General features: G+C 59.2%; 44 protein-coding genes, 1 tRNA gene and 3 pseudogenes. 16 read left to right on the plus strand and 32 right to left on the minus strand.

Annotation, left to right across the window (positions count from 1 at the left end; all coding sequences use genetic code 11):
• A pseudogene (locus ACVWXE_RS07375) lies at positions 1 to 207 on the plus strand (RNA-guided endonuclease InsQ/TnpB family protein); the annotation flags it as partial.
• Here the strand turns inward: ACVWXE_RS07375 and ACVWXE_RS07380 are convergent.
• Positions 199 to 1,359, minus strand: a complete 1,161-nt coding sequence (locus ACVWXE_RS07380; RefSeq protein ID WP_457489958.1) for an aldo/keto reductase — start codon at positions 1,357 to 1,359, stop codon at positions 199 to 201. The pseudogene ACVWXE_RS07375 and the gene ACVWXE_RS07380 sit on opposite strands and share 9 nt — an antisense overlap.
• A 177-nt stretch (positions 1,360 to 1,536) precedes the next feature.
• A tRNA-Asp gene (locus ACVWXE_RS07385) sits at positions 1,537 to 1,610 on the minus strand.
• A gap of 49 nt (positions 1,611 to 1,659) precedes the next feature.
• Between ACVWXE_RS07385 and ACVWXE_RS07390 the strand changes: the two genes are divergently transcribed.
• Positions 1,660 to 2,172 (plus strand): hypothetical protein, encoded by a 513-nt coding sequence (locus ACVWXE_RS07390; RefSeq protein WP_457489959.1) that lies wholly within the window; start codon positions 1,660 to 1,662, stop codon positions 2,170 to 2,172.
• 231 nt (positions 2,173 to 2,403) lie between these two features.
• Here the strand turns inward: ACVWXE_RS07390 and ACVWXE_RS07395 are convergent, their stop codons facing one another.
• The gene (locus ACVWXE_RS07395) at positions 2,404 to 4,065 is read right to left on the minus strand and encodes a protein kinase domain-containing protein (protein WP_457489960.1); all 1,662 of its coding nucleotides are present in this window, start codon (positions 4,063 to 4,065) and stop codon (positions 2,404 to 2,406) included.
• A gap of 284 nt (positions 4,066 to 4,349) precedes the next feature.
• Between ACVWXE_RS07395 and alaS the strand changes: the two genes are divergently transcribed.
• A complete protein-coding gene (alaS, locus tag ACVWXE_RS07400; protein ID WP_457489961.1) occupies positions 4,350 to 7,004 on the plus strand; it encodes an alanine--tRNA ligase in 2,655 nt (884 codons plus the stop codon).
• A gap of 156 nt (positions 7,005 to 7,160) precedes the next feature.
• Here alaS and dnaG read toward each other — a convergent pair whose 3' ends face one another.
• The gene (dnaG, locus tag ACVWXE_RS07405) at positions 7,161 to 9,101 is read right to left on the minus strand and encodes a DNA primase (protein WP_457489962.1); all 1,941 of its coding nucleotides are present in this window, start codon (positions 9,099 to 9,101) and stop codon (positions 7,161 to 7,163) included.
• A 135-nt stretch (positions 9,102 to 9,236) separates the two neighbouring features.
• Here dnaG and ACVWXE_RS07410 point away from each other — a divergent pair, with 135 nt between their 5' ends.
• The 4 genes from ACVWXE_RS07410 (at position 9,237) to ACVWXE_RS07425 (ending at position 12,194) form a co-directional block, all read left to right on the plus strand.
• The gene (locus tag ACVWXE_RS07410; protein ID WP_011433133.1) at positions 9,237 to 9,578 is read left to right on the plus strand and encodes a c-type cytochrome; all 342 of its coding nucleotides are present in this window, start codon (positions 9,237 to 9,239) and stop codon (positions 9,576 to 9,578) included.
• Entirely contained in the window at positions 9,578 to 9,925 is a 348-nt protein-coding gene (locus tag ACVWXE_RS07415; protein WP_457489963.1) for a hypothetical protein, read from the plus strand. Before ACVWXE_RS07410 ends, ACVWXE_RS07415 begins: the two co-directional genes overlap by 1 nt.
• Positions 9,926 to 9,987: 62 nt before the next feature.
• Positions 9,988 to 10,581 carry a YcnI family protein gene (locus ACVWXE_RS07420; protein WP_457489964.1) on the plus strand — a complete coding sequence of 198 codons (594 nt, stop codon included), beginning with the start codon at positions 9,988 to 9,990 and terminating at the stop codon, positions 10,579 to 10,581.
• Between the two features lie 17 nt (positions 10,582 to 10,598).
• Entirely contained in the window at positions 10,599 to 12,194 is a 1,596-nt protein-coding gene (locus tag ACVWXE_RS07425; RefSeq protein ID WP_457489965.1) for a copper resistance CopC/CopD family protein, read from the plus strand.
• A 1-nt stretch (position 12,195) separates the two neighbouring features.
• Here ACVWXE_RS07425 and ACVWXE_RS07430 read toward each other — a convergent pair whose 3' ends face one another.
• Complete coding sequence (locus tag ACVWXE_RS07430; protein WP_457445177.1) at positions 12,196 to 13,389, minus strand: RNA-guided endonuclease InsQ/TnpB family protein; 1,194 nt, start codon at positions 13,387 to 13,389, stop codon at positions 12,196 to 12,198.
• 241 nt (positions 13,390 to 13,630) lie between these two features.
• Between ACVWXE_RS07430 and ACVWXE_RS07435 the strand changes: the two genes are divergently transcribed.
• Entirely contained in the window at positions 13,631 to 17,398 is a 3,768-nt protein-coding gene (locus tag ACVWXE_RS07435; RefSeq protein WP_457489966.1) for a tetratricopeptide repeat protein, read from the plus strand.
• Positions 17,399 to 17,491: 93 nt separating this feature from the next.
• Here the strand turns inward: ACVWXE_RS07435 and lysS are convergent, their stop codons facing one another.
• The 7 genes from lysS to trpB all read right to left on the minus strand — a co-directional run bounded on the left by lysS (position 17,492) and on the right by trpB (position 25,577).
• The gene (gene lysS, locus ACVWXE_RS07440; protein WP_457489967.1) at positions 17,492 to 19,027 is read right to left on the minus strand and encodes a lysine--tRNA ligase; all 1,536 of its coding nucleotides are present in this window, start codon (positions 19,025 to 19,027) and stop codon (positions 17,492 to 17,494) included.
• A gap of 54 nt (positions 19,028 to 19,081) precedes the next feature.
• The gene (locus ACVWXE_RS07445) at positions 19,082 to 19,912 is read right to left on the minus strand and encodes a Uma2 family endonuclease (protein ID WP_457489968.1); all 831 of its coding nucleotides are present in this window, start codon (positions 19,910 to 19,912) and stop codon (positions 19,082 to 19,084) included.
• 240 nt (positions 19,913 to 20,152) lie between these two features.
• Complete coding sequence (gene radA / locus ACVWXE_RS07450) at positions 20,153 to 21,547, minus strand: DNA repair protein RadA (protein WP_457489969.1); 1,395 nt, start codon at positions 21,545 to 21,547, stop codon at positions 20,153 to 20,155.
• Positions 21,548 to 21,559: 12 nt separating this feature from the next.
• Positions 21,560 to 22,696 carry a chorismate synthase gene (gene aroC, locus ACVWXE_RS07455; protein ID WP_457489970.1) on the minus strand — a complete coding sequence of 379 codons (1,137 nt, stop codon included), beginning with the start codon at positions 22,694 to 22,696 and terminating at the stop codon, positions 21,560 to 21,562.
• Between the two features lie 53 nt (positions 22,697 to 22,749).
• Complete coding sequence (locus ACVWXE_RS07460) at positions 22,750 to 23,514, minus strand: pantothenate kinase (RefSeq protein ID WP_414330996.1); 765 nt, start codon at positions 23,512 to 23,514, stop codon at positions 22,750 to 22,752.
• Positions 23,504 to 24,286, minus strand: coding sequence for an AMMECR1 domain-containing protein (locus ACVWXE_RS07465; RefSeq protein WP_457489971.1), 783 nt, complete (start codon positions 24,284 to 24,286; stop codon positions 23,504 to 23,506). The genes ACVWXE_RS07460 and ACVWXE_RS07465 overlap by 11 nt, the downstream gene beginning before the upstream one ends.
• Before the next feature lie 37 nt (positions 24,287 to 24,323).
• A complete protein-coding gene (gene trpB / locus ACVWXE_RS07470) occupies positions 24,324 to 25,577 on the minus strand; it encodes a tryptophan synthase subunit beta (protein ID WP_457489988.1) in 1,254 nt (417 codons plus the stop codon).
• A gap of 180 nt (positions 25,578 to 25,757) precedes the next feature.
• Between trpB and ACVWXE_RS07475 the strand changes: the two genes are divergently transcribed.
• The 5 genes from ACVWXE_RS07475 to ACVWXE_RS07495 all read left to right on the plus strand — a co-directional run bounded on the left by ACVWXE_RS07475 (position 25,758) and on the right by ACVWXE_RS07495 (position 31,137).
• Entirely contained in the window at positions 25,758 to 26,117 is a 360-nt protein-coding gene (locus tag ACVWXE_RS07475; RefSeq protein ID WP_457489972.1) for a hypothetical protein, read from the plus strand.
• Between the two features lie 527 nt (positions 26,118 to 26,644).
• A complete protein-coding gene (locus ACVWXE_RS07480; protein ID WP_457396225.1) occupies positions 26,645 to 27,163 on the plus strand; it encodes a hypothetical protein in 519 nt (172 codons plus the stop codon).
• 50 nt (positions 27,164 to 27,213) lie between these two features.
• Entirely contained in the window at positions 27,214 to 27,777 is a 564-nt protein-coding gene (locus tag ACVWXE_RS07485) for a helix-turn-helix domain-containing protein (RefSeq protein WP_457489973.1), read from the plus strand.
• Entirely contained in the window at positions 27,777 to 29,369 is a 1,593-nt protein-coding gene (locus tag ACVWXE_RS07490) for an Hsp70 family protein (RefSeq protein WP_457489974.1), read from the plus strand. Before ACVWXE_RS07485 ends, ACVWXE_RS07490 begins: the two co-directional genes overlap by 1 nt.
• Before the next feature lie 334 nt (positions 29,370 to 29,703).
• The gene (locus ACVWXE_RS07495) at positions 29,704 to 31,137 is read left to right on the plus strand and encodes a 1-acyl-sn-glycerol-3-phosphate acyltransferase (RefSeq protein ID WP_414381867.1); all 1,434 of its coding nucleotides are present in this window, start codon (positions 29,704 to 29,706) and stop codon (positions 31,135 to 31,137) included.
• Positions 31,138 to 31,791: 654 nt separating this feature from the next.
• On the opposite strand, the gene ACVWXE_RS07500 is transcribed toward ACVWXE_RS07495, so the two are convergent.
• The 7 genes and pseudogenes from ACVWXE_RS07500 to psbE form a co-directional block, all read right to left on the minus strand.
• Positions 31,792 to 31,905, minus strand: a complete 114-nt coding sequence (locus ACVWXE_RS07500; protein ID WP_011433114.1) for a photosystem I reaction center subunit VIII — start codon at positions 31,903 to 31,905, stop codon at positions 31,792 to 31,794.
• A gap of 38 nt (positions 31,906 to 31,943) precedes the next feature.
• Positions 31,944 to 32,414: a photosystem I reaction center protein subunit XI gene (locus ACVWXE_RS07505; protein ID WP_011433113.1), complete on the minus strand. Its 471-nt coding sequence runs from the start codon at positions 32,412 to 32,414 to the stop codon at positions 31,944 to 31,946.
• A 143-nt stretch (positions 32,415 to 32,557) separates the two neighbouring features.
• A pseudogene (locus ACVWXE_RS07510) lies at positions 32,558 to 32,791 on the minus strand (transposase); the annotation flags it as partial.
• Between the two features lie 121 nt (positions 32,792 to 32,912).
• The gene (locus tag ACVWXE_RS07515) at positions 32,913 to 33,032 is read right to left on the minus strand and encodes a photosystem II reaction center protein J (RefSeq protein ID WP_457444939.1); all 120 of its coding nucleotides are present in this window, start codon (positions 33,030 to 33,032) and stop codon (positions 32,913 to 32,915) included.
• 143 nt (positions 33,033 to 33,175) lie between these two features.
• Entirely contained in the window at positions 33,176 to 33,301 is a 126-nt protein-coding gene (locus ACVWXE_RS07520) for a photosystem II reaction center protein L (protein ID WP_011433111.1), read from the minus strand.
• Positions 33,302 to 33,306: 5 nt separating this feature from the next.
• Positions 33,307 to 33,438 carry a cytochrome b559 subunit beta gene (gene psbF / locus ACVWXE_RS07525; RefSeq protein ID WP_011433110.1) on the minus strand — a complete coding sequence of 44 codons (132 nt, stop codon included), beginning with the start codon at positions 33,436 to 33,438 and terminating at the stop codon, positions 33,307 to 33,309.
• Positions 33,439 to 33,514: 76 nt separating this feature from the next.
• Positions 33,515 to 33,760, minus strand: coding sequence for a cytochrome b559 subunit alpha (gene psbE / locus ACVWXE_RS07530; protein WP_011433109.1), 246 nt, complete (start codon positions 33,758 to 33,760; stop codon positions 33,515 to 33,517).
• 315 nt (positions 33,761 to 34,075) lie between these two features.
• Here psbE and ACVWXE_RS07535 point away from each other — a divergent pair, with 315 nt between their 5' ends.
• Complete coding sequence (locus ACVWXE_RS07535; RefSeq protein ID WP_457489975.1) at positions 34,076 to 35,767, plus strand: S-layer homology domain-containing protein; 1,692 nt, start codon at positions 34,076 to 34,078, stop codon at positions 35,765 to 35,767.
• An 18-nt stretch (positions 35,768 to 35,785) separates the two neighbouring features.
• On the opposite strand, the gene ACVWXE_RS07540 is transcribed toward ACVWXE_RS07535, so the two are convergent.
• Positions 35,786 to 37,513, minus strand: coding sequence for a Ppx/GppA phosphatase family protein (locus ACVWXE_RS07540; protein WP_457489976.1), 1,728 nt, complete (start codon positions 37,511 to 37,513; stop codon positions 35,786 to 35,788).
• Between the two features lie 192 nt (positions 37,514 to 37,705).
• On the opposite strand from ACVWXE_RS07540, the gene thrS reads away from it, so the two are divergent.
• Both thrS and ACVWXE_RS07550 read left to right on the plus strand, forming a co-directional pair.
• Positions 37,706 to 39,517, plus strand: a complete 1,812-nt coding sequence (gene thrS / locus ACVWXE_RS07545; protein WP_457489977.1) for a threonine--tRNA ligase — start codon at positions 37,706 to 37,708, stop codon at positions 39,515 to 39,517.
• A 107-nt stretch (positions 39,518 to 39,624) separates the two neighbouring features.
• Positions 39,625 to 39,954 (plus strand): annotated as a pseudogene (locus ACVWXE_RS07550) (heme ABC transporter ATP-binding protein); the annotation flags it as partial.
• On the opposite strand, the gene malQ reads toward ACVWXE_RS07550, so the two are convergent.
• The 12 genes from malQ to ACVWXE_RS07610 all read right to left on the minus strand — a co-directional run bounded on the left by malQ (position 39,951) and on the right by ACVWXE_RS07610 (position 52,023).
• A complete protein-coding gene (gene malQ / locus ACVWXE_RS07555) occupies positions 39,951 to 41,552 on the minus strand; it encodes a 4-alpha-glucanotransferase (RefSeq protein WP_457489978.1) in 1,602 nt (533 codons plus the stop codon). The pseudogene ACVWXE_RS07550 and the gene malQ sit on opposite strands and share 4 nt — an antisense overlap.
• 146 nt (positions 41,553 to 41,698) lie before the next feature.
• Positions 41,699 to 42,571: a polysaccharide deacetylase family protein gene (locus ACVWXE_RS07560; RefSeq protein WP_457489979.1), complete on the minus strand. Its 873-nt coding sequence runs from the start codon at positions 42,569 to 42,571 to the stop codon at positions 41,699 to 41,701.
• Between the two features lie 40 nt (positions 42,572 to 42,611).
• Positions 42,612 to 43,229: an orotate phosphoribosyltransferase gene (gene pyrE, locus ACVWXE_RS07565; protein ID WP_457489980.1), complete on the minus strand. Its 618-nt coding sequence runs from the start codon at positions 43,227 to 43,229 to the stop codon at positions 42,612 to 42,614.
• A 196-nt stretch (positions 43,230 to 43,425) separates the two neighbouring features.
• Entirely contained in the window at positions 43,426 to 43,971 is a 546-nt protein-coding gene (locus tag ACVWXE_RS07570; RefSeq protein ID WP_457489981.1) for a GTP-binding protein, read from the minus strand.
• Positions 43,972 to 44,008: 37 nt separating this feature from the next.
• Positions 44,009 to 44,545: a protoglobin domain-containing protein gene (locus ACVWXE_RS07575; RefSeq protein WP_457489982.1), complete on the minus strand. Its 537-nt coding sequence runs from the start codon at positions 44,543 to 44,545 to the stop codon at positions 44,009 to 44,011.
• 58 nt (positions 44,546 to 44,603) lie between these two features.
• Positions 44,604 to 45,332, minus strand: coding sequence for an ATP/GTP-binding protein (locus ACVWXE_RS07580; RefSeq protein WP_457489983.1), 729 nt, complete (start codon positions 45,330 to 45,332; stop codon positions 44,604 to 44,606).
• 37 nt (positions 45,333 to 45,369) lie between these two features.
• The gene (locus ACVWXE_RS07585; RefSeq protein WP_457489984.1) at positions 45,370 to 45,906 is read right to left on the minus strand and encodes a protoglobin domain-containing protein; all 537 of its coding nucleotides are present in this window, start codon (positions 45,904 to 45,906) and stop codon (positions 45,370 to 45,372) included.
• A 54-nt stretch (positions 45,907 to 45,960) separates the two neighbouring features.
• Entirely contained in the window at positions 45,961 to 46,329 is a 369-nt protein-coding gene (locus tag ACVWXE_RS07590) for a roadblock/LC7 domain-containing protein (protein ID WP_011433098.1), read from the minus strand.
• A gap of 80 nt (positions 46,330 to 46,409) precedes the next feature.
• On the minus strand, positions 46,410 to 47,294 hold the full coding sequence (locus ACVWXE_RS07595) for a DUF4388 domain-containing protein (protein WP_457489985.1): 885 nt from the start codon (positions 47,292 to 47,294) through the stop codon (positions 46,410 to 46,412).
• A 386-nt stretch (positions 47,295 to 47,680) separates the two neighbouring features.
• On the minus strand, positions 47,681 to 48,508 hold the full coding sequence (locus ACVWXE_RS07600; RefSeq protein WP_457489986.1) for a DUF4388 domain-containing protein: 828 nt from the start codon (positions 48,506 to 48,508) through the stop codon (positions 47,681 to 47,683).
• 332 nt (positions 48,509 to 48,840) lie between these two features.
• Positions 48,841 to 51,444 carry a heavy metal translocating P-type ATPase gene (locus tag ACVWXE_RS07605; RefSeq protein WP_457489987.1) on the minus strand — a complete coding sequence of 868 codons (2,604 nt, stop codon included), beginning with the start codon at positions 51,442 to 51,444 and terminating at the stop codon, positions 48,841 to 48,843.
• Positions 51,445 to 51,603: 159 nt separating this feature from the next.
• Positions 51,604 to 52,023, minus strand: coding sequence for an aldo/keto reductase (locus ACVWXE_RS07610; RefSeq protein WP_414374476.1), 420 nt, complete (start codon positions 52,021 to 52,023; stop codon positions 51,604 to 51,606).
• Between the last annotated feature and the right edge of the window lie 103 nt (positions 52,024 to 52,126).

Below are 52,126 nucleotides of genomic sequence, written 5' to 3' on the forward strand. Positions count from 1 at the left end.
TTTAGATGCCCAAAGTGCAACCACAGGCTACCACGAGATTGGCAAGGCGCTCTGGGTGTTATGCTCAGAGCTTTGCGGGATACCGCCTTTCTGTTTGGACTCCGTCCCGCTAACGCGGTCGCGTCAGCGTCGCGTAGTGACAACGGAAACGGACAGAATGCTATCGCTTCACCGCTGAGCAGTAATGCTCAGCAGTGTTCAGCGTAAATGTATCAGCAGGCGATGGGCTTCTTGCAACAAAGCCGGGATCCGGTCGCGGTGGGGGCTGTGGATAAGATAAGGTCGCAGGGCTTCGGCATCCACTTTGTCTGCCCGCTGGCCGGGGAGCCAACTGCCGGCATTGCCCAACAGGTTGTAACGGCTCTTGGCATAGTCCACCAAGTCATAGGCCAAGACCAAATTGCGCAGCAGCAGAATGAACGGGATATTCACTTGTCCGGGGGTTTGGTCGTAGCGAGGCAGGCCCTGGTGCCAAGTTTTGGCGTAGTGTTCCCCCACCTGCTCGATCAAAGCTTGCTCTAGGCGGGCCAGGATCGGCGGCAACAGCTCATCAGCCCGATCCAATAACTCCACCGCCTGCAGGTGCTCATCAAAATCGCTGGGTCGGGCCGCCCCAATGCTGAGGGTGTGAACCTGGGGATGGGACAGACAGAACAGGTCGTTGAAGACCATCGGGCTGAGGGGTTGGCACAACTGCACCAGCTTGGCGGGCGGATCGTAAAGCTTGCCCCCCTTATCCGAGGGACTGATGATGAATACCCCCATATCCTGCTGAGCGGCGGCCTCAATGGCAGGCCAGTTGGTCTGGTTGACAAAATACCAGTGCAGGTTGACGTAATCGAAGCCCCCTGACCGTATGGCTTCCACGATCAACTCCGTCGGCCCATGGGTGGAGAAGCCGACAAAACGCACCCGCCCCTGCCGTACCAGGCGCTGACACACCTCCAGACACCCCCCTGGACGCAGGCTGTGCTCCAAGTCTTCCCAGGTGTTCAACCCGTGGATGGCCAGCAGATCCACGTAGTCGAGGTTCAAGTAGCTCATCGATTGCTCGAACTTGGCCAGGAACTGCTGCGGGTCGGCGCTGGGGCCAATTTTCGTCTGCACAATCAGATCTTGCCGGGGAAAGAGCGGCAAAATGCGGCCCAACTGCATTTCAGAAGTGCCATAGCCGCGGGCAGTTTCGATGTGGTTGATGCCCACCTCCAAGGCCCGGCGAATCGTCGCCTCCAGGTTCTGCTGGCTTGCCGCTGGGATCCCTGACCAAGGAGTATCTTGCCAGCTGTGTTGATAGCGCATGCCACCACAGCTCAGCACGGGCATAGGCAGCTCGGTACGCCCAAATCTGCGATACTGCATGGTTTTTCCCCTGGACTAAGCCCCATTTTAGGGCGGGCTTTCCATACCCCACCGCCGAAACTTGAACCCTGAGCCGGCCGCATTGTGCAGCAGTCACCGTCAGAAATCAAGAAATCAGATCAGTCTGGAAATGTGAGGGCTGCAGGGGAGCGACTAAGCTAGAGTGTTTTAGGAGTACGGGGCTGACGGGGCTCGAACCCGCAACTTCCGCCGTGACAGGGCGGTGCTCTAACCAATTGAACTACAGCCCCAATCGCTGCGAATATCTATTCTGGATGTGGATGAGGATTGTTGTCAATCATGGTGGTTAGTCTGGCAGCACAGGCCGCAACCCTTGTGGATACCGCTCCCCAAAATGGGATCCCAACGGCGGCGATGCAACAGGTGGCGGATGTGCTCACCCAGGTGGCCCAACACCTGGATCACCTGCAATACACCACCTTGCGCTACCCCGATGGCGGCTGGCTGACGGTGCGGGTGGTCGAGGAGCCTGCTGCTGGCGAGGCGGAGTCTTTGTCCTCAGAGGGATCCGAGCCGGCAACTCATCTGTGGATCCCGGCCTTCGGCCACCTGGAAGATGCCCACACCACGCTGGCAGAGCTCAAGGATCGAGCGCCGGAGCTGGAGACCGCTTCTTTTGGGGTTTTGGAGCTGTTGTTCTTGGCGTTGGGCCTTTCCCGGGCCGATGGTATTGTCTTTTACGACCAAGCTGGGGATCGGCAACAGGGCAAAACCGTAGCCTGCCGAGCTTTGATGGAACAGGTCAATCAATCGCTTCGCAGATGGGCTTCCCCACCCCCTTCAATGGCTTGAGCTCTTGAACTTGTCTCTTTTATGGTTTTGTGGTCATTTCGATTCAAACTAGGACAAAGCGTTGAATGCGGAGGGCCAGAAGGCTTTTCTAAGGACTCCGTCCCGCCGGCGCGAGCAGTAGCCCAGATGTCTCATCCTAACCTGAAACAACTATAAAACCATTGAAGATCTATAAAGTTAAAGATCGCAACGCAAAATTCCAGATCCGCCAGATCCGCAGTCCGCCCTGCGTCAGCTCAAAATGGCTCCCTGCCGACGGGCAAACTTCCGCAGCTTCTCGTCCATCTGTGCCCCTCGCAGATCTGCTTTGCAAAAGTTGGTGAAGCGCTTGCTCTTTTCTTCTGGGTATCGAGCCAAACGAACCCCACCGCCCATCGACCAGATCACCGAGCTGGCCACCACCAAGGCGATCCCAGCCGCTCCTAACGCATAAACCAAATTGCCCGTGGTCAGGCGGACAAGCAAAAAGGCCAGGATCCCTGAGCCCAGCAGCCCCCCCAAGCCTGTCAGGATCCCTCCCAATGTTTTGGCCGATCCAGACAGTTGGCTCAAAACCCGTAGCCAATGGGGTTGAGGGGTGTTGAAGAGGATCCCGCGCAGATCCGCCCCCTGCAAGTTGGCCCCTGAGAAATCGGCCCCCCGCAGATCGGCCTGGCGCAAATCATAGCCGGCTAGGTTTTGGTTGGCAAAGGACTTTCCCCGCAGATCCGCTCCCGCCATGGAAGGGATCCGCGGTGGGGTGGCCGGCTTGATCCGTCCGCCGCCTGTGATGCTGCTGGCTCGGCCCAGTTGGGTAAAACCGGTGGTGCTCCCCCACTCAGAGGGGATGGATAGCGGGCTGCTGGCTGTCATTCCCCCTGCAGTGAACTGAGGTAGGGGTGTGGGCACGAAATCACCCGAGCGGCGCTTGGCCCAGTAGCCGGAGATCACCGATGTGCTGGGATTGGCAGACAGGGGAGAGCCGGGCAACACAATCGGCTGAGAGATCGGGCCGCCTGCCTCTTCCACCGGGATCCCTTGCAGCGCCCGCAAGACCTCGGTGGCGGTGGCAAAGCGCTGATTGATGGCCGGCTGCAACATGCGGTGCAGAATGGCGTCGAATTCCGGGCTAAGCTGCAGTTCATCCGACCAATCCCACTGCCCCGTTTCATGGTTATAAAACTTGGCCGGAGATTCCAACGTCATCAAGTTGATGCAGGTGGCAGCCAAGGCGTAGAGATCGCTAGAGGGACCGACCGCCTGGCCGGCTACTTGCTCCGGGGGAGAAAAGCCCAGCGAGCGAATGGCCGTCGCCTCTTCTGCCGAATCCTGGCCCGGGCCGAGCTGCTTGACGGCCCCAAAGTCGATCAGCACCAATCGACCATCTTCTTTGCGACGAATCAGGTTGGCGGGTTTAATGTCTCGGTGAACCGTGTTTTGGCTGTGGACATAGCTGAGGATCAGCAGCACCTCCTGCATCACCTGCCGGGTTTGTTCTTCGGAAAAGGGCCCATTGCGACGCATTTCTTGGGAGAGGGTGGTGCCCTGGATAAATTCCTGCACCAAGTAGAACTTGCCGCCTTCCTGAAAGTGGGCGTAGAGCTTGGGGATCTGCGAATGTTCGCCCAGGCGCTCCAACACTTGGGCCTCGCGATTGAAGAGCTCCTCCGCCAGCTTGGCCAGTTGCGGGGATCCCTCGACCGGGCGCAACTGCTTGATCACCCGCCAAGGTTTGGAGGGCATGTCCTCATCCCGCGCCAAAAAGGTAGAGCCAAATCCCCCCTGGCCGATGCGCTTGAAGGCCCGGTAGCGATTGCGCAGCAGGAGGGGATGGCCACAAGAGGCACAGGTAGAGGCATCCGCCGGGTTTTCCGGGTGCAAACAGGCAGGGTTAAGGCAGTAGCAAGTGAGCATACCAGTTTGGGGTTACCGGCTGGCGATCCGGACAACCGAGACGGAGCCAAGAAGTCGGCAGGCAAGTTGTGAGAGATACATACAGGTTAGACCAAGAAGAAACAAATCTTGCACAACTGCCTCAGATAGGCTGATCTTAGCGTCTGCCCGCCCTGAGGTTAATCGGACAAATCGCTTAGGTTTTCGGCGGATGGGGTTTGGTGGAACAGAGGAGAACAACAAGGGCTGGACTGCCCTGCAGAGGGAAAACTTAGAATTGATGAATACAGCCATCTTCGCCTGTCATGTTTCCAGCGCTTTCCGGTGCCGCCATTCGGCAAACTTTTCTGGACTTCTACGCTCAGCGGGGCCACCAGGTGTTGCCCAGCGCCTCCTTGGTGCCGGAAGATCCGACGGTGCTGCTGACCATTGCCGGCATGTTGCCCTTTAAGCCCATTTTCCTGGGGCAACGGGATCCGGAGTACCCACGGGTTACAACGGCCCAGAAATGTGTGCGCACCAACGACATCGAGAACGTGGGCCGAACGGCGCGCCACCACACCTTCTTCGAGATGCTGGGCAACTTCAGCTTTGGCGACTACTTCAAAAAGGAGGCCATCGCCTGGGCCTGGGAGCTGGTGACGGAGGTGTTCGGCCTGCCCCCGGAACGGCTGGTGGTGAGCGTCTTTCGCGAAGATGAGGAGGCTTTTGCCCTCTGGCGAGATGAGGTAGGGATCCCGGCCCACCGCATCCAGCGCATGGGAGAGGCGGATAATTTCTGGGCTGCCGGCCCCACCGGCCCCTGTGGCCCTTGTTCTGAGATCTACTACGACTTCAAGCCAGAGCTGGGGGATGAGCGGATCGATTTGGAGGATGACTCCCGCTTTCTGGAGATCTACAACCTGGTGTTCATGGAGCTGAACCGGGATAGCGAAGGTCACCTGATGCCGCTGGCCAAGCAAAACATCGACACCGGCCTGGGGTTGGAGCGGTTGGCCCAAGTGTTGCAGGGGGTGCCCAACAACTACGAGACGGACTTGATCTTTCCCATCATTCAAACGGCGGCTGGGATCGCCGGGCTGAACTACTCCAAGGCCGACCCGGAGCAGCAAATCTCCCTGAAGGTGATCGGGGATCACGCGCGGGCAGTGATGCATTTGATTGCCGATGGGGTGCTTCCTTCCAATGTGGATCGGGGCTATGTGCTGCGGCGGCTGATCCGGCGGATGGTGCGCCACGGTCGGTTGCTGGGGATCGGCGAGCCTTTCACCATCCCGGTGATCGAGACCGCGATTCAGTTGGCCGAGGCTGCCTATCCTCAGGTGCGGGAGCGAGAAACCCTGATCAAGACCGAGCTGCAACGGGAGGAAGAGCAGTTTCTCAAAACCCTGGAGCGGGGGGAACGGCTACTGCTGGATTTGTTTACTGCCGTCGAATCTTCCCGCCGTGACAGCAGCTCGCCAAAGCAGATCTCCGGCGCCGACGCCTTCAAGCTCTTCGATACCTACGGTTTTCCGCTGGAGCTAACCCAAGAAATTGCCCAGGAACACGGCTTCAGCGTGGATCTGGAGGGCTTTGAACAAGAAATGGAGAAACAGCGGCAGCGGGCCCGCGCCGCCCACCAAACCATCGACCTCACAGCCCAGGGATCCCTGGACGAGCTGGCGGATTTCCTCAGCCAAACGGAGTTTTTGGGATACAGCCAATCTTCTGCCCGCGGCGTGGTCGAGGCCCTGTTGGTCGAGGGGAAATCGGTGCCCCAAGTGGAGGCAGGGCAGGCAGTGCAGATCGTTTTGGATCGCACGCCCTTCTACGCCGAGTCCGGCGGGCAAATTGGCGACCGGGGCTACCTTTCTGGGGACGGCCTGCTGGTGCGGATTGAAGATGTGCAAAAGCAAGGGGATCTGTTCGTTCACTTTGGCCATGTGGAACGCGGGATCCTGCGGGTGGGGGATCCCGTCCAAGCCCAAATCGACCTGGCCTGTCGGCGGCGCGCCCAAGCCCACCACACCGCCACCCACCTGCTGCAGGCGGCCCTGAAAAGAATTGTCGATCCCTCGATTGGTCAGGCGGGATCCCTGGTGGCCTTTGACCGGCTGCGCTTTGATTTCACCCTATCCCGGCCAGTCACCCCTGAGGAGCTGGAACAGATCGAGAACTTGGTGAACACCTGGATCGCCGAGGCCCATGCTGCTCAGGTGGCGATCATGCCCTTGGCCGAAGCCAAAGCCAGAGGTGCCGTGGCCATGTTCGGGGAAAAATACGGCGCTGAGGTGCGGGTGATCGACTTTCCGGGGGTGTCGATGGAGCTGTGTGGCGGCACCCATGTCAACAACACCGCCGAGATTGGCCTGTTCAAGATCATCGCCGAGACGGGAGTGGCTGCTGGGATCCGCCGCATCGAGGCCGTGGCCGGGCCGGCTGTGCTGGAATACCTGAACGAACGGGACAGGGTGGTGCGGGAGCTGAGCGCTCAATTTAAAGCCAAGCCCCAGGAACTGCCGGAGCGGGTTGCCGCCCTACAGGCGGAGCTGAAAGCTGCTCAGAAGGAGCTGGAGGAGGTGCGCAGCCAGTTGGCCTTGCTACAGGCCGAAGGTCTGCTGGCCCAGGCGGTTGCCGTCGGAGATCTCAAGGTGCTGGTGGCCGAGCTGGGATCCACCACCCCTGAGGCCCTCAAAACCGCTGCCGAGCATCTGCTCTCCAAGCTGGGGGAAGGGGCAGTGGTGCTGGGATCGGTGCCGGAAGCCGGCAAGGTCAGCCTGGTGGCTGCCTTTAGCCCTGCTGTGCAGCAACTTGGCCTGAAGGCGGGATCCTTCATCGGCGAGATCGCCAAACTGACTGGGGGCGGTGGTGGCGGACGGCCCAACTTGGCCCAAGCTGGGGGCAAACAGCCGGAGAAATTGGCAGAGGCTTTGCAGGTGGCCCGGGAGCGGTTGCAAGCGGAGCTGATCTCGCGCTAGGGGAGCGAAGCCCTTTTGAGCACCAACAGGCCGTCCATCAGCCACTACAGTCGTTCAGTTTAGAGTGCTGTTCAGTTTAGGGTGAGACGCCTGGGCTATTGAGGGAAGCCTTCTGGCCCCGTATTGGGTTATGGGTTTAGGTTTAAATCGAAATGACTATAGATCTTCGGCCAGTGCAGTTTCCGACATGTCTTCCAGGCTCAGTTGCACCTGCCGCTGCAGCGCCTGAATCGCTTGGTATTCCTGCTGGATGCTGGCCTGGTACTGGGCGGCCAGGGCAGTGTTGCCTTCGGAAAAGGCTTGATCCCACAGTTGGGTCCAGTAGCGGTAGCGCTTCTGGCGAATTTCCAGCTCCATGTTGGCAATGGCGGCCCGCACCACCATCCGTGGACGCATCAGGGCTACGCGGGTGTTTTCGTCCAACCAGAGCAGATGGCTGAGGCGCTCGTTGAGCTGCTCATCTTGGGCACAGAGGGTGCGCAAAGCCGTCAGCAAAGTCTCTCCCCGGTCTTCCAGCTCCGGCTGTGCCGAGATCAGTTCCAAGATCCGCTGCCACAGCTCCCGGTGGGGGCGAAAACTAAATTGCAGCTCTCGCTCCAGCAAAGTTTGCCGAATTTCGTGGCGATACTCGCCAAAATGCAGAAAGATCTGCAAAAGATGGGACTCAGATTGCAAGAGTTTGGATCCCTTATTGAGGGAAGGTTGCCGGGGTTTGGCCCAGCGGTACTGCCGCACGGCTCGGCGCAGGTCTTCTTCCAAATCTCGACTGAGGCGACCGTTGCCGCGGCTGAGCAATTCTGCCACTTTGTGCAAATACAAAGAGCGCCATTGTCCACCCAAACCGGCCAGCAGTTGCACAAGGGCTTGACGGGCCTGCTGAAAATCGGTGGCCCGGCTCAGATCCCGACCGGCCAACACCTGTTCAATTCGCCAATCCAGCCACAGGGGAGCTTGCTCGATCAGGGTTTGCAGTTCAGAAACCGCTCGCGTCGGCGGGGCCGAGCTCTTGTACTCCCGCAAAAATTCGTCGGCATCTTTGCCCTCAGGAAGGGTGAGAATGCGCAGCTCGATTTCTCCGCGCCGCGCTTGTTCTTCAACGGCTTCAATGGCTCGGTTGGCGGCGTTCAAACCGGCCCGATCCGCATCAAAATTGAGGATCAGCCGCTTCGATTGGGTGTAGCGCAGCAGGATCTTCACCTGGTGGGGCGTCAAAGCGGTGCCCATAGCGGCTACGGCATAGGCAACCCCCGCCTGATGCAGGGCGATGACATCGAAATAGCCTTCCACCACCAGGACTTGATCGGCTTTGGCAATGGCATCGCGGGCAAAGTTGAGGCCATAGACCACCTGGCTTTTGTTGAAAAGCTCTGTTTCTGGAGAGTTGAGGTACTTGGGCTGTCCTGACTCCCCCAAGGCTCTGCCGGCAAACCCGATCACCCGCCCCTGCACATCGAAAATGGGCAGCATGATCCGGTTGCGAAAGCGGTCGTAGTGGCCGGATCCCTGCTGGCGGGGAACCAGCAATCCAGCCTCTTCTAAAAGTTTGACCGGTTGGCGCTTGTGGTTGACCAAGTATTCGTAGAGAGATTGCCAGCCGGGGGGAGCAAAGCCGATTTGAAATTTTTGCAAAGTTTCTTCGCTCAGGTGGCGGCTGTGCAGGTACTGGCGGGCGGCGGATCCTAGCTGGGATCGGAGGGCATGCCGATAAAAATCGGCAGCCATGGCCAAAATCTCCAGCAGCTTTTCCCGGTGGGAGAGCTCCCGCTCATCAAGGGATCCCAAGGGCTGTGTCTCGGTGTGGCGAGTGGGCAGAGGGATGTGGTATCGCCGCGCCAAGTGGCGCACGGCCTCAGCAAAGGAGAGATGCTCGGTCTGCATGACAAAGCGCAGCACATCTCCCCCTGCCCCGCAGGAGAAGCACTTGTAGATCTGCTTGCTGGGGCTGACCTGAAAACTGGGTTTGTGGTCGTTGTGGAAAGGGCAAAGCCCAACGAAGTTCTTTCCCTGCTTGCGCAGCACCACTTTTTCGGCCACCACTTCCACGAGGTCGGCCTTTTGGCGCACCAACTGAATGAAATCGGGGGGCAGACCGCTCATGGCTTCGGGGGATCCTGACCTTATAGTAGCCGGGGGAAACTCGACAGGCTGTCTTTTGACCTGGCCCAACGGGCTTGGGATAATGGGCGGGCCTTAAAGGCTAGTTTTCGGTCAGTCCCTGAGATGAAAGTGCGAATGATCAACCTTTTTATCGGGCTTTTGGTGGCAGTATTTGCCCTCTTTTTAGGCCCGCAAATGGCTTCTGCTGAGCCTGATTTGGCCTTGGGAGCCAAGGTCTTTCAGGCCAAATGTGTGGGTTGTCACTTGAACGGGCGCAACACTTTGGTGGCAGCGAAAAACCTTTCTCTGGCGGCTCTTCATGAGTACCACGTAGACACCCCTGAGCTGATCCAGGCCCAAGTGAGAAACGGCAAAGGGGCCATGCCGGCTTTTGCCAAGATTCTCAAGCCGGAGGAGATCGAGGCGGTGGCGGCCTACGTTTTGGATCGCGCTGAGCACAACTGGAGCAGAGGCTAGTGTCCAAAGAGAAGACTCAAGATCCAGCCTTGCTGCAGGAAAGCCCGGCGGAGCGGCTGCCTCACGAGCAGGGATGTGAAGGACAGGGATCCCGCCGCCAGCTTCTCTCAGTGGGCATAGGAGCCCATGGGCTAGTGGCGGTGGGCATTTCTGCCCATGGGGTGGTAGCCATCGGCGTGGTCACCCACGGCATCCTCTCCATTGGCCTAGTAGCCATGGGCGCTCTCTCCTTTGGGCTGGTGTCCATGGGCTTGGCCAGCGCCGGCCTGGTGTCCATGGGTCTCTCCAGTTGGGGCCAGCACAGCATGAGCCTGATGGAATCCCACGGATCCCATCACCATCCCTAGGTTTTGACCAACAAACACTGCATTTTTCTCTTTCCCTACAGGTTTATAAGGAGCATCTGCGAATGTTCAGTCTGCAAAGTTACTTGACCCTGGCCAAGAAATCTCTGCTGGCCCTGGGAATGAGTTTTTTACCCCTTTCCTCTGCCTGGGCCCATGTTACCGTCCATCCCAAAGAGGCCCCGGCGGGCAGCTTTGCCAAGCTCACCTTTCGGGTGCCCCATGGCTGCGATGGATCCCCGACCGTGCGCCTGCGGGTGCAGATCCCGGAGGGATTCGTCTCTGTGAAGCCGATGGTGCATCCCCTGTGGAAAATCGAGACGGTCAAAAAGCCGCTGGAGACCCCCTATGAGTCGCATGGGAAGATGATTACCGAAACGGTTGCCGAGGTGATCTGGAGCGGCGGCTCGCTGCCCGATGAGTTCATGGATGAGTTCAGCATCCGCGCCAAGCTGCCGGATCGGCCCGGCGAGGTCATCCCCATCCCAGTGATTCAGGAGTGCGAGCAGGGCATGTACCGCTGGATTCAGGTGGCTCAGCCTGGCGAGGATCCCAACAGTTTGCCGGAGCCGGCTCCGCTGCTGAAGCTGACAGGTGGAGACAGTGGACAGGGTCACGGTCAAGGCCATGGGCACGGCCATGGACACGGTACCCGCTAAGCGGTCTGCTTAGGAGCATGTTTCATCCCAAAAGGGGTTTTGCTTGGATTTGGTCTGGGATCCTCTGCGCCTTGCTGTGGGTGGCCGGGATCCAGCCCGTTTTTGCCCATGCCAGCTTGCTCTCCACCTTCCCAGAGGATGGGGCAGTGTTGCAGGAAGCTCCGGCCCAGGTGCGGCTGGTCTTCAATGAGCCGGTGCGGATCACGCAACTCCAGGTTTTGGGTAGCAGCGGACAGGCGCTAGCTTTGGAAAACGTGGTGAGCACCGGCAACGCACCGCAGGGGGATTTGCCGCAGGGGATCCCCGAGGGAGTTTACATCGTCAGTTGGCGGGCCATTTCTGCCGATTCCCATCCGGTGAGTGGATCGTTTGCCTTCCAGGTGGGGGCAGCCGATCCTGGGCAATTGCGGGCGGCGAGGACAGCTCACGCCCAAGGAAGGGATCCCTTGTACTGGCCGCTGGTGGGGGTGCGCTGGGGGATCTACTTGGGCAGCCTTTTTGTGGTGGGGGTGCTGGGCTGGTGGCGACTGTTGCGGGGGCGGTTAAACGCCGAGGCCGGATCTTGGGCTTTTGCGACAGCTTGGATCACCCTCAGTTTGACCGCGGTGGCCTTCAGTCTGCATTTGGCCCAGCTCTACCCTTACTTTAATGGGCGAGAGCTGCTGCGTGTGATGCTTTCTCCCTACGGTTGGGGTACAGGGCTGCGGCTGGTGGGGCTAGGGATCCTGATCTGGGCCTGTGAGGGAGGTGCCGTCTGGGCCAGCGGTATGGGGTCAGTGTTGGTGCTCGGCTCCTTTTTGCCCATTGGCCATGCTCTCACCAGTGAGCATCCGATGGGGACAATGGCGCTGCTGGGGCTGCATCTGGCCGGTTCAGCTTTCTGGTTGGGAGGGTTGTGGGGGCTGGAGCGCCTGCTGGGCAAGGAATCTGCTCCCTACCCATCTGTAGGCATCATCCAACGGTTTTCTGACGTGGCCACCTGGGCGGTACCGGGGCTTATCCTGGCGGGGGTGGGGATGGGTGGGATCCATCGCGGCTGGGACTGGGATCATCCGTATGGGCAGTATCTCTGGGCCAAGCTGCTGCTGGTGCTGATGATGGTGGGGTTGGGCGCCCACAACAAGTTTCGGCTGGTGCCGGCATTGCAACAGGGTGGGCAGACGGTGGGCCGGTCGCTGCGCCGGATCGTCCGCCTGGAGTTGGTGGGGCTGATGCTGGTGCTGGCCTTGACCAGCTTCCTGGTGGCCCAGGCTCCTCCCAGTCATGGAAGGCATGGCATGGGATCCCCACTGGAGTCGGGCTTGCAGACCAGTTGTGAAGAGAGCTTGAACTGGCCGGAAGGCAGCCTGCACCTGAAGATTCTGCCCTGTCGTCCTGGGGAAAATCAAATTCGGGCTGAGGTGAAGGGAGTCCCGGCCCAGGAATTGACCCTTGGGTTTTCCCTGCCAGAACAGGGGATCCCCCCTCTACGCCGCACTGTAGCGCCGGATGGGCCTGGCCAATTTGTGGTGGAAAATGTGCCTCTGGCCCTGGCGGGGGAATGGCAGATCGAGGTGAGACTGCTGATCAGCGATTTTGAAGAGCGGCGAGGTCAGATCGCGGTTTCTCTGTAAACTACCCGACCCTGACTGCTTCGCAGTACAGGGCGGGCTTTCGGCAGCCCTGCAGTTGGCAAGCCAACCACGAACCTCTAGGCTGGTTTACGGCAGCCCCCAAAAGCGCAATCACATTCGCACCATTCAAATCCGCATCCCCTTCCCATCCACAGTGTCCACACTTAAACTTCTTTCCACTGCGATAGGATTGCGCAGGGTCGGGATGGATGTGCAAACACCGGTGGCAGGTCTGCGACGTGTAGGCAGGCGGCACAAGAATCAGAGCAACCCCCGCACGCAGAGCCTTGTACTCCAAAAATTGACGGAGTTGATAAAACGCCCAACTGTTGGCCCTGCGCCGTTCGGCTTTGCTGCGTGGCTGTTGATTGACCCTTTCCCGAATCCCTGTCAGGTCTTCCAGAGCAATAGCGCTGTTGGTAGCTTTTGCCCTAGAGACAATAGCTTTGGAGATGCGATGATTGACCCACGCCTGAAAGCGCCTCTCCTTGCCAGACAGCCGTTGCAACAGTTGACGGCATCTGCGCCGCGAACTGCGTGTGCCCTTACTGGCTTTGCGTTGGAGTACCGCCCTCAACCGGGAGTAGTGGTCTCGGACTCTGTTCAACTGCTGTCCATTCCAATTGTCCCCGTCTGACGTATGGGCGATATCCGTCCTGCCCAAGTCCACCCCGATCACCCTGTCGGTATCTTGTTGCTTGGGCGGGTTTTTCTCTACGCAAATCTGGATGTAGTAGGAGCCATCCTTCCGCTGGACTAGGGTGGCCGATTTGGGGTTAGAGCCAGCCAGTATTCCCCTCTGGTAGTTACCAATGGCTAGCTCAAAGCGTTCTCTCCCTTCAACCGTGGTCAGCGACACCGTCCAGTCTTTCTCGCGAAATGAGAAGATACGTGCATCGTAGGTAACGAACCTACGCTTGAACTCTTTAACCGGACGGTTGCGCTGTCTCGCCACTTTGCGAGCGCCGGCCAGTCGTCTGCACACCTGTTGGGCCAAGTTGCTGGACAAGCCGAATCGGGCTCGAATCTCGTAGTAGCAAAGGGATTGCAACTTGACCGCGTTGACGATCTTCTCCGGCGTGTTCTGGTTGACCCAGTTCAATGCCTGCACAAAGACATCCATCGTCGCGTCCAATTTGGCGGCTTGTGACGGGAACGCCTTGAGCTTACAGGATATGGTCAGGACTTGGCTCATAAGTCCATTGTACTTCATCAAAGCGCATTCCTCCCGGCACTGACCCTACGGGTACAGTGCGGGGCTCCTGCGATTTCTAGCTGACTGAATTGTTACAGACATTGAAGATCGCGAAAAGAAAAAGCAGAAAAAGACCCTGGATAGGAGCTGTGGATTGCTCCGCCCAAGGGCGTCCGCCTGTGGCAGAATCGAGCCAGCTTGCAGTGGCAAAAGGCTGCGCCGCTCAGGGACTGACTTGGCCATGGAAGACAAGATCAGAGCGGGAAGTGTGCTCAGGGGACGCTATCGCATTCTCCATCCCCTCGGGGAAGGGGGATTTGGCATAACCTACAAGGCGGTGGATCAAGACACCTTCGATAGCCCCTGCGTCGTCAAGCGCCTTCGCCCCCTCTCCACGGATCCTTATACACTGGCCACGGCTCGCAAGCTCTTTGAACGGGAAGCCAAGGTTCTCAACCGGCTCAACCACTTCGACCAGGTGCCCCGCCTTTTGGCCCACTTCGAGCAGGATCAGGATTTTTACTTGGTGCAAGAGTTTGTTGCCGGGCATGATCTCAGCCAGGAGCTGATCCCGGGCAAGCCGCTGAGCGAGGCCGAGGTTTTGAAACTGTTGTGGGATATTTTGGAGATCCTGCGCCATGTACACGCCCACCAGATCGTCCATCGGGATATCAAGCCGGCCAACCTGATGCGCCGCGATGCCGATGGCAAGTTGGTGTTGATCGACTTTGGGGCAGTCAAGGAAGTGGGGCGGTTGGTCAGCCATGCTCCCGGCCAAACTCAGTTGGCGACGGTGATTGGCTCGGTTGGCTACATGGCGCCCGAACAGCTCAACGGCAAGCCCCAGCCCTGCAGCGACCTGTACTCCGTAGGGGTGCTGGCCATCCAAGCCCTCACCGGTCGTCCTCCCCATAAGATCCGGGACGATCCCCGCACCGGCCAACTGCTCTGGCGGGATTTGGTTCAGGTCAGCGAGGAGCTGGCCGAGATTTTGGATCGCCTGATCTGCCCCCACTGGCAAGAGCGCTTCCAGTCCGCTGCTGAAGTGTTGGAGGCGCTGCGGCCCCTGTTGCCTTTTCCCCAAGAGGCGACGCTCGGCGATGTTTCGGTGGATCAGGTTTTGGTGACGCGCCTGTTGGCCCGCGGACAGGAGAAAGCCCGCCAAGGGGATTTCCAGGGGGCGATTGCCGACTGTACGTTGGCCATTCAATTGGATCCCCAAAATAGCCGCGCCTACAGCCAGCGGGGCAGCGCCCGCTACAAAAGTGGGGACTTGGCAGGGGCCATCGCAGATTACACCCAAGTCATTCAACTGGCAGGGGACGCCCGCGCCTATTTCAACCGCGGCATTGCCCGCTACCGGCTGGAGGACTACGAGGGAGCTGTTGCCGACTACACCCAGGCTCTCGGCCTCAACCCACAATGGGCGGTGGCCTACTACAACCGTGGCAATGCTTACCGGCAACTCAATCAGCAGCAGCAGGCCATCGAAGACTATTCGCGGGCCATTGAGCTCAACCCGGAAGATGTGCGGGCCTATTTCAACCGCGGCGTGGTGCGCGGCCATCTGGGAGATGCGCAGGGGGCAGCAGCCGATTTTTCCGAGGTGATCAAGCGGGACCCTCAGGACGGGGAAGCCTACTTCAACCGGGGAGTGGCGCGGGTCCAGTTGTCAGATTTGCAAGGGGCCGTCGAGGACTACACCCAAGCGCTGCAGTTGGATCCTCGCCACGGCAAAGCCTATTACCACCGGGGCCTGGCCCGGCAAGCGTTGGGGGATCCCCAGGGGGCTGTTGAAGATTTTTCTCAGGCCCTATCCCTACGGTCTGCTGAGGCCACTGAGCTACCTGAGGCAGAGGCGGCAGCCCAGGCGGATCTCTACTTGCAGCGGGCCATGGCCTACCTGAGCAGCAACACCCTGGAGCCGGCGCTGGCCGATTGTGAACAGGCTCTCCGTCTGGATCCCAACCTGTCGCGGGCCTATCTCTGCCGGGGCTTGGCTCGCCAGGGGCTGGGGGATCCCGGCGGCGCTCTGGCAGACTTCAACCGCGCCCTGGAGCTGGATCCCCAAATGGCCAAAGCCTACCTCAACCGGGGCATTGCCCACCTGGACTTGGGCAACATCGAAGCGGCTTTGTCCGACTTGAACCAGGCCATTGCTTTGGATCCCCAAGATGCCAGTGCCTACAGCAGCCGCGGGCGAATCCATTGGCTGTTGGGGGATCCCCTAGCGGCTCTGCAGGATTACACGGCTGCCCTGGAGCGGGATCCGCAGAACCCTCAGCTCTACTTCAACCGCGGCCAACTCCATGTTGAGCGGGAAGATTGGCCGGCAGCCTGTGAGGACTTCTCGCAGGTGTTGCAGTGGGCGGCGAGGCCTGGGATCCCACGCGGGCCGGAGCTGCTGGTTAATGCCCATCTGCGCCGCGGTATTGCACGGCAACGGCTGGGGGATTGGCAGGGGGCGTTGGCCGATTTCGACCAAGTCCTGCAAGGGGATCCTCAGTCGGGCTTGGCTTATTTCCATCGCGGCCAAGTGCGGGCTGCTCTGGGAGATGGGCTGGGGGCCATCCAGGATTACCACCAGGCTTTGGCGCTGGGGGTGGCAGTGGCCGAGGCGGATATCCGCCGAGATCTGGCGCGGGCCCAAATCCAGACGGGAGATCTGCAGGCGGCCTTGGAGCAGTTGAACGAGGCGGTGCGCTTGCAGCCGGAACGGCGGGATCTGCGCCAAGAGCGAGCTGAGTTGTGCCGACAGCTGGGCCGGTGGCCAGAGGCCATTGCCGACTACGACGAGGTGTTGCGGCAGGATCCCCAGGACTGGACGGCTTGGCTGGGACGGGGCATGGCCCATGGACAGGTGGGCAACTGGGATTCCGCCATTCAGGATCTCAGCCGGGTTTTGCAGCAGGATCCTGACCACAGGGAAGCGCTGTGGCACCGAGGACAAGCCCTGCAGCAGTTGGGTCAGACCGAAGCGGCCTTGCAAGATCTCAACCGCTTGCTGCAGCGGGATCCCCAACACAGGATGGCCCGCTTGGCCCGCGGCTCTCTGTTGTTGGCGTTGGCGGTGCGCGGCACCGTTCCTGCAGCGGGCGTAGCCTTGGAGCAGGCCGAATCCGACTTCGACCAAGTCATCCAGGAAGAGGCCCAAGACGGGGAACAGTCCCGGCAGCTCTATCTGGAGGCCCACCTGAAGCGGGCCCAAGTCCGCCGCCTGCGCCACAACCTGGAGGGGGCAATAGCCGATTGGGATCGGGTCTTGGAGCTGGCCAGCCCAGGGGATCCAGAAGTGCTGGTCACCGAAGCCCTGTTGTATCGGGGCTTGTGTCGCCAAGAGAGGGGAGATCTGGCTGGGGCGTTGGCCGATTTCACGGCGCTGATCCAGCAGCAACCGCAGGCTTCTCAGGCTTTTGCTTTGCGGGCAAGGGTGCATCTGGCTTTGGGGGATCAAGAGGCGGCATTGGCGGATCTCAACCAAGCTCTGAGCCTCGACCAGAACTGGGGGGTGGCCGATGCTGCCCTGGCCTACCGTCAACGGGGGGATCTACACCGGCAGGCCAATTGCCCTGAGCTGGCCATTGCCGACTACACGCAGGCCCTGGCCTTGAACCCTCAGGAGCACTCTGCTTTGCTCTGCCGAGCTCTCTTGTGGGATCGCGCGGGACAGACGGACAAAGCGATAGAAGACTACACCCGACTGCTGCAACTGGAGCTGGATCCCCAGGAGCGGGTCTGGGTTTTGAACAACCGCGGCTGGGCCTATGCCCAACAGGGGGATTTTTCGGCGGCCATCCGCGACTACGACCAAGCCATAACACTCTGCACTGCTGACGCGAGCGATAGGGATCCCTGCCACCTCAAGGCCCACCTCAACCGCGCCCTGGCCCGGACTGCCCTTGGGGATTGGCAGAGAGCCTGCCAGGATTTCCAGGCTGCCCTCCAGATGCAAGGGTACGAAGGTCGGCTTTTGGAAGACGTTATCGCTAGTTATTTCAAAATAGGTTGAGACACTTCCCAAAGGCTCCGCGCCGTCGCCGCGGCCACCTCCAACCTCTCTTAGAAATCGATGGGATTTGAATGGACAGTTAGAGGGATCGGCTCAAGCCTCCTCCGCCACTTCTCCCGTCTCGGGCCGCAGCAGCGGAAAGGCAATGACATCGCGAATGCTGGGGGCATCGCACAGCAGCATTGTCAAGCGGTCGATCCCCACGCCCAGGCCGCCGGTGGGGGGCAGGCCATATTCCAAGGCCGTGAGGAAGTCTTCATCCAGAAAGTGGGCCTCCTCATCTCCGGCTGCCTTCAGGGCTGCCTGGGCCTCCAGCCGCTGCCGCTGATCCACCGGATCGGTGAGCTCCGAGTAGGCGTTGGCGGTCTCCCGCCCAACAATGAACAGCTCAAAGCGCTCGGCCAGCCCCGGTTTGCTGCGGTGAGGCTTGGTAAGAGGACACACATCCAGGGGGTAGTCCAGAACAAAGGTGGGCTGGCGCAGGCGGCTCTCGCAGCAGTGCTCAAAGGCTTTGACCAGCAACTGGCCGGGGGAGTCCTGGGGGGAGAGATCGGGGATCCCTTGGGCGGCCAAGGCCGGCAACAGCTCTTCAGGGCATCCCTTTTCCACATCGATGAAAATGCCAGTGGCCTCCTCCACCAGCTCCTGCATCGTCACCCGTCGCCAGGGAGGGGTGAGGTCGATGGCTTCCCCTTGGTAGGTGAGCTGCAGGGATCCCCGCACCGCCAGGGCGGCGTTGCAGACCAGGGTTTCCGTCAGCTCCATCATGGTGTGGTAGTCGGCGAAGGCTTGGTATGCCTCCAGCGAGGTGAACTCCGGGTTGTGGCGGGTGGAGATGCCTTCGTTGCGAAAGACCCGCCCAATTTCATAGACTCGCTCGATCCCGCCCACCACCAGCCGCTTCAGGTGCAGCTCGGTGGCAATGCGCAAGTAGAGATCCAGATCCAGGGCGTTGTGGTGGGTAACAAAAGGCCGCGCCTCCGCCCCGCCGGGGATCACCTGCAACACTGGCGTCTCAATTTCCACAAAACCTCGCTCTTCCAGAGTCTGCCGCAGGGAGCGGATGATCTGGGCGCGGTCGAGCAAGGTCTGCTTGACCTCAGGGTTGACGATGAGATCGACGTAGCGCTGGCGGTAGCGTTTCTCCACATCCCGCAGGCCATGCCACTTGTCCGGCAGGGGCAGCAGGGCCTTGGTCAGCACTTGGTATTCATCCACCCGCACCGACAATTCCCCTTTTTCGGTGCGCTTGAGGCAGCCCTTGGCCCCCAGCCAATCGCCCACGTCGATGAGCTTGTCCAAGTTCTTGAAGGCCAGCTCCCCCATATGCTCCGTCAGCCGTTGCTTCTCCAGGTAAAGCTGGATGGTGCCGGAGCGATCCTGAAGGGTAAAGAAAGCCAGCTTGCCCATGACCCGCCGCGCCCGGATCCGCCCGGCCACCGCCACCTGCACATCCTCCCGCTCGCCGCCGGGCTCTAGGTCGGCAAATTGCTCCTGCAGCTCGGCAGCCAGATGGGTAACAGGAAAAGAATAGGCATAGGGCGGGATCCCTTGTTCCCGCAGGTGTTGGGCTTTTTCCAGGCGGGCGGCCCGTTGGGCGGCTTCGCTGCTGCTGGGGAGAGTGGACATGGCAGTGGATAGGCAATGGACAATGAAAGCCCCATCAGGGGCGGGATCCCCTTTTCAGGCTTCCGGCGGCGCGATCCCGTGGGAACGCAGCAGCTCCAGAAGGGCTTCAGCCCGCTGGCGTTCTCTTTCGGCGCGTTGATACTCTGCCTCGGCCCGTTGGCGTTCTCTTTCGGCCCGTTGATGTTCCAAAGCAGCCTTCTCTTCCCCGGTGGGCAACACCTCCCCTTCCCGATCACACCAGCGTAGCCATTCCGTGTTCACGCCCTCGAAGGATCCCTGCCAGAGGGTCAAGCCCAACCCGATATCCTCCAGCCAGGTGGACTCGAAGGGGACAAATTCACCTCCCCGCCGCTGAAAAAGGGCCAGAGGGGATCCCTGGAGTTCCCTTAGTTGCCGCAAGGGAGAGGCTACGCCCGCTGTGCGATCGTAGACCGCGTAGTAGCTGACGCCGGCACGGGCATAGTCTTTGAGTTTGCGGCCCAGCTCTTCCCCTTTGCGGTTGGAGACAATCTCGATGACTACATCCGGCGGCTTACCCATCTCCCAGACCAGGTAGGTGCGATCTTCCTTGCGCTCAAAGCTGGCGGGGGGAGCCACCTCCAGGCTGAGCATCACATCGGGCACCAGGGGAGGCAGTTTGAGGGCATAGAACAGACCGACATTGGCCGTGGCCAAAAAGGGGATCGGTTCCCCGGTGTCTTTGGCCTTGGGCTGGAATGAGGTGTAGAGGGCACCGGTGAGCAGGCGCTGCAGCTTCTCCGAGTGAATGCTGTCCACAGGCTCATCGTCCTCGATGACCAGGTCACTAATATCCGGTGGCTCTGGCAGAGGAAATGCCGCCTCCGGCATCGAGGGCTGGACTGGGCTGGAGAGTGCAGAAACCATGCTCACCGGGATCCGTTGCTGGTGCCGCTAACTGAGGGCTGGGGTTTGACTCATGCTACTGAGCTGTTCGCGCAGCAGGCGTAACCTTTTTTGAGAGTAACAAAAGTCTTCGGGAAAGTGATGAAGGCACCACCAGAGCAGCCGACGATGTTCCTGCAGCAGGCGTAGCCTCTGGAGATAGGGCGCAGCAAAACCCGGCGACGGGATGAAGTGCAAGGGGATTTTCTTGGGCAACTGCCCTCATTCTGGGCTCTGGGAACCGGGCAGAGCCACGAGCAGAGCCTCCAGCACCCGCTGCACCCGGCTCAGGCGCAGGCCGTGATCCGACAACACAGGGCTGTTGGGAATGATGGCGTGGCGAAACCCCAGTTTGCTGGCTTCTTTCAAGCGCTGCTCCAATTGGGCCACCGGGCGCACCTGTCCTCCCAACCCCACTTCGCCGATCAAGACCGTCAAGGGATCCACCTGTCGATCCCGGAAGCTGGCGGCCACGGCCACTGCTACCCCCAAGTCGGCAGCTGGCTCGGCTACCTGAATGCCGCCGGCAGAGGCGATGTAAGCATCGTATTTGGAAAGCGGGATCCCCACCCGTTTTTCCAGCACAGCCAAGATCTGCAAAAAGCGGTTGATTTCAATGCCGGTGGAGGTGCGGCGGGGGGAGCTGTAGCTGGTGGGGCTGACTAGGGCCTGCACTTCCACCACCAAGGGGCGGGTGCCCTCGCAGGCAACGATGGTGGCTGTTCCGGGCATGGCCTGATCCCGGCTGCTCAAGAAAAGCTGAGAAGGATTGTCCACCTCCACCAAGCCAGAGGCGGTCATCTCAAAAACACCCATTTCCTGGGCTGCCCCAAAGCGGTTTTTGACGGCGCGCAATAGGCGGTGGCTTTGGAAGCGATCTCCCTCGAAATACAAGACCGTGTCCACCAGATGCTCCAGTACCTTCGGCCCGGCCAGGGATCCATCTTTGGTGACATGGCCCACAATGAGCAGGGCCACCCCCAACTTTTTCGCCACTCGCATCAACAGGCCGGTGCATTCCCGCACCTGGGAAATGGATCCCGGTGCTGAGGTGAGCTGCCCCCAGAAGATGGCTTGGATGCTGTCGATCACTGCCACCCGCGGTTGCAGAGCCTGGATCTCCGCCACGATGGCCTCCAGGTCGGTCTCGGCCAAGAGGTAGAGCTGCTCGCTTTCCACCCCCAGCCGCTCTGCGCGTAGCTTGATCTGCTGGGCTGATTCTTCCCCCGACACGTATAAGATGGGCCCGCTCTTGGCCAGGTGGGCAGCGCTCTGCAGCAGCAGGGTGCTCTTGCCAATGCCCGGATCCCCGCCAATCAACACCAGGGATCCCGGCACAATGCCACCTCCCAACACCCGGTCAAACTCGCCATAGCCGGAGGAGAGGCGAGGGTGGCGATCTGAGGAGACCTGGGAGAGGGGGAGGGCCGACCGGGGGATCCCATTGGCGCGGTTGGACCTAGGAGCGAGGGCTTGGGCCCGTGGGGACTTGGCCGCTGGGGCGACGACCACTTCCGTCAGGGTGTTCCAGGCGCCGCAATGGTCGCAGCGGCCCAAAAACTTGGCATAGCGCTCGCCGCACTGGCTGCACTCCCAGACGGTTTTGGCCTTGGCCATAGCCGGGGACTCCTAGGCCTGGGGAGCAGCGGCGACAGGGAGGGGCACCTCCGGCAAGACCAGGGATCCGCACTGGGCGTGGTGGCGCAGCAGATGGTCGCAGAGGACCAGGGCCACCATCGCCTCCACCATCGGCACTGCCCGCGGCAAGACACAGGGATCGTGGCGTCCCCGCGCCGCCAAAACCGTCTCTTGCCCATTGAGGGTGACGGTGTTTTGGGCCTGGCGAATGGTGGCGGTGGGTTTAAAGGCCACCCTTAGGAGGATATCTTCTCCGTTGCTGATGCCCCCCTGGATGCCGCCGGAGCGGTTGCTGCGGGTACGCCAGCCGGCAGGGGTCATGTAAAACTCGTCGTTGTGCTGCTTGCCCGTCAGGTAGGTGCCGGCAAACCCCGAGCCGATCTCAAAGCCCTTGCTGGCTGGCAGGGACATCACCGCCTTGGCCAAGTCGGCCTCCAGCTTGTCAAACACCGGGGATCCCAGCCCGCGCGGCACCCGGCGGGCTACACACTCCACCACTCCCCCCAGCGAATCCCCTTCCCGCGCCGCCTCCTCAATTTTTTGGATCATGGCCGCCGCCGCTTGGGGATCGGGGCAGCGGACGATGTTGGCCTCCACCTGCTCTGCAGTTACCGAAGCGGGATCCACCTGGGCTTCCACGTCTTTTACCCGCTGCACGTAGGCCAGGATCTCCACCCCTGCCGCTAGGCGCAGGATCTTCTTGGCAATGGCCCCGGCAGCCACCCGGCCAATGGTTTCTCGCGCTGAGGCCCGTCCGCCCCCCTGCCAGTTGCGGATGCCGTACTTGGCCTGGTAGGTGGCATCGGCATGGGAAGGGCGGAAGGTGGTGGCCATCTCCTGGTAGTCCTGGGGGCGGGCATCCTGGTTGCGCACCAGGATGTGGATGGGGGTGCCCAGCGTAAAGCCCTGAAAAACCCCGGAGAGGATCTGGCAGCGATCCGCTTCCTGGCGGGGCGTCGTGATGGGGCTCTGGCCAGGACGCCGCCGATCCAGCTCTGCCTGAATGTCGGCCTCGCTCAAGGGCAGCCGCGGCGGGCAGCCATCCACCACCACCCCCACCGCCCCCCCGTGGGACTCGCCATAGGTGGTCACGCAAAACAGGACACCGAAGGAGTTGCCGTTGGCCATGGGATCCCCAAGCAAGAAGCCGTTACTCGCAGGCGGCTGGGAGAGACTGTTTTCTATTCTGCACTAGGGGAGTGGCGGGCAGTGCGGTGCAGCTGGCGGCAGCCGGCAATTCCCCGCAACACCAGGTGGGGATCCCAGCGCAGCTCTGGGTCAAGCGGGCCCAAGTGAGGGTGGAGCCACTTCCCATCCCCGCCGGTCAGCAGCAGGGGGCCTTGGGGAAAGCGGCGACGCCAGTCGGCAATGAACTCGCGCAAGCCAGCCAAGAGGGTGTGGAGGATGCCGCTGCGGATGGCAGCCACGGTGTCGTTGGCCCAGCGAGGGGGCAAGGGATCCTGCGGATCCCACTGCACTTTGGGCAGCAGGGCTGTGTGATCAGCCAACGCCTGCGCCTGCAACCCCAGGCCGGGCAAGATGGCCCCTCCCACCAGGGATCCTTCAGAGTCAGCTCCTGTGAGGGTCAGGGCAGTACCCGCGTCGATGACCAAACAGGGCCAGCCGTAGTGGATCCCGGCAGCCCACAAGGCCAAGGCCCGATCCAGCCCCAGCCCTGGGTAGGGATCCCGCAGCGGCACCTGCGATAGCTCCAATCGATGCACCCAAGGGGATTCCGGCGGCAGGGGAGCAGAGCCCACAGGAGCCAGCCACAGCTCTGTCTGCTGCGGCCAGGACAAGGGCTGGTGGGCAGGAAACTGCTCCACCTTCACCAGGGTCTCCCCCACAAACCAGCCCCAGCGCACGTGAGTGTTGCCCAGCACGGCTGCCAGCCATTCACGACAGCGGTGCGAAGCGCTGAGATCTGCCCCCTCCTCAAAACTCATGCAGCAGCTCTGCCTCCACGCGAAACAGCTCCACCGGCTGGTCGGCAGGGATCCCGGCCAACCTCTTAGCGGTAGCAAGCTGCCATTCTGTCGTCAAAGCCTCTCCCGGCAGCAACACCGCTCCCCGGGTTCCAGAGCGGACAAATAGGCCCATGCGGGTGGGGTCCACCTGCTCCACAGCGGCAAAAGGACTCCGTCCCGCCGACGCAATGGGCACCACCCGCCGCACAATGGCTACCTGAATGGAGGCCGACTCCAGCTCCCCGGGTTGCAGAGGTACGTAGCGCCAATCGCGGGTGACTGCCCCCACCGCCGCCCGGATGGTGGCCCTGGCCAGGTCCTCGCCGCTGGGATCCAAGCTGCCCCAGCAGCCACGGGGCCGACCCTCTGTACTCACCGTTACAAAAACCCCCGCAGAGCGCCGCCAGTGGGGCGGGATCTCCTCTGGAGGTGGCAGCACCTGGCCGGTGGCGAAGTAGTAGGCAATGGCCTGACGCGCCAGCGCCGGCAGGGTGTCAGGGAGAGGTTGTCGCCGGCTGGGAGAGGGGATCCCTTCTGAATCGGACTCCGTCCCGCCAGTGCGATCCCGTAAGCGGTGCGAGGCACCCATGGACTCCGGCGGAGGAACAGGGGCAGTTGTCTCAGAAGGCTGCGGCAGGGATCCCGTCCACAAGCCCAGCCCCGCAGCCAGGAGCAGGCCGATCGCGTTAGCGGGACGGAGTCCTTGAAGACCCAGCAATCGAACCGTGAAGTGAACTCGGCAGGTGAACACCCAAGAGAATCCCGTTGGTGGTCACAACAACCGTACTCTAAAAGCTACGCCCTCTCTGCTGCAAATACTTGAAAACGGTGTTCAAATCCTTGTCGCCGCGCCCAGAACAGTTGACCACTACCCGTTGCTGGGATCCGAGCTGTGGGGCCAAAGTTTTCAGGTAGGCCAGCGCATGGGCCGTCTCCAGCGCGGGGATGATCCCTTCCAGCCGCGACAGCAGCAGCAACGCCTCTACGGCCTCATCATCGGTGGCAGCGTAGTACTCGGCTCGTCCAATTTCTTTCAGATAGCTGTGCTCGGGCCCTACACCGGGGTAATCCAAGCCGGCGCTGATGGAGTGGGCCTCCTGCACCTGCCCTTCTTCATCCTGCAGTAGGTAGCTCATGGCTCCATGCAGGACTCCAATCCGACCGCGGTTGAGGGTGGCAGCGTGGCGGGGCGTGTGCAGCCCTTCTCCGGCGGCTTCGATGCCGATCAGTCGCACCCCTGGATCCCGGACAAACTCGTTAAACAGGCCCAGGGCATTGGATCCGCCTCCCACACAGGCCAGCAGCACATCCGGCAGCCCTCCCCATTTTTCCTGGCACTGCTGCCGCGTCTCCTGGCCGATGACATCGTGAAAGGCCCGCACCAGCTTCGGGTAAGGGTGGGGCCCTGCCACCGTACCGATCACATAGTGGGTGGTCTCCACATTCGTCACCCAGTCGCGGATCGCCTCCGACAGAGCATCTTTGAGGGTGCGCGTGCCCGATTCCACTCCCCGCACCTCAGCGCCCAAAAGGCGCATCCGCTGCACGTTGGGGGCCTGCCGCTCCATATCCAGCGCCCCCATGTAGATGACGCATTCTAGGCCAAAGCGGGCGCACACGGTTGCCGTGGCCACCCCATGTTGGCCGGCGCCAGTCTCGGCAATGATCCGCCGCTTGCCCATGCGCACCGCCAGCAGCACTTGGCCAAGGGCGTTGTTGATCTTGTGGGCGCCGGTGTGGTTGAGATCTTCCCGTTTGAGGTAGATCTGCGGGCCGCCGTAGTATTCGGTTAGCCGCTGGGCAAAGTAGAGGGGGCTGGGCCGCCCAACAAAATCCCGCAACAGGTTGTGAAACTCGGCGCGAAAGTCGGGATCCCGCCAGTGATGCTCAAAGGCTTCCTCCAGCTCCGTTAGGGCGCTCATCAGGGTTTCCGGCACAAACCGACCCCCAAACGGCCCAAACCGCCCCTGGGGATCCGGACGCACCTGCGGGTCAAGGGGATCCAAAACACGAGGGGGAGAAGCAAGAGGAGCTGAGGTCATGGCAGAGTCCGTCCGGGCCTTGTAGCCTGCAACTAGAGAGAGGCTTTCCCATTCTACAGAAGGAAGGGGCGATGACCAGTCTCGCCTCTCTTCTTCTGCCGTGGGATCCCGAAAAGTTGTTTTGAACAAGGGTCTTCCCAGGATTTTTAAGATAAGGCCGTCCGATTTTGAGGCGGCCTTATGGACAAGCATCTGCAAGAGTTGCTCCAGCAAGAAGATCAAAAGCGCAGAGATGAAGAGGTGCGGCGCACCTATGCCCTTTCTCAAAAGTCCGAGGGGATGGTGATCCTTCTGTCTATTCTGCTTGCCTTCGGAGCCTACCTCTACACGCGGCGGTGGAAAGCTTTGATGGTTTTTCTGGGGTGGTGTCTCTTCATCGGCGTGTTGTTTAGCGACGAAGAAGGAGAGGTTTCTCTCCCTGGGCTGTTTCTGGCCTCTACCTGGGCAGCGGTAGACAATTGCAGCGCTATCCAGCGGGCAAGAGAAGAAATCGAACGGCTGCGCTCCGGCCAAAACCCTGATGTTGATCGGCAAACTTAAACTTGGTCGACAAAATAAAATAGTGGCCCAAAAATCGGTATTTTATTTCAAACTCTCGAAAAAGATGCTATACCTACTATTTCAAGTGGCACCCAGATACAAGCGGCGCAACCGACCCATTCTCAACGGCAGTGAAACTTGGATTCCTATTCCCTTTGTCTTTTGGGAAAGAGCATGCCTCTAACCCCCAAAACCCTGAACTTTGCTGAATTTACTGAGCTTTAGGCGGTTTGGCAAAAGTCATTGAGAGGGATATAGTAGACCAAGTTTCCCCCTGATCCTTGAGTCCACCGCAACGGTTGCCGGGAAGTGAAGGGGGAAAGCGCTCGGGGGGTATTCCTCAGGGCTTTGCGGGATACCGCCTTCCTGCTCAGAGATAGGCAGGATGCGATCGCTTCTTTCCTGAACCATGTTCAGGAGAGTTCAGCGTGAATGTATCAGCTTGGACAAACCAAATTCTGTCCCCCTAGGAGAGGGGCTGGAGGTGAGAGAGCTTAGGATAGCTACAGATTAGAGCAATCAAAACCATGAAGTCTGCTGCTCGCCTAGCTTGTCTGCTTGCCGGACTGATCCTAGGAGCGGGGATCCCCGTCATTGCTCCCGCCCCCGCCCTTCCCGTTGCCCAAGCCGGTTTCCGGCCCTATCTCAATGCCCGTTTCGGCTACCGCATCGACTACCCGGCAGACTTTATCCCGCAAGGGGAATCCGACAATGGCGACGGCCAAGTGTTCCTCGGTCAAGACGGGGCTGAGCTGCGGGTTTGGGGTGGGTACAACATCTTTCAAGAAACCCCTGCCAGCGCCCTGCAGGAAGAACTTCGCCGCAGCCGGGAAAACCAGCGCCAGGTTACTTACCAAACCGTTGGCCGGGATTTCTTCGTGGTCTCCGGCTACGAGGACTTTGGCCAGCGGATTTTCTATCTCAAAAAAATCGTCCGTCCTTCCCTGCAGGCTGGCTTTGAATTCGTGTATCCGGCCAACCGGCGTGACCGTTATGACCGGGATGTGGAAGCCATAAGCCGTTCCCTGCGCCTTGCCGATCCCTGAGCCAAGCCCCGAATCTGGGACAAGATCGGTAGGGATCCCTGGCAAAAACGATGGTGAAGAAACCTCTGGATGATTGCCTGCTGGAGCGGATGCGGGTTGTTGGCCTGTCTTCTTGGCGGGCTTTACAGGCCCAGGCCGGGATCAGCCGCCGCGCCCTTGATCAGGTGCGCCAGGGGAAGTGGGGATCCCTGCGCCTGGAGCAACTGCAAAAGTTGGCTGCCGCTCTGCAGTGGGATTTGGGATCCCTGCTGCGCCTCAACGGGAATGACAAAATGGAATCCACCGATTCATCAGAAGCCCTCTTCTCTCTGCTGCAGCCGTTGCTCACCAGCTACCCCACCGTCCGCCAGATTGCCCAGCGCAAGCCCGATTGGCCGGCCCAAAACGTGATTGCCTTGTTTCGATCCCTGGATGCTCTGCTGCAGCACTGGGGGTATGAGTCCATTGGCAGCCCCCTTGAATCCGTCCCCTTCGATCCGCAACTGCATCAACCGGATCAGCCGGATATTCAGAAGGGGGATCCCGTTTACATTCGCTTTGTCGGCTACCGCCGCGGTGACCACATCCTCTGCCCAGCCAAAGTCAGCCGTTCCCTGCCTGGAGGATTGAGCTGATGGCACCTGCCCCCAAAGCGACCCTAGCCATTGATTTTGGCACCAGCAACACGGTGGTGGCAGTTTGGGATCCCGCCCAAGCAGTGCCCCGTCTCCTCACTCTTCCCGGCCTCTCTCGCCCAGACCACTCGGCTATTCCCAGCTTGGTCTACGTGAAGGGAAAAGGCCAGCTCCTGGTGGGGGAAACCGTGCGCGCCGGTCGGTGGGGGGCAGTGGATCCGCAACGGCTGTTTCAGGGGTTTAAGCGGGACTTGGTGGCGGAGTTTGTCCCTCCGCCGCGAGTTCTAGATGGAGAGCGCTACGACGCCGAGAGGGTGGCCCAAGCTTTTTTGCAGACGGTGATGGAAGCTGTCCCGAAAGAACACCTGCAGCCGCAACAGCTGGTGTTCACCGCCCCTGTCGGCTCTTTTGAGCGCTACCTCAATTGGCTGCGGGGAGTGGCCAGTGCCTGTGGCTGGGATCCCGTTCAAATTGTCGATGAAGCCACGGCAGCAGCCCTGGGCTATGCGGTTGGCCAGCCGGGATCCCTAGTGCTGGTGGTGGATTTCGGCGGCGGTACCTTGGATCTCAGCTTGGTGCGCACCCTCGCTCCCCAAGCGGGTAGCCCTGTCCTCAAAGCGGAGGTGATCGCCAAGGCCGATGCCTATGTGGGCGGGGTGGACATCGACATTTGGATTGCCGACTACCTACTGCAGCAACTGGGGCTAAGCCGACAGCAAATTGGAGCTCTGGGCTGGCTCAACCTCCTGGAGCAGGCGGAACAGCTCAAGATCGCCCTTTCCACTCAGATGGAAGCGGTGGGCAGTTGGTTTGACGACGAAGCCCTCACTGCCCATGAGTTGAAGTTAAGCCGGCAGGAGCTGGAAGAGATCCTGGAAACCCACCAGCTTTTGGATCAAATCCGCCAGTGCCTAGACGACGTTCTCCTCACCGCCCAGGCGAGGGGATTGGGCAAGAACCAAATTGAGCAGGTGCTCTTGGTAGGAGGCAGCTCCCAACTGCCAGCAGTTCAAGAGCTGCTGCGCTCCTACTTCGGCAAAAAGAAAGTGCGCTGCGAACGCCCCTTCGATGCTGTGGCCCTGGGCGCCCTGCAGGTGGGCCGCCAGGTGAAGCTGGAGGATCGCCTGCACCACAGCTATGCCCTCCGCCTCTGGGATCCCTTGCAGAAAAGCTACATCTACTACCCCCTCTTCGAACAGGGCAGCCCCTATCCCTGCCGACGGGCTGAGCCCTTGATCCTGCAAGTGGCCAACGACGGACAAACGGAGATTCGCCTAGAGGTGGGAGAAGTGGCCCAGGTGGCCCAGTCGGAAGTGGTTTACGACGAGCTGGGGCGGATGAGTAGCCGGCAGCTCACCCGGCAAACCGATTTCCGATCTCTAGCTCCTCTTGGATCCCTGCCCATTCGCCTCAGCGAGACGGAGTCCTTACCGGTTTGTCTGGCCCGTTTGCAGCCCCCTGGCCGCGTGGGAGAGGATCGCCTTCGCGTCGAATTTGCCATTGATAGCTCGCGGCGCTTGTTGGTCACCATCACCGACCTGCAAACTCAGGCGCTCTTGGCAGAGGCCCAGCCTGTAGCCACCTTGAGTTAAGAGACGAAAGTAGAGAGAAGAGAGCGTCTTCACTGCAACGGAAGACAAAGAAAGCAATGTAAAGGGCACGACATGGCCACGATTCCCAACTCTCATCTCCCCTTGTGAGAGAGGGGTCGGGGGCTTGAGGAGAGTAGAGAGCGGTTGCGCCGACGGCGTGGGGTCTCAGGGGAAGGATCTCAATCATTGATATTGTTGATATTGATTATTGATTGAGAATGGCTGCATATCCAGTGATCTCTGTAGCGACTTGATGAATAATCTGAGCGATGGGATATGAATCTGATTTGCGTTTAACTACACTTCTTCTCTTGAGCTACCTTGGGAACAAATCTTGCTCTTGTCACCACCGCCCCATTTTGCCCGTCCTCCCCTCGACTTTATTCCGCCCGCCTATAGCGCCTGGGTGCTACGGCTCGTCCACGGGATCCTGCCCCTGCTCTTGCGGGTGAGGGTGCGGCGCTGGCTTCCTTCCGGCATTGCCAAAATCGAGGCCACAGGGGCGGAGATCTTGGCGCGGCTCTACCACCAGTTCCAGGAGGGTCAAATTCGCCTAGTCCTGGCTTTCCGACATGTGGAGGTGGATGACCCGCTGGTGGGCCTGTACGTTCTATCTCGCCTGGTGCCCGAAGCCGCCCGTCGACAAGGGATCCGCCTTCGAGAACCCCTTCACGCCCATTTTCTCTACGACCGGGGCATGCCCCTCTGGGGAGGGGAATGGCTGGGGTGGCTGTTGTCTCGCCTGGGCGGGATCCCTATACGCCGCGGTCGGAGGGTGGATCGGGTGGCGCTAAAGGCGGCCCGGCAACTGCTCCTGGATGGGCAATTTCCCTTTGCAATCGCCCCAGAAGGAGCCACCAACGGCCACAGCGAACGGATCAATCCCCTGGAACCGGGAATGGCTCAGCTGTGCTTTTGGTGCGCCGAGGACCTGGCCAAAGCTGGTCGCTCAGAGACCGTCATTTTGCTGCCCATTGGCATTCGGTACTACTACACGGATCCCTCCTGGACGAAGCTGGAGCGCCTGCTGGCGCGCCTTGAGCACCTGAGTGGGTTGACGCCTCCGAAGCCAGAGCCAAGATCCTCCAGGAGCCCCAACCTTCGCTACACCCAGCGGATCTGCCGCCTAGCCCAGCATCTCCTGGGACAACTGGAAGCTTTCTACGACCTACCTCCCTTCATCTCTGGGAGAGATGAAGAAGAACCACGGATAGAGCAGAGGCTAGCCCCTGGCCACTTTAACGCTCGCCTGGAGCGGCTGCTCCACAGAGCCCTGGAAACCGCAGAGACCTACTTTGGCCTATCTCCCCAGGGGGATTGGAACAGCCGCTGCCGCCGCATTGAAGAAGTCGCCTGGATCCAGATTTACCGAGAAGAATTGCGGCATCCTGGATCCCTGTCTCCCCTGCAGCGGGGGTTGCTCGACTGGAAAGCCCACCAGGCAACGCTCTACCTGCAGCACATGCGCTTGGTGGAAAGCTGTGTAGCCGTCCAGGAAGAGTATTTGCTGAGCAAACCCTCTTTTGAGCGGCTGGCAGAAACTGCCCTCATTCTATTTGATGTGCTGGCCCGCCTTCGAGGGGAATCCTACCCAGCCCGCCCTCGCCTAGGCTGGCGGGGGGTTCACGTGACCGTCGGGGATCCCATCTCCGTTAGCGAGCGGTTAGAGCGGTATTGCCGAGGCCGCCAGGAAGCCAAACAGGCGGTGACCGAGCTAACTCAGGATGTTTTTTCTTTCCAATTTCTTTCTTTTTCTTCCAATTTCTAGGGATCCCCCAAAGGGGGAACCAGCTTAGGTGAGAAGCCTGGCACTACCGCCGAGAGACTGCCGAGAGATAAACCACCTTCCCGTCATGGAACAGAGCTGAGCCTTGGTCGCCCCGCTGGGACTCTGCTCGGTACTCCCAGCAGCAATAGGAACTCACTGTGGTTTTCCACAACCAGGTGAGGTACTGCTCCGGCCTCGCTCACCTCGGTGATGGTTGCTTCCTTGGTTTGCAGATCTGGAAGGCGATAGGCAACTTCCTGCTCCCCCTAAGAAAAGAGAGGGAAAACCTGGAAACTGCCCTCTTGAATGGGATCCCCAATACGCAGGGTTGGAAAGTTAAGGCTGGCCATCGACTCCTCCTTCTCGTTGAAGTTGCAAGGGTGTTGCGGAAGCTGCCCTTCCCCTTGTTGGCTTGGGATCAGCTCGCCGGATCCTGCTCCAATCTAAACTCCTTTGGAAATGCTCCCTTCCTAAAAAAAAGAGGTGAGGGGACAGCCTTCGCCTTTCGGGACTCTGGTAGCGCGGATGGAAATCATCCTGACCAAAAGAGAGGGATCCCTAAAAAAGGGATCCCTGCCTCAATATCTGGGGTTGATCTCTAGCCTGAAATAATTGAAATTAATCAGCACTAGTGAGTATCAAAGCACTCCGGGACTAGTCCCGCTCAATGTACAAAAAAAGCACTGCCATGCCCACTGCAGGAAGCAGCCAACCAACAATGGGGATAAAAATCCAAGGAAGATAAGCAGCAGCGTAAGAACCGGTCATGATTTTGCTCCTCTCAAGTGATGTGACAAACTTGACAACTAATTCACCAACCCTCGAAAGATGGCGTCGATCCCGGCAAAGTTCTCCAGCAGGAAATAGGCAGCAAACACTCCACCCATACCTCCCAAGAAAAATCCTGCCGTCAGATCCCCCCAACCCCGAGCTGTAGCCAGAGGAGCGGCCCCCGGTGTTTCCGGCTTGTTTCCGAAGGTAACGCTGCCATAGGCCGACATGCAGGCGGTTCCCAGCAGCACAATCGCCATCGCCGTAACCAGCCCGCCTAAGTTAGCTGCCTCAGGGTAATCCCGCAGCGGCCCCAGCACAATTTCTGGCCCTACCAAGAAATAGCCATGGGCCAGCCCAATTTCCAGCCCCCGCAACAGCGGCGATAAGCCAGGACGGTTGATGGGGAGATTGTTGATAAACAGACGGGTGACAGGAGAATCGCTGATGGGCGTCGAAAGATGCCCCTCGCAGGGATCGTCGTTAAAGGTGCGAATGTAATCCATGTCCGAATGTCCTGCCTGGAATTTTGCGATTCATTCTACGGGGCCTAAGTTACCCTCTCGGCAACCACCACCCGGATCGTTAAAAAAGTTCATGCTCGCTTAACACAGAGATAGCTCTTGTGACATCCTCTCAACACTCACCCTAACAACCAGTTGGCTGTCTTGTAGTGGAAATCCTTGCGCTGATTGGCTACTTTGAGATGGGCCTTCGCCACTCGCCTTAAGGCTTTCTTACGGCGGTTTGACCCTTGCTTCTTGCGGGATAATGACCGCTGTAATCTCTGTAACCGCTTTTGTGCTTGGCGATAATACTGGGGAACTGGAACAGACTCCCCTGCATTGGTCACCAAAAAGGATTTCAACGTGATGGGTAGCCCCGGAAAAAGTGGTAGATACAACAGCATCGAAAGGCCTAACTGAATTCAGCTAGGCCATAAAAACCATGCGGCTTTGTACCCCTACCTATTGCGGGCTACTACCAGACCGAAAACCTCAAACCTACAGACTAGAGCCTAGGCCCGCATAGGAGCCATAGAAAAAGAGCCCAACTACCGTGATCACACCCAAACCGGCAACCACAGCCACTATCCACAAAGGGATCCTTGCTTGACTGGTCATAGCAACTGGTCTCCAAAAGAACTAAAGACGGAACTAGCAGCAATTACATTTTCGGTAATAAGGGAACAAAAGCTGGCCAAAAGCCAACTGTATCCCTTGCCAGCCCCTTTCAACTCTAAGAAGAGCAGAGTGGGATCCTGGCCTCAGTTGAGAAAATAGCTGGAGAACAACAGCCCAACCACAAACACCAGCAGCAAACCCAAGTAAAGGGAAGTGCGGTTTAGCTCGACAGGTTGGGAGTTGGGATTCCTTTCGGGTTGATCAGCCATTGGGTTCACCGTTGAATAAACTGCATTGCAGCAATGGCTCCCAAGAAGAAAACAGTTGGGATCGCCAAGGTATGTACCGCCAGCCAACGGACGGTAAAAACAGGGTAAAAAACGGGTTCATCAGATTTAGTGGCCATAGATATCACCCTACGCAAAAAGCTCAATCAACTTACAAATTGCAACAACGAATAGTCCACTTACCCACGGGCACTCCTAGCGAGTCAGCCTCTCCAGCTCCTCCAGAGCATTGAAGCGATCGCTAACGATCGGCAACTCCTGGCGCTCTGCCGTGAAATACTCATTGGGGCGCGGGGTGCCAAAAATATCATAGGCCAGGCCAGTGCTCACAAAAAGCCAGCCTGCCAAAAACAAAGCGGGAATGGTCAGGGCGTGAATAACCCAGTAGCGGACACTGGTAATGATATCGACAAAAGGTCGCTCTCCGGTGCTGCCAGCCATGAAACTCCTCCCTAGGGTAGGGGCAAAAGTGCTTTCTGAACTTTCTGAGTCTATAACACAATGATAAGGATTTGGATGCACAACTACAAGTTGCAAGACATTCGCTTAGCCCCTTTGCTGCCAAGCCGGATCTCAATCTTGTCTTGGATAAGTAAAATCTCCTATGGGGTTCCTGTGACCAACCTCCTCACCCGAGTTTTCAGAATCTCACTGCCAAAGGGCGCAATCCCAACGGGTATCGAGGGCTTGAGGATGGGGCGGAAGTTTGAGATAAGCTGGCCCTGAGGGGATGTTGTTGGAACAGGAGTGACAGCTATGCGGTGCTCGTGGCCCCTAGCTCTGAGCTTGTGTTGGACGCTGGGCTGGTCGGGTGTCAGCTTGCCGGCTTGGTCCCAAGGGGTGGAGCAGCAAGCCTCGCTGGCCTGGACCGACCCCTACGTGGCGGCTCTGGAACGTCAGACAGATGTGGTGATCACCCAAGAACCCCTGTCAGCCACCCTGACCCGTCTGGAATTGGCCCAGTGGCTGACGGAGTTTTTCGGCTACATTCCCAATCCCAACCAGGTGCAGGAGATTCGCGACCTGGAGCCCAACACCCCCGACTATTGGACTGCCCAAGCCGTGCTACAGGCGGGGGCCATGCGCCTATACGAGGGCAACGAGTTTCGCCCGCAAGGGGATATCACCCACCTGGAAGCCCTGGCCATTTTGGTGCGGGCTCTGCAATTGCCTGCTCCCACCCAGGCCGACATTGAGCGCTGGATGGCTCTGTACACCGATGCGGCTGATGTGCCGGAGGTAGGGCGGGCTTTTGTGGCCATGGCAGGCGAGGCGGGGCTGCTGGTGAATGTGCCGGATCCGGCCCGTCTTCAGCCCAATCGGGTGCTGAGGCGAGCAGAAGGGGCAGTGTTGTTGCATCAGGCCCTGGTATATCGCGGTCAGCTTCCGCCCTTGCCACCCCCTGTGGCCCAGTTGCGTCCCTCCCCAGCCCGGGTGGCCGAGACTGTCCAACCCGAAATCTTCCAAACGCGGATCACTCCCGAGGGAGGAAGTGTTCCTGCAGGGGGAACCTTGACCATTGAAGCGCAGGCCACTCCCAACGGCAGGGCTACGGTCGATATCGGCGGCGTGGTTCAGGGTCTGCCGATGCAGGAGGTGCAGCCCGGCTACTACCGCGCAGTTTATAGCCTTGGTCCTCAGGATGCCGTCTTTGGCCCCGACATCAGTATTCAGTTGACCCTCAATGGCGTCAGTACCCGCGTTCAACGGCGGCTACCTCAACTGGCCTTGGGCAATGTTGCTCCTCCGCCAGTGGAATCAGTATTTCCGCCCCCGGCTCCTCTGCCGCAGCCGTCCCCTGCCCCTTTGACTGCAGCCGGCAATCGCTATCCGCGCATTGAGGCCATTCGCTTGGATCCCCAGCGCGACTTGGTGGAAGGGGACATTCTCACCATTGCCATTTGGGGGGAATCTGGAGGGATCGCCCAGTTTGATCTGGGGAATCTGGCCCTGAACCAGCCGATGCGGGAGGTACGACCCAACCACTACGAAAGCACCTACGTGGTAGCCCCCACCCACCAGGCCAACAATCCCACCTTGAGGATTGTGCTCACCAAGGACGGCCTCAGCCAGGAACATCGGGAGATTTTTCCTTTTTCCATCGATGGCTCCAGAGGAACCCGCTCCACCATTCAGCCGGTTTCCGCACCCGTCGCCACGGGACTGCCCCAGATTTTCAGTGTCACCACCAACAGCACCAATCTGCGCATGGGAGAAATTCTCAAAGTCACCATGCGAGGGGATCCGGGGGGGCGGGCTGCTTTTCGGATTGTTGGGGTAACGCCGGAAGTCGAAATGCGGGAGGTGGCGCCGGGCCTATACGAAACCCAGCAGCAGTTGCCCTTCAACATGCAGCCGGTCAACAACGGCATCATCGAGGTGATTTTGCAAAGAGGGGGCCAAAAGACCACCCAAACCAGCCCCTCGCCCATTACCATCGCCCCTTAGCTAGGATCCCCGAGAAGGCTAAACTGCTGCCTCAAAGGGATCGGCGCTGCGCTGGATCTGGGTAGAGAGCTTGGGGATTACCTGCAGGTTGAACTGTTGCTCGAAGACTTTTTTCTTCTCGTTTAAGCTCCACAACTCTAGGGCACAGTCGTCCTTGGGATGCCTGGGATCCAAAATCAACTCCATGCGGCGGGGGCCTTCTCCCAGGAGCTGAAAACGGCAGTGCAGGGCTTGAATGGCCTGCAGGCGGCGGCGATCCAAAGCACAGGCTATGCGCAGCAGGGGGCTCAGTTCCAGCACCACTTGGCGATCCCGCTCGTCGCTGAGGCGCTGGAAGTTCTCGTGCTTCTTCTTGGGGGGCGACTTGCGGTGGTAGCGGGCCAAGTTGGCGATCACCTCCACCTCTTCTTCGTTGAAGCCCAAGAGTTCTCCATGGCGGATCAGGTAGTAGGAGTGCTTGTGGTGGGCGGCATGGCTGATGAAGTGGCCGCAGTTGTGCAGCATGGCCGCCGCCCAGAGAAGAGCCCGCTCCCGGGATCCCCAGCCATGCAGGATGCCGCGGGTTTGATCGAAAAGGCTGAGGGCAAACTCGGCCACCCGCTCGGCATAGGGGATCTCCACCTGGTATTTTTCCGCCAGCTTGAGCACACTGCGCCGCCGCACCGAGCTGTGGTAGCGCAGCCGATCCTCAATCAGCCCTTGGCCGATCATCCAGTCCACGATCAGCCCTTCCCGCAGAGCCCGTTCGCAAAACTGGATCCGCTCCACCCCCAGCAGGGTCATCACTTCCTCTAGGATCAGGGCGCCGGCCAGGATGATCTCCCCCCGTCTTTCCCCTAGGCCGGGAAGTTTTTGCCGTTCGGCCACCGTCAGGGATCGCAGCTCTTTGATGTAGCCGCGCAGGGCTTCCAGGCTGAACTCATACCCCTGCAGGCGATGGGGGAGAGCGCCCAACCGACGGCGGGCATCCAACTGGGCCAGGCACTCGACGGTGCCAGAGGTGCCCACCAAAGGCAGGGATCCCTGTTGTTGTGAAGATGCGACGATCCGTTTCATCTGCTCGATGGGGGATTCCAGCATGCCGCGGATGTGCTGGCGCAGGGCTTGCAGTTCGGCAGAAGTGGGCGGGTCGTGGTGCAAAAAAGCCTGGGTCAGACGCACTGCCCCTACCTTGACGCTGCGCAGAAACTCCGGCTCTTGGCCATTGCCCAAAATCAGCTCGGTGGAGCCACCGCCGATATCCACCACCGCGTGCAGCCGGTTGTGGAACTCCATCGCCGAGAGCACCCCCAGGTAGATGCGGCGGGCCTCTTCCTGCCCCGAGATTAACTCCACCCGCAGGCCCAGCTCCCGTTCAATCCGCTTCAAAAACTCCAGCCCATTGGGGGCCTCGCGCACAGCACTGGTAGCCACGGCAACAATATCCTGCACCTGAAAGCTCTCAGCAATGCGGCAAAACCGCTCCAGAGCCGTCCGGGCCCGTTCCATAGCTGCAGGCGTGAGGGCGCCCGTCTGGCTGCAAAACTCCCCCAGCCGGACGGTGGCTTTTTCGCGGGAGATGAGGGTGAAGCTAGGGATACGGGGATTGATGCGCACCACCACCATGTGGAGAGAGTTGCTGCCCACATCGATGGCGGCCAGAACGGGGGCAGCCCAAGATTCAGGACGAGAAGCCGGGCCGGTTTCGGAAACTGGGGAAGCAGAGGTGACAGAGCGTTCCGTGAAGTTGGTGGGCGAAGAGATCATGGCTCGGGTAAGGGGGTCAACCCCTTTAGGATACTGTGTACTTTCCCCCCTTGTTCCGGGCCGAGTCGTGAGGTGAGGTTCGCGGTTGACTCGGCAAACAGGGGAATTGATTAGCTGGGGATCCCTGCCGTTCTCGCCCCAGCCTAAGATAGGGACACAGTATTTGATTTGTTTGTTTCAAAGCAGGTTCCGATGTCTCAGCCAGCCGAATCACCTCAGAAGGCCAACAGCACCCTCAAACTGCTGCGCACTCACGAGTCTCCCAAACTGGAGCGCATCCGCCACACCACTTCCCATGTCCTGGCTATGGCGGTGCAAAAGCTGTTTCCCAAGGCCCAGGTGACCATCGGCCCCACAACCGACTACGGCTTCTACTACGATTTTGACCATCCCGAGCCCTTCACGCCGGAAGATCTGGATCGCATCAAAAAAGAGATGCAGGCAATCATCAAAAAGGGCCTGCCGGTGATCCGCGAGGAGGTGAGCCGTGAAGAGGCCAGGCGCCGCATCGAAGCCCTCGGAGAACCCTACAAGCTGGAGATCTTAGACAGCATTCCCGAAGGGGAGGTCATCAGCATTTACCACTTGGGGAATGAATGGTGGGATCTCTGTGCCGGTCCCCACGTGGAAAACACCCAAGAGCTCAACCCCAAAGCTTTCGATCTGCTCAGCGTGGCCGGCGCCTATTGGCGGGGGGACGAGACCAAGCCGCAGCTCCAACGCATCTACGGTACCGCCTGGGAAACTCCAGAGGAGCTGAAAGAATACAAGCGGCGGCTGGAGGAGGCCAAACGGCGGGATCACCGCAAGCTAGGCAAAGAACTGGGTCTCTTCCTGTTTTCCGATGAAGTGGGTCCGGGCTTGCCCCTTTGGACTCCGAAAGGAACTACCCTACGCTGGGTGCTGGAGGATTTTCTCAAGCAGGAGCAGCTCAAGCGGGGCTACCTGCCGGTGGTTACCCCTCATATTGCCCGTGTGGACTTGTTCAAGATCTCCGGCCACTGGCAAAAGTACCGGGAAGATATGTTCCCCATGATGGCGGAGAATGAGCAGGCGCGTGCGGCTGAACAGGGCTTTGTCATGAAGCCGATGAACTGTCCTTTTCACATCCAAATCTACAAATCCGAGCTGCGATCCTACCGCGATTTGCCCCTACGATATGCCGAATTCGGCACCGTCTATCGCTATGAGCAATCGGGGGAATTGGGAGGTCTGACGCGAGTGCGTGGCTTCACGGTGGACGATGCCCATTTGTTTGTTCGCCCCGATCAATTGGAGGAGGAGTTTCTCAAGGTTGTCGATCTCATTTTGGTGGTTTTCGATAAGCTCAAGCTCAAGGATTTTCGCGCCCGCCTCAGCTTCCGGGATCCCAAGTCTGACAAATATCTGGGATCCCCTGAGGACTGGGACAGGGCCGAGAATGCCATCCGTCGCGCTGTAGAGAAGCTCTCGATGCCCCATTTTGAAGGGATCGGCGAAGCAGCCTTCTATGGGCCAAAGCTGGATTTTATTTTCCGCGACGCCCTGGATCGGGAGTGGCAACTGGGCACAGTGCAGGTGGATTACCAAAACCCACAGCGCTTTGATCTGCAATACGTAGCTGAGGACGGATCCCGGCAACGCCCGGTGATGATCCACCGCGCTCCCTTTGGCTCGCTGGAGCGACTCATTGGGATCCTGATTGAAGAATACGCTGGGGATTTTCCCTTCTGGCTGGCCCCGGAACAGGTGCGCATTTTGCCCGTTTCCGATCAGTATCTGGGCTACGCCACCCAAGTGCGGGATCAACTGCGAGAACACGGGATCCGCGTCCACATCGATGCCGACAGCGATCGTTTGCCCAAAAAAATCCGCAATGCCGAGAAGGCCCGGATCCCCTTCATGCTGATCGTGGGGGAACAGGAACAGGCGGCAGGAACGGTGAGCGTGCGCCAGCGCCATGGACAGGAGCTGGGATCCCTGACGGTGGCAGACTTCCTGGATCAGGTGCAGGCGCTCAACTAGCCGGTTGCGGCAATGGAGGGCAGTGGAGTTTTCAGAACTTGAGGATCCCAGATGCCGGGGAGCTCAAGAAAGGGCCTGAATGTCCCTTTCTAAAGAAAAGCCAGCCGACGGCCGTGTTGACGGCCCGCCGCTATTCTGGCGGCAATGCCCAGAAGATCGTTGTGGGGCGGGAGCTTTCCTGTGGATCCAAGGTGCTGGTGGCTGCCCAACCGACGCGGGGGGTGGATGTGGGGGCCATCGAGGCCATTCATCGGCGCATCCTGCAGGCGCGGGATCAGGGCATGGGGGTGCTGCTGGTGTCGGCGGATTTGAATGAGGTGATCAGCTTGTCGGATCGCATTTTGGTGATCCATGAGGGCCACCTGGTGGGAGAACTCACGCCTGAAGAGGCCACCGAAGAGCAGCTAGGGCTGCTGATGGGCGGGATCCAGCATTAGACGAGGCCGGGGGCAGCTTGAGAAGATCCTGCCGCCCGTTCTTGGGCTAGGGCTGCTCGCCGTTGTTCCAACTCTTGAGGAGAGATGCGCCCGTAGGTGACGCTCATCTCGGCCAGCCGCTGGATCATGTCCTGCCGCAGCATCTCTTCGCGGTAGCGCCAGGCCCAGTTGTTCTCGGTGGTGCCGGGGAAGTTCATGCGCGCCTCTGCCCCCAAGCCCATCACATCTTGCAGGGGAATGATGGCCAGATCGGCTACGGAAGCAAGGGCTAGGCGAATGAGATCCCAATGGATGCCCTCGGATCCCTGGCAGCCCAAATAGCGCAGCAGGTTTTGTTTTTCCCACTCCGAGCGCTCCGGGTCATGAAACCAGCCCACCACCGTATTGTTGTCGTGGGTGCCGGTGTAAACGACAAAGTTGCGCTCGTAGGCATGGGGCAAATAGGGGTTATCGGGCCCAGAGCCGAAGGCAAAGAGCAACACCTTCATGCCGGGCAAGCCAAATTGATCCCGCAGTTGCAACACCTCGGGCGTGATGTCTCCCAGATCTTCGGCAATCACCGGGATTTCCCCCAACTTGTCGGCCAGGGTCTGAAAGAAATCTGCCCCCGGCCCTTTTTGCCACTCCCCTTCCACAGCCGTTTCTGCATCGCCTGGAATGGCCCAGTAGCTCTCGAAGCCGCGAAAGTGGTCGATGCGCACACAATCCACTTGCTTGAGAATGGCCTGCATGCGTTTGATCCACCAGTCGTAGCCACGGGCCTTGAGCACTTCCCAGTTGTAGAGGGGGTTGCCCCAGCGCTGCCCGGTGGGGCTGAAATAGTCCGGCGGCACACCGGCTACTTGTAAAGGCCGTCCCTGCTCATCCAGGTGAAACAGCTCCCGGTTGGCCCACACGTCGGCACTGTTGGGGGCAACGTAGATGGGCACATCCCCAATGAGCCGCACTTGATGCTGGTGGGCATACTCCCTTAGGGATCTCCACTGCTGGGCAAACAGATACTGCCAAAACATCTGGCGGGTGACTGCGTCGGCGTAGCGGTCGCGGGCCTCCTGGAGAGCAAGGGGATCCCGCTGGGCTAGGGCTGGAGGCCACTGAGTCCACTCTTGCTCGCCATACACCTCTTTGAGAGCCATGAAGAGAGCGTAGTCCGGTAGCCAATCCGCCTCCTCGGCACAGTAGGCGTGAAAGGCTTCCCAGTCAGCAGCGCTAGCCTTTTCCTTGAAGGTGGCCCAGGCCCGCTGCAAAAGACCCAGCTTGAAGGGGATGACAATCCCGTAGTCCACCCGCTCAGCATCCCCCGCCTGGATGGCCGGCCACTGGGGCAGCTCCTCCCAGGCGTTGGCCTCCAGCCAGCCAGCTTCGACCAGTAGCTCCGGGCTAATCAGCAGCGGGTTGCCGGCAATGGAGGAAAAGCTCATGTAGGGGGAGTTGCCCCAGCCGGTCGGCCCAAGAGGAAGAACCTGCCAGAGGCGCTGGCCGCTCTCCACCAGAAAATCCACAAACCGGTAAGCAGCCGGCCCCAGGTCGCCGATGCCAAATGGCCCCGGTAGCGAGGTGGGGTGCAGGAGGATCCCACTGAGTCTGCCCATGCGCATGGCCAAGCCCTTTTGCCCTAGGTGGTTTCACCGCCTATGCTGTCACTTCCAGAGCCACGATGAACAGCTCCAGACAAGACAAAATCGGCACAAAGCCAAAAGACCCCCTTTTCCGCCCTGGCCAGGGATCCGGAACTGGGATCCTGTCAGGCCATCTCAGGCGCAGGGCAGGCTTGGGCATACCAGTCATAGAGGCCATCACCGGTGGTGAGCCAAGTCTGAGGGCGAGATTGGATGTGCTGCAAGGCTTTTTTCAGGGATCCCATCCGCAGAGGCTGCCCGACAATAAAGGGGTGCAGGCCGATGGCCATGATGCGAGGGGAGCGCTCCCCATCCTGCCAGAGTTGATCAAACTGGTCGATGAGGGCCTGGGCAAAGGCTTCTGCCGACAGGCGGGCGCTGAGACAGAGGCTGATGTCGTTGGCCTCCAGGGTGTAGGGGATCCCCAAGAGGGGGCCGGCGGCAGTTGGGAACCAGTAGGGTTGGTCGTCGTTTACCCAGTCGGTGGTGTAGCGGATCCCGGCAGCCTTGAGCAGGTCAAAGGTGTTCTCGCTAACGGAAAATCCCGGCGTCAGCCAGCCCCAGGGTCGGGATCCGGAAACCTTCTCCAAAAGGGACAAGCTGCGCTCGATGAGCTCTTGTTCGGCTTCGCGGGCCAGGCCGCTGTGGCCGGTAGAGTTGTTCCAGCCGTGGGCCAACACCGACCAGCCGTATTGGCGGATCCCTTCGATGATGGGGGGGTAAAGATCCACCATTTCCGCATTCAAGGCCGCCGTCACCGGGATCCCCAGCTCGGCAAACAGCTCAAACAAGCGCCAAATGCCCACCCGATTGCCGTAGTCCCGCCAGCCATAGTTGGCGATCTCAGGGGAGCTGGTGAGATGAGGTTGAATGGCCGTGCCCAGCTTGCCAAAGGTGAAGTGCTCGATGTTCATCACCACGTACACAGCCACCCGCGCCTGATCCGGTAAGCTCGGCAGATTTCGGCTGGGCAGAGCTGAGTAGGCAGGGGGCAGCATGTCCGCTCTCCAAAGCTTTGATGCTCACCAAGGGGGCAGGCTAGTCCTTTGATTTTCCTGAGGTCAAGGCCCGATGGCAAGCCTGCACTTCTGGAAGGGTGAATAGGCGACGAAAGGCGATCCCTGCTTCTCGGTAGCGGTCTTCTGCCCCTTCCAGCCGATCCACCAAAGCCAGGATCCCTTCCGCCCAGTAGCCGGCTGCCCGCACCCGTTCGACAGCCTTCAAAGCAGAACTGCCGGTGGTCACCACATCTTCCAGGATCCACACCCGACTGCCTGCCGGCAACTCCGGCCCCTCGATCCAGGCTTGCGTGCCGTGCCCCTTGGGCTCTTTGCGCACGATTAGGGCGGCTAGGTTGGCAGGCTCAGCCCTCAGGGAGGCCAAACTCACCGCCGTCACCAGGGGATCTGCCCCCAGCGTCATCCCAGCCACTGCTTCGGTTTCGGGCGGCAACAGCCGGTGTAGCAGGGATCCCACCCAATAAGCTCCTTGGGGGTGAAGGGTAACCGGTTTGCAGTTGATGTAGTAGGGGCTCTTCTGTCCAGAAGTGAGGGTAAAGGAGCCTTCTCGATAGGCCAGTTGGGCGAGGAGATACAACAGTTTCTCCCGCGCTTCTTCTGGGGAAAGGGTCAGGGGAGAGCAGTCAAGAAGCAACACAGCAGGGATCCCCTTGGTTCAATGGCTGGCCAGAAAGAGCACTCAGGACATTTTATTATCCGGCGAATCTCCACAGAATCCAGTCTCCCCTTTTCCGGCTTTGCGGGAGGGATCCCTGTCCCACAAAAGATACGCCTGTGTTGGCTGGGGTCGATGTTGCTAAAAGCTGTAGCCTGCTGGATACCTGAAAATCTGTTCAAACAACCACCTGGGGCATCATTTGCTCAACCAACAGAAGCAACGTGTTGGCAACAGAAGCCGGCTCCTGGGCATTCAAAGTGGTGTGCGGAACTGAACCGTCCTGATTCCCCAAAATTAGCAAAATGTCTTCTGGATCCCAGGCATTGGGTTGATCGACGTGGGTGATCCCAATCACGCAGGGGGCGCTCGTCCTGGCCTTCATAAAAGATTGAATGGCTTGGGCATTGCGAAACTGGCCCGGCAGGTGCGCAGGCACCAGAAGAACATAGCCGTGGGCGCGCTTAATCAAAATATCCCACATAAAGTTAAAGCGAGACTGGCCGGGAGTACCGTAGAGATGCAGCCACATCTCTTCTTCCTCCTCTCCAATTCTCAAGCGGCCAAAATCCATGCTGACCGTTGTGGTTTTCTTCAGCTCTGCCACCTCGTCGGTTGCTTTGCAATCGGTGTCTACTACCTCAATCTCGCTAATCGTGCGAACAAAGGTAGACTTTCCAGCTCCCACCGGCCCTGTTACAACAATGCGGAGAATATTGCTCATGGTTAGCCTCAGCCGTAAACCCCCAGCGCAGACGGGCCTACTCAATCCTGATCAAGCGCTTAAACAAGGCCTCGCTCATGCCTGTTTCCTGTTGCACAGCATTATAGGTCACCTCAAAATAGGCCTGCTCAATAAAGCAGAGATCGATCATGCAAACTTTGCTTAGGCTCATGCGCAGTTGCTCGGGCTTGCCTTCTTTGACCAGCCGCCGACTCACCTCCTGCACAACCGTAGCCATGGCCGGAACCACGTGTTGAGGGCCAATGCCAACGCGCACGTGGACTATGCCGATCTTCCGACGCCGCTCAGCGTATTGTGGCCCCCAGTTATCCATGCCCGTAAACATTTCCTTGAACCATTCGGCAAAGGTTTGACCCAGCCGCTGCCGGTTGTGTTTGGCTATCACTGCCGCCATCTCGGCATCGCGATCGAGGTAGTTGTAAAACGTATCCGACATTTCTGCAGCAATGCTGCTGCCCCAGTCGGCACTTTGCTGCAAAATCTTCCTGTCTTCATCTGTAAATTGGGTGCGAGAGATCAGAACTTGGAGCAGCTCCGAAGGTTTAATGGCCATAGTTTCCTCAACATCAGGACAAAATCAAAAACAAAATTAGATTCCGCGTCCGGTTTTCTTACTTCATTGCCTCTGCAATGCTTGCTGCGACTCGCTTAATTTCCAAAAAAAGCAAGCCTTGCTTGACTTCATGGCTGGCGATCGTCAGCAAGACGGCATCAGGGCCACAACTGGTTAAAACCCCGTATCCTTTTTCTCCCTGTACAAAAACTCTCTCTATGACTCCGCGCCCTAGCTCTCTCCCAATCCGTTCGCCCAAAGAAAGCATGGCAGCCGACATAGCAAACGTGTTGGCAACAGAAGCCGGCTCCTGGGCATTCAAAGTGGTGTGCGGAACTGAATCGTCCTGATTCCCCAAAATTAACAAAATGTCTTCTGGATCCCAGGCATTGGGTTGATCGACGTGGGTGATCCCAATCACGTAGGGGGCGCTCGTCCTGGCCTTCATAAAAGATTGAATGGCTTGGGCGTTGCGAAATTGGCCCGGCAAGTGCGCAGGCACCAGAAGAACATAGCCGTGGGCGCGCTTAATTAAAATATCCCACATAAAGTTAAAGCGAGACTGGCCGGGAGTGCCGTAGAGATGCAGCCACATCTCTTCTTCCTCCTCTCCAATTCTCAAGCGGCCGAAGTCCATGCTTACCGTCGTGGTTTTCTTCAGCTCTGCCACCTCGTCGGTTGCTTTGCAATCGGTGTCCACCACCTCAATCTCGCTAATCGTGCGAATAAAGGTAGACTTTCCAGCTCCCACCGGCCCTGTTACAACAATGCGGAGAATATTGCTCATGGTTAGCCTCAGCCGTAAACCCCCAGCGCAGACGGGCCTACTCAATCCTGATCAAGCGCTTAAACAAGGCCTCGCTCATGCCTGTTTCCTGTTGCACAGCATTATAGGCCACCTCAAGATAGGCCTGCTCAATAAAGGAGAGATCGATCATGCAAACTTTGCTTAGGCTCATGCGCAGTTGCTCGGGCTTGCCTTCTTTGACCAGCCGCCGACTCACCTCCTGCACAACCGTAGCCATGGCCGGAACCACGTGTTGAGGGCCAATGCCAACGCGCACGTGGACTATGCCGATCTTCCAACGCCGCTCAGCGTATTGTGGCCCCCAGTTATCCATGCCCGTAAACATTTCCTTGAACCATTCGGCAAAGGTTTGACCCAGCCGCTGCCGGTTGTGTTTGGCTATCACTGCCGCCATCTCGGCATCGCGATCCAGGTAGCTGTAAAAGGTATCCGCCATTTCTACAGCAATGCTGCTGCCCCAGTCGGCACTTTGCTGCAAAATCTTCCTGTCTTCATCTGTAAATTGGGTGCGCGAGATCAGGACTTGGAGCAGCTCAGAAGGTTTAATGGCCATACTTCCCTCAACGTCAGGACAGAATCAAAAACTTAGCCTCCACATTTGATTTTCTTACTTCATTGCCTCTGCAATGCTTGCCGCGACTCGCTTAATTTCCAAAAAAAGCAAGCCCTGCTTGACTTCATGACTGGCAATTGTCAGCAAGACGGCATCGGGGCCACAACTGGTTAAAACCCCGTATCCTTTTTCCCCCTGTACAAAAACTCTCTCTATGGCTCCGCGCCCTAGCTCTCTCCCAATCCGTTCGCCCAAAGAAAGCATGGCAGCCGACATAGCAGAGGTTCTCTCTTCATCCATACCCACAGGCAATGTGGAAGCCAAAGGTAACCCGTCAGGGGTGACCACTGCTGCTCCCTGGACTTCCGGTGTGTTGGCAACATAGCTCTGGAGGATCGCCTGCAAAGAGGACAGATTAGCCATCCTACATCTCCCTGCTGATTCCCTATTTCTAATGTTTCTACCCGAAAACCGAAAACATGACTGCAAATATCCCTATGCTTTTATTTTTCGCGCATGCCCTTGAGGAGGGTGGCTAATCGACTGACCAGAGAAGGCTTGACGGGGCCGCCCTCATCCTGAAAACCGGGCACCCTTGCCCCCAGCCTCTCCCTCACCGGCTCGGGATTCACCTCCTCAGCAATCGACTTGGACAGCTCCCAGTGACCAGACCGAGCCAGAACCGTTGGCCCCTCACAGGGACTGATCAACCCCAGCTTCGCCAGACGGGCGCAGGCATAGCGCACCTCCAGCAGGTCGGACCCCAGGGCTTGAGCCAAAGCCGTCAGCTTGCGGGAAGGCGACACCTGCTCCAGGATCCCCCACTCCAGCGCAGAAAGTTTGAACAGAGGCAGTTCGGTGCTGGTACGCCAAAAGCAACTATCGGGCTCGGGCAGGTCTTTTTCGGGGCGCTGCTCCAGCTTGAGCTGCTGCAGGGCTTCCAGGACGGCAGCGGTGGCGCCCTTGCTCAGGCCGGTCATTTCTCGGTAGGGCATGGGCACATTGGGCAGGAAGCTGAACTGTCCGGATTCGAGGGCAAAGAGGCTGTAGAGGCCGGTTTGCAGTTGATGGCGAAAGAGCTTGGCCAAATCTACGGGCGAGATCAACCCTTGCCGCTGCAGGCAACGCCCCAGAGGCTCTTCCGAGCCGCAAAAGGAAGCCAGCTTTTCGACCACCCGCTCGCTCACCAAACCAGAGTCGGCTAGCAGGCTCTCCAGGCGGTGCTCTTTTTGAGGTGGCAAGGCAGCGATGACCCGACCCTGATAAAACCAGATCCTGTAGATGCCGCCGGGCGCCCAAATACAGAGCTGCCCTGTTTTGCTGCCTCTTTCGATCAGTTGCAGCAGATCGGGCAAGGAAAATTCTTGGAGGTCTCCAACTATGGCCATAAGAACTCTCTATGAACCTCGCTTCGATGGAATGGGTGAAAAATCAATGCTTCAGTGATTTTTTGGACATCCCTATTCTTGTACATGGACTCTCGGACAACAACCGTGTATCAACGGCTGTGTTCTTTGTAGCTAGGTACTCTGCGCGCCAGCAGTTACACTTACTATCCGGGAAAATCTATCAAGGAATACAATTAGGCAGCACTCGGAAGCCCTTCACAGAAGAGTTCTAGTTTCCTTTGTTTCAGCTTTGTGTTGGATCATGTCGCTTCGTAAGATAGAACTCCTATTTTTGCTTTCTCTGTGAGCGGAAGTTAGAGAAAAGTTATAGACCCTTCCAAGTTCTTTACAAAGCCAGAGGATTGTTCTCCCTCTGTCGGTTTGCCTCACTTTTCGCGCATGCCCTTGAGGAGGGTGGCTAATCGACTGACCAGAGAAGGCTTGACGGGGCCGCCCTCATCCTGGAGACCAGGCACCCTTGCCCCCAGCCTCTCCCTCACCGGCTCGGGATTCACCTCCTCAGCAATCGACTTGGACAGCTCCCAGTGACCAGACCGAGCCAGAACCGTTGGCCCCTCACAGGGACTGATCAACCCCAGCTTCGCCAGACGGGCGCAGGCATAGCGCACCTCCAGCAGGTCGGACCCCAGGGCTTGAGCCAAAGCCGTCAGCTTGCGAGAAGGCGACACCTGCTCCAGGATCCCCCATTCCAGGGCAGAAAGCTTGAACAGAGGCAGTTCGGTGCTGGTACGCCAAAAGCAACTATCGGGTTCGGGCAGGTCTTTTTCGGGGCGCTGCTCCAGCTTGAGCTGCTGCAGGGCTTCCAGGACGGCAGCGGTGGCGCCCTTGCTCAGGCCGGTCATTTCTCGATAGGGCATGGGCACATTGGGCAGGAAGCTGAACTGTCCGGATTCGAGGGCAAAGAGGCTGTAGAGGCCGGTTTGCAGTTGATGGCGAAAGAGCTTGGCCAAATCTACGGGCGAGATCAACCCTTGCCGCTGCAGGCAACGCCCCAGAGGCTCCTCCAAGCCCCTAGCGACCAACTGGCTGACCACCTGCTCGTCCACCAAGCCAAAGCGCGTCAGCAGGCTTTCCAAACGATGCTTTTCTTCAGGGGTGAGGGCGGCGACCACCCGACCTTGGTAAAACCAAATCCGCTGAATGCCATTGGGTGCCCAGATGGATAATTGCCCTGCTTTCTTACCCTTTTCCATTAAATGCAACAGGTCGCATAAGGAAAATTCCTGAAGATCTCCAAGCATCGCCATACTTTTGCTCCCTTCACCGCTGCAAGATGCGCTTTCCCAGTATTTTCACGGTTTTTGCTTTGCTAAGCAAGAAACCAGAAGATGCGCTTACAGCTTGGTTTCGGCCTAATCTTACAACCAAATCCTCAAAAGTTAAAGCGGATTAATCTTTTTAATCAAATGTAATCGAAGTTGCCGAATTTTTGGCTTGGACGCAGCGGAAATTGTGTCAGAAGCTCGGTAAAACCTCGGAAGACTTAACGATCGATACTTAGTCATTCGTAATTTTTAACACTTTTTTAGCTGCGGCTACTCGAAGATCTACGGGGTACAAAAGTTCGCCTCAAGAGGAGTGAATTGAGGATTACACTGAGGGAACTCAAGGCCATGAGACCCCCAGCGATTGCCGGGCTAAGCCCAATGCCAAAGGGGGGTAGGAGCACGCCTGCTGCCACCGGGATCCCTACCAGGTTGTAGCCGACAGCCCAGAGGAGGTTCTGCTGGATCTTGCGGAAGGTGGCGCGGCTGAGGCGGATAGCTTCCACCACATCCCAGAGGCGGTTGCGCATGAGGATGATATCGGCGGTTTCTAAGGCCGCATCAGTGGCTGAGTGCAGGGCGATGCCCACATCGGCTTGGGCCAAAGCCGGAGCGTCGTTAATGCCATCTCCCACCATGGCAACTCTCTGGCCTTGGGTCTGCAGGTCGCGGATGACTTGAGCTTTGTCTGCCGGGTGAACCTCGGCGATAACGCGGATCCCGGGCACTTGCAGAGCCTCAGCCACCTGGTGGGCCACCTCCGCCCGATCGCCGGTTAGCAAAACCACCTGCAGGCCCATTTTCCGGAGCTGTTGCAGCGTTGCCTGCGCATCGGACCGCAAGGGATCCTGGGCTGCCAGCAGCCCCACCAGGGATCCCCCTAGAGCCACGCCCACCACCGTTTTGCCGGCTGCCAGTAGCGCCTCGGCCTGGGCCTGCGCCTCTGGGGAAATTGGGATCCCCAAAGCAGCCAGACCATCCAGGGATCCCAACACCACTTCCTGCCCTTCCACTTGGGCGGCGACTCCTATCCCCGGTTGGGTTTGAAACTCGCCGGCGGAGAGCAACGGCAAACCCTGGGTGCGGGCGGCTTGCAAAATGGCTTGCGCCAGAGGGTGGCGAGTGCCGCTTTCCACTGTGGCCGCCAGTTGGAGTAGGCGATTGGGATCCAGGGAGGGGTCAAGGCTGAGACAGTCCGTCAGGTGGGGATCCCCTTGGGTGAGGGTGCCGGTTTTGTCGAAGACCACCGTTTGCAAGCGATGGGCTTTCTCCAGAACATCTCCCCCTCGGATGAGCAAACCCCGCTCGGCTCCCAAGCCAGTACCCACCAGGATGGCCATCGGCGTAGCCAACCCCAAAGCACAGGGGCAGGCCACCACCAAAACGGCAATGGCCATCTTGAGGCTGCTGAGCAGAGGTGTGGGGTGAGGGGGATGGTCACCCAGATGCAGATGGGCGTGCAGGCTGAACCCCGCCAGGACGAAGTGCTCCGCACCGCCGCTCCCCCAAAGCGGGATCCCAATCCAGTACCAGAACCCAAAGGTGAGAATGGCCAGCGTCACCACCCCATAGGTGAAGTAGCCCGCCACCTGGTCGGCTATCCCTTGGATGGGGGCCTTGCGAGCTTGGGCCTCTTCCACCAGGCGGATGATCTGGGCCAAGGTGGTGTCTTTCCCGGTGCGCGTCGCCCGGCACAGCAGCAACCCCGATTGGTTCAGCGTTCCCGCCACCACGGGATCCCCCGCTTGTTTCAGCACCGGCAAGGGTTCCCCTGTCAGCATCCCCTCGTTGACCGTGGCCTGGCCGGCAATGACTTCTCCATCCACCGGGATCTGTTCGCCGGCCCGCACTTGGAGCCAATCCCCCACTCGCACCTGTTCGACAGGGCACCATTCTCCGGTTTGGGATTCCAGATCCAGGTTCCCCTCTGGGCTGGAAGCCAGAGATCCCGCCTTCTCTGCAGGCTGAACCCGCCGAGCCAAACTGGGACACAAGCTCACCAGCGATTGTAGGCTGCTGGCCGCCCGCAGGCGGCTGTGCTGTTCCAAGGCCTGTCCCAACAGGATGAAGCTGAGCATCATGACGGGCTCGTCGAAAAAGCACTCCCAGCCCACCTGAGGGGCCAACAACCCCGCCAGACTGGCCAGGTAGGCCGATCCGGATCCCAGGGTAACCAGGGTGTTCATGTTGGGGGCCAGCCGCCGTGCCCCTCTCCAACCATCCAGGACAATGCCGCGAGCCGGGCCGACAAAAGTCAAGGTCGCCAAGCCCCAGTGCAGCCAGACATCGTTCAGGAGGGGCAAGCCCAGGCGGGCGAAGAGATTCAAGTGTCCGGCGGCAGAGATCAGCAGCAGAAAAGCAGCAGTGAGCGCTTGGCGAATGTGGTGTCGGGTCTGCTGTCGCTGCCGAGAGAGGGGATCCGCAGGCACATCCAAGGCTTCTTCCCACCCACCGGGAGGGGAAGAGGGATCTTGAGAGTGCTCCGCACCGCTGACGCGAACGGAACTCCCGCCGGAGAGGGCCTCACCCTCTGAACTGTAGCGGCTGGGAAACCCTGCCTCTGTCAAAATCTGGGCCAGGTGCTGCGGGTCGGGCCGGATCCCAGGGGTAAATTCCACAAGGGCCGACTCGGTAACCAGGTTAACGCTGGCCTTAACCACCCCCGGCTGTCTCAGCAGGGCCTGCTCAACGGTGCGAACGCAGCCGGCACAACTCATGCCCCCCACGTGGAGAATCAGGGATCCCGCCTGAGAAGGCGCTGTGGGCCCATTCTGGTCAGCCGGATCCCTTGGCCTGTCTGCCTTATGGGCCTTATGGGTCAGAGTGCTCCGCACCGCTGACGCAATTGCATCTGTAATGGCCATCTTTGTCCTCCCGTGGTTGACAGACTCCTGGCCCTACTGGCTGCGGTAGGACAGAGCTCTAAATCTCATTTTTTGCCAAACTCAATCGTAGGACTGGGATCCCGGCGACAAAGTGCTCCCCACCGCTAACGCAAACGGCAAGGGAACAGAAAGCAACAACTAGGCAGCGCGGGCAGGCGGGGACATAAAGCTGGGGGGAATGGACTCGGGAACATACCTTTGCAAAATATCCTCGATGGTCTGCATCGCTTCCGCATCCAACGACCAGCCCCAAAGGCCGGATATTGCCTCCAGATGATAGGGCTTGCGTGCCCCCCACAGCGCCACACTCACCCCCGGTTGATCCAGCAGCCAGCGCACCGCCAACTGGGCCAAGGTCTTGCCATAGCGATCCTGAGCAAACCGGCTCAATGCCTCTGCCGCTTTTAGGTACTGGGAGTAGCGCGGTTCAACAAACTTGGGATCGATCCCGGCGCGCATATCCCCTGAAGGGAAGGTGGTTTGTGGCGTCATCCGTCCGCTCAGCAGACCTCGGCAGAGGGGGCTGTACACCAAGGTGTGAATGCCGTGCTGATACATTTACGCTAAACACTGCTGAACATCACTGTTCAACTATGCAGCGATAGCATTCTGTTTGTTTCCATTCGCGTTAGCGGGACGGAGTCCAAACAGAATGGCGGTA

The sequence above is a fragment of the Thermostichus sp. MS-CIW-41 genome (assembly GCF_054058915.1).

Excerpts from the sequence above, each read along its gene's own strand:
- ACVWXE_RS07380 (WP_457489958.1), bottom strand. The coding sequence starts at position 1,359 with ATGCAGTATCGCAGATTTGGGCGTACCGAGCTGCCTATGCCCGTGCTG.
- ACVWXE_RS07390 (WP_457489959.1), top strand. The coding sequence starts at position 1,660 with ATGGTGGTTAGTCTGGCAGCACAGGCCGCAACCCTTGTGGATACCGCT.
- ACVWXE_RS07395 (WP_457489960.1), bottom strand. The coding sequence starts at position 4,065 with ATGCTCACTTGCTACTGCCTTAACCCTGCCTGTTTGCACCCGGAAAAC.
- alaS (WP_457489961.1), top strand. The coding sequence starts at position 4,350 with ATGTTTCCAGCGCTTTCCGGTGCCGCCATTCGGCAAACTTTTCTGGAC.
- dnaG (WP_457489962.1), bottom strand. The coding sequence starts at position 9,101 with ATGAGCGGTCTGCCCCCCGATTTCATTCAGTTGGTGCGCCAAAAGGCC.
- ACVWXE_RS07410 (WP_011433133.1), top strand. The coding sequence starts at position 9,237 with ATGATCAACCTTTTTATCGGGCTTTTGGTGGCAGTATTTGCCCTCTTT.
- ACVWXE_RS07420 (WP_457489964.1), top strand. The coding sequence starts at position 9,988 with ATGTTCAGTCTGCAAAGTTACTTGACCCTGGCCAAGAAATCTCTGCTG.
- ACVWXE_RS07425 (WP_457489965.1), top strand. The coding sequence starts at position 10,599 with ATGTTTCATCCCAAAAGGGGTTTTGCTTGGATTTGGTCTGGGATCCTC.
- ACVWXE_RS07430 (WP_457445177.1), bottom strand. The coding sequence starts at position 13,389 with ATGAGCCAAGTCCTGACCATATCCTGTAAGCTCAAGGCGTTCCCGTCA.
- ACVWXE_RS07435 (WP_457489966.1), top strand. The coding sequence starts at position 13,631 with ATGGAAGACAAGATCAGAGCGGGAAGTGTGCTCAGGGGACGCTATCGC.
- lysS (WP_457489967.1), bottom strand. The coding sequence starts at position 19,027 with ATGTCCACTCTCCCCAGCAGCAGCGAAGCCGCCCAACGGGCCGCCCGC.
- ACVWXE_RS07445 (WP_457489968.1), bottom strand. The coding sequence starts at position 19,912 with ATGGTTTCTGCACTCTCCAGCCCAGTCCAGCCCTCGATGCCGGAGGCG.
- radA (WP_457489969.1), bottom strand. The coding sequence starts at position 21,547 with ATGGCCAAGGCCAAAACCGTCTGGGAGTGCAGCCAGTGCGGCGAGCGC.
- aroC (WP_457489970.1), bottom strand. The coding sequence starts at position 22,696 with ATGGCCAACGGCAACTCCTTCGGTGTCCTGTTTTGCGTGACCACCTAT.
- ACVWXE_RS07460 (WP_414330996.1), bottom strand. The coding sequence starts at position 23,514 with ATGAGTTTTGAGGAGGGGGCAGATCTCAGCGCTTCGCACCGCTGTCGT.
- trpB (WP_457489988.1), bottom strand. The coding sequence starts at position 25,577 with ATGACCTCAGCTCCTCTTGCTTCTCCCCCTCGTGTTTTGGATCCCCTT.
- ACVWXE_RS07475 (WP_457489972.1), top strand. The coding sequence starts at position 25,758 with ATGGACAAGCATCTGCAAGAGTTGCTCCAGCAAGAAGATCAAAAGCGC.
- ACVWXE_RS07480 (WP_457396225.1), top strand. The coding sequence starts at position 26,645 with ATGAAGTCTGCTGCTCGCCTAGCTTGTCTGCTTGCCGGACTGATCCTA.
- ACVWXE_RS07485 (WP_457489973.1), top strand. The coding sequence starts at position 27,214 with ATGGTGAAGAAACCTCTGGATGATTGCCTGCTGGAGCGGATGCGGGTT.
- ACVWXE_RS07490 (WP_457489974.1), top strand. The coding sequence starts at position 27,777 with ATGGCACCTGCCCCCAAAGCGACCCTAGCCATTGATTTTGGCACCAGC.
- ACVWXE_RS07500 (WP_011433114.1), bottom strand. The coding sequence starts at position 31,905 with ATGACCGGTTCTTACGCTGCTGCTTATCTTCCTTGGATTTTTATCCCC.
- ACVWXE_RS07505 (WP_011433113.1), bottom strand. The coding sequence starts at position 32,414 with ATGGATTACATTCGCACCTTTAACGACGATCCCTGCGAGGGGCATCTT.
- ACVWXE_RS07515 (WP_457444939.1), bottom strand. The coding sequence starts at position 33,032 with ATGACCAGTCAAGCAAGGATCCCTTTGTGGATAGTGGCTGTGGTTGCC.
- ACVWXE_RS07520 (WP_011433111.1), bottom strand. The coding sequence starts at position 33,301 with ATGGCTGATCAACCCGAAAGGAATCCCAACTCCCAACCTGTCGAGCTA.
- psbF (WP_011433110.1), bottom strand. The coding sequence starts at position 33,438 with ATGGCCACTAAATCTGATGAACCCGTTTTTTACCCTGTTTTTACCGTC.
- psbE (WP_011433109.1), bottom strand. The coding sequence starts at position 33,760 with ATGGCTGGCAGCACCGGAGAGCGACCTTTTGTCGATATCATTACCAGT.
- ACVWXE_RS07535 (WP_457489975.1), top strand. The coding sequence starts at position 34,076 with ATGCGGTGCTCGTGGCCCCTAGCTCTGAGCTTGTGTTGGACGCTGGGC.
- ACVWXE_RS07540 (WP_457489976.1), bottom strand. The coding sequence starts at position 37,513 with ATGATCTCTTCGCCCACCAACTTCACGGAACGCTCTGTCACCTCTGCT.
- thrS (WP_457489977.1), top strand. The coding sequence starts at position 37,706 with ATGTCTCAGCCAGCCGAATCACCTCAGAAGGCCAACAGCACCCTCAAA.
- malQ (WP_457489978.1), bottom strand. The coding sequence starts at position 41,552 with ATGCGCATGGGCAGACTCAGTGGGATCCTCCTGCACCCCACCTCGCTA.
- ACVWXE_RS07560 (WP_457489979.1), bottom strand. The coding sequence starts at position 42,571 with ATGCTGCCCCCTGCCTACTCAGCTCTGCCCAGCCGAAATCTGCCGAGC.
- ACVWXE_RS07570 (WP_457489981.1), bottom strand. The coding sequence starts at position 43,971 with ATGAGCAATATTCTCCGCATTGTTGTAACAGGGCCGGTGGGAGCTGGA.
- ACVWXE_RS07575 (WP_457489982.1), bottom strand. The coding sequence starts at position 44,545 with ATGGCCATTAAACCTTCGGAGCTGCTCCAAGTTCTGATCTCTCGCACC.
- ACVWXE_RS07580 (WP_457489983.1), bottom strand. The coding sequence starts at position 45,332 with ATGAGCAATATTCTCCGCATTGTTGTAACAGGGCCGGTGGGAGCTGGA.
- ACVWXE_RS07585 (WP_457489984.1), bottom strand. The coding sequence starts at position 45,906 with ATGGCCATTAAACCTTCTGAGCTGCTCCAAGTCCTGATCTCGCGCACC.
- ACVWXE_RS07590 (WP_011433098.1), bottom strand. The coding sequence starts at position 46,329 with ATGGCTAATCTGTCCTCTTTGCAGGCGATCCTCCAGAGCTATGTTGCC.
- ACVWXE_RS07595 (WP_457489985.1), bottom strand. The coding sequence starts at position 47,294 with ATGGCCATAGTTGGAGACCTCCAAGAATTTTCCTTGCCCGATCTGCTG.
- ACVWXE_RS07600 (WP_457489986.1), bottom strand. The coding sequence starts at position 48,508 with ATGGAAAAGGGTAAGAAAGCAGGGCAATTATCCATCTGGGCACCCAAT.
- ACVWXE_RS07605 (WP_457489987.1), bottom strand. The coding sequence starts at position 51,444 with ATGGCCATTACAGATGCAATTGCGTCAGCGGTGCGGAGCACTCTGACC.
- ACVWXE_RS07610 (WP_414374476.1), bottom strand. The coding sequence starts at position 52,023 with ATGTATCAGCACGGCATTCACACCTTGGTGTACAGCCCCCTCTGCCGA.